Source organism: Nocardia concava NBRC 100430, from assembly GCF_000308815.1.
In the GTDB taxonomy this organism is placed as follows: domain Bacteria; phylum Actinomycetota; class Actinomycetes; order Mycobacteriales; family Mycobacteriaceae; genus Nocardia; species Nocardia concava.
This window is the reverse complement of the sequence record NZ_BAFX01000200.1, coordinates 1-56,664: the sequence shown is the minus strand read 5'-3', so window position 1 is coordinate 56,664 and position 56,664 is coordinate 1. Positions and strand designations below refer to the sequence as shown.

Here is a 56,664-nt window from a genome sequence, read left to right as displayed (position 1 = left end):
GCCCGGCGATCCACACCAGCCGCATCTGGTTGCGCACCGTCGCCGACCGACTCGGCACCGACGACCGGATGACGGCCCTGCAGCTCCTACGCGCATGGCTGCACACCACCCGTGACCGCCTCGACATCGGCGGGACCGCGCATTTGAGCGCCCAACTGCCCACCCTGCTGCGCGGCGTCTACTACGAAGGCTGGACACCCGGACGCGTTCCGGTGCCCCACGATCCGCAATCGTTCCTGCACCAGTTCGCCCGCAGCGCAGACGTGCCGGTCGAGGAGGCGGGACGATCCGCGGCGGCCGTCACCGACGCGCTGGCCCAGCTCTTCTCCCCCGGCCAGCTCGACCACGTCCTCGCCCAACTGCCCACTCCCCTGCGGCGAATTCTGCTCGGCTCCGACTTCAGCGACATCCTCACCGCGGCAGGCATTTTCGAGACCCCCGAGGGGCGATAGTGACCATCCGCCACGCTCCCCTTGTTCATCCTCGCCCTCACGATCCTGCTGTTGCTCCTGCTGCCGGGGTCGAAGAAAGAACTGAAAGAACTGGAGTAGTCATGGGTGACTATGTCGCTACCTTCGATGAACTGCGACTGACCGACGCCGACCGGGCCGGCGGCAAGGGCGCCAATCTCGGCGAACTCGTCGCGGCGAAACTGCCGGTGCCGCCCGGGTTCGCCGTCCTGAAATCCGCCTACGAGGAGGTGATCCGCGCCGGAGCGCACGGGGCCGAACTCGACGAGCTCTTTGCCCGCGGGCTCACCACCGCGCAGGGGGCCACCCGACCCGAGGCGGATCAGCTCGACGAATCGTGCCGCCGGATGCGGGAACTCGTGCACGCCACCGCGATCCCGGCATCGGTCCGCGACGCCGTGCTGTCGGCCTACCACCAGCTCGGTGAGAAGGTCACCGTGGCCGTCCGTTCCTCGGCGGTCGGTGAGGACGGTGAAAGCGCCTCCTTCGCGGGAATGAACGTCTCGCACACCAACATTCGCGGCGACGATGAGCTCATCACCGCGCTGTCGGACTGCTGGGCCTCGCTGTTCACCCCGCGCGGACTGACCTACCGGGCCCGGCGCGGCATGCACGACAACCCCGAGATGGCGGTGGTGGTGCAGCGCATGGTCACCGCCCGCGCCTCGGGCGTGGCCTTCACCGCCGATCCCGCCACCGGTTCCCACGATCGCGTCGTCATCGACGCCGCGCGCGGCCAGGGCGAAGTGGTCGTCTCCGGAGCGGTCACCCCCGACACCTACGTGCTCGACGCCGCCGGACCGACCCTGCTCACCAGCCGGATCGGCCGCCAGCCCTTCGCCATCGTGGCCGGCCCCGACGGGGATCAGCGCGTCGAGCTCTCCGAATCCGAGGCCGCGGCGCCCGCGCTCACCGAGGACGAGGCCCGGGCCGTGGCCCGGCTCGCGCTCGAGGTGCAGGCACACCACTACGGCCGCCCACAGGATGTCGAGTGGGCCTTCGACGACGAGCGCCTGTGGCTGGTGCAGGCACGCCCGATCACCATGCTGCCCAACGACGTCGACGCGAAACCGCCCATCGCGCACACCGTCGAGGGTCGCGTACTGGTGCGCGGCCTGGCCGCCGCACCCGGCCGCGCCACCGGCCCGGTCCGCGTACTGCTCTCGCCCGCGGAGGGATCGGCACTGGGCGACGGCGAGATCCTGGTCGCGCCGATGACCAATCCGGACTGGCTGCCGACCCTTTCGCGCGCGGCGGGCGTCGTGACCGACAGCGGCGGCATGACCTGCCACGCCGCCATCGTGGCCCGGGAGCTCGGCATTCCCTGCATCGTCGGGGCCCGCACCGCGACCACCCAGCTGACCACCGGCCAATCGGTCACCGTCGACGGTTCCACCGGCCAGGTGTATTCCGGAAACCCGCTGCCCGCCTCGATCACGGCCATCCCGCGCCCGGTGTCCGCGGCGCCCGCGCCCGAGGCCACCGCCACCCGCGTCTACGTGAATCTGGCGCTGCCCGAAGCCGCGGAGCGGGTCGCGGCCACCGATGCCGACGGAGTCGGCCTGCTGCGCGCGGAGGTCCTGCTCACCCAGGCGCTCGGCGGGCGGCATCCCCGCGACCTGATCGCGCGCGGCGAAGACGAGAAGTTCATCCGGTCCATGACCGAATCGATCCACCGCATCAGCTCCGCGTTCGCGCCGCGACCGGTCGTCTACCGGGCAAGCGATATGCGCAGCAACGAATTCCGGGCCCTCGAGGGCGGCAACCGGTACGAGCCCCGCGAGCACAATCCGATGATCGGATTCCGCGGCTGCTACCGCTATGTGCGCAAACCGGAGATGTTCCGGCTCGAACTGGCGGCACTCGCCCGCGTGCGCGAACAAACCCCCAACGTGCACTTGATGATTCCGTTCGTGCGCACCCGCTGGGAGTTGGAGCGGTGCCTCGAGCTCGTCGACGCCAGCCCGCTCGGACGCCAGCGCGGACTGCACCGCTGGATCATGGCCGAGGTGCCGTCGGTCGTCTACCGGCTGCCGGAGTACGTCGAGCTGGGCATCGACGGAATCTCCATCGGCAGCAACGATCTGACCCAGCTCATGCTGGGCGTCGACCGCGATTCCGAGGAGTGCGCCGAGCTGTTCGACGAGTCCGACGCGGCGGTGCTCGACGCCATCGAGCAGATCGTCACCGGCGCCCGCGCGCTCGGCATCACGTCCTCGCTGTGCGGGCAGGCGCCGTCGACGAATCCGGAGTTCGTGGAGCACTTGGTCCGTGCGGGCATCACCTCGGTATCGGTCTCCCCGGACGCGGTCGACCGCACCCGGCGTGCGGTCGCCGCCGCCGAACGGCGAGTACTCCTCGACCACGCCTTGTCTGCGCCACCGCACCTGTGACCGAACCGCGCGTCCGCCGGACGGCTTCGAATACATGTCGGAGGAGGGAGCTTGATTAGACTGGTAGCGCCGCTAAGGGACAAACGGTGCACGCACCCTAGATGATCAGGACAGTCGGAAATGACGGTTGAGCCCCGAGACGGCTCCTATTCAGTGCGCGACACGCTCTCTCAGCTGCGGCTGCGGGAACTGCTCACCGAGGTGAAGGACCGGGTCGAGCAGATCATCGACGCCCGCGACCGAATGGACGGCCTGGTCGAGGCGATGCTGGCGGTGACCTCCGGCCTCGATCTCGACCAGACCCTGCGCACCATCGTGCACACCGCCATCAGCCTCGTCGATGCCCGCTACGGCGCGCTCGGCGTGCGCGGCGAGGACGGGCTCGAGCAGTTCATCTACGAGGGCATCGACGAGGAGACGCGGGCTCGGATCGGCGATCTGCCGGAGGGCCGCGGCGTGCTGGGGCTGTTGATCAGCCAGCCCAAGCCGATTCGCATGGAGAACCTCGCCGATCATCCCGCGTCGGTGGGCTTTCCGGAGCACCATCCGCCGATGCGCACCTTCCTCGGTGTCCCGGTGCGGATCCGCGACGAGATCTTCGGCAACCTCTATCTCACCGAGAAGTCCGGCGGACAGCTGTTCACCGAGGACGACGAGGTGATCGTGCAGGCCTTGGCCGCGGCCGCCGGTACCGCCATCGACAACGCACGGCTGTATCAGTCCAGCCGCACCCGCCAGGCGTGGATCGAAGCCACCCGTGACATCGCCACCGAATTCCTGGCCGGTACCGATCCCGACGAGGTGCTGGCCCATGTCGTCGCGCACGCGCGCACGCTCACCGATTCGAAGTGGGCGTTCCTGGCCGTCGACGACGAGCCCGGCGGCGATCTCGATGCGGTCGAGGGGCTGCGGATCAGCCAGTGCTCCGGCCCGGATGGCCAGGGGTACAACGGAATCGCGCGCACCACGGACACCGCGATCGGCGAGGTCTTCCGCGGAGGTCGACCCCTGCGCCCCACCGACAAGGACGATCTCGGACTCGATATCGCCCTCGGCGCCGGTCACTCGCTGATCCTCCCGCTCAACGCACAGGACTCCACCTTCGGGGTACTGGTGATGGTGCGCCCGATCGGCGCTCTCCCCTTCGCGGACGAACTGCTGGAATTGGCAGGCGCGTTCACCGATCAAGCCGCCCTGGCGATTCAGTTCGCCGAGGCCCAGCAGCGCATGCGCGAGCTCGATGTGCTGACCGATCGCGACCGCATCGCCCGCGATCTGCACGATCACGTGATCCAGCGCTTGTTCGCGGCCGGACTGAGCCTGCAGGGCACCGTGGCTCGGGCCCGCTCAGCCGAAGTGCGGGAACGACTTTCCGATGTCATCAACGATCTGCAGGACGTGGTGCAGGAGATCCGCACCTCCATTTTCGACCTGCACGGCGGCGCGGGCAGCAGCACCCGGCTGCGCCAGCGGATCGAGGAGGTGATCCGCAAGCACACCGCGGACACCGGTCTGCGCACCTCCCTGCGCATCAGCGGGCCACTGTCGGTGGTCGCGGCCGACCTCGCCGACCACGCCGAAGCCGTTGTGCGCGAAGCGGTATCCAACGCGGTGCGACATGCCGGCGCCGACACGATCACGGTGACCATCGATGTGTCCGACGACCTGACCCTCCTGATCGCCGATGACGGCCACGGGATCCCCGAGAACATCACCACCAGCGGTCTGCAAAACCTGACCCGCCGGGCCGAGGATATGGGCGGCACCTTCGCATTCGGTCGAAATCCCGACGGCGCGGGGACCTTGCTGCGCTGGGCGGTACCGCTGCACTGAGCGAGCGGCCCTCGCGGAATCACCTGCCGCGCACGATCACGATCGGGCAATCGACGCTGTGCAGCAGGGCATTACTGGTGGATCCCAGCAGCATGCCGGTGAACCCGCCGCGGCCGTGGCTGCCCACGACGAGCAGCTGAGCGTGTTCCGATTCGTCGAGCAGCGACCGAACGGGGCGATCCTTCACGAGGATTCGGCGCACGGGGACGTCGGGATACCGCTCGGCGAATCCGGCCATCTCCTCGCCGAAGGTCGCCCGCTCCTGCTCCTCCAGGGTCTCCCAGCCGGACATCGGCATATAGGGGCCGCTGGTATCGGTCCAGGCGTGCAGGGCGGTCAGGCCGGTCTTGCGCAGCGACGCCTCCTCGAAGGCCAGCTCGAGCGCTCGCAGGCTGTTCTCGGTGCCGTCCACCCCGACCAGCACCGGCTGCCGTGCCGCTACCGGGTCGGCCGCCGCGGTCGAATGGATCACGGCGACAGGGCAATGCGCGTGGTGGGTCACGGCGGAAGTGACCGAACCCAGCAGACCGCGCCGCAGCGCGCCCATGCCGCGACTGCCGAGTACTACCAGCCGGGCGTGCCGCGATTGCGCGATGAGATAGGCGATGATGGGCTCGGTGATGACCTCGGACGAGGTCTCTATCCCTTCGCCGGTCAGCGTCTCGGACGCGATCCGCGTCGCCTCACCCACGATTCGTTCGCCCTCCAGTTCCAGCCACGCGATCTCCTCGGCGTTGAGGACAGCGGTCGGCGGCGGCCCGACCGGCGCGCAGACGGACGTGACGATGCGCAGCCGGCATCCGTGTCGTGCGGCGTCCAGCGCGGCCCAGGCCACGGCCTGATACGAGACGGCAGAGCCGTCCACCGCGACGATGATGGGTGGGTTGGGGTCCTGCTGCGGGGCAGCGTGTTCGGTCATGATCGTCATTCCTCTCGTCGCGGGCGTGCCCGATCAGGACCGGGTGGACGCGAGATCCAGGGGTTCGAGCGGGCGCACCACGTCCGTCAATGGCAGTCGGGGTGTGATGGGTACTTCCTCGGCGCTGGTCGCCGCCCAGCCCATGCGGATGATCAGCTGCGGATAACCGAAGTCGCCCAGTAGATCCCGCCGAATCCGGGTCCGCACACCGGTGACCTCGAGCGGCTCACTCAGCGCGCAGCTCGCCAGGCCGCGCACGGTCGCCTCGAGCAACAGCGCACTGGCGGCCTCCCCGGCCCGCAGCCAGCCGAGCAGATCGTCGGATGCGGTGCACACCAGCAGCATTCGCGCCGATTCCTCGGTGTCGTGCACGACCGCCTCGGGCAAACGCGGATCGCCGAAGGGCCGAACGGTCGGGTCCGTGGCGACTACCGCATTGCGTGCGGGCACGCCCTGCGCACTGGCATGATGACCGCTCCAGGCGGCCAACTCGGCGTTGTACGCGGCATCACCGCGGTGAGTGGTCGCCGCGTCCACGAACGCGCGCAACAGCCGGGCATGCTCACCCGTCGGATCGACCTCGCGGACCTGGACGCCCGGCCTCCCCGCACCGGCGGCCACCACCGCGGACACCTGGGCGGCGGGCATCTCCCACGAGGTGAACCGCCGGCGATCGCTGCGCCGCCGCGAAATCGCCCGCGTCAGCCGGACCGCGGCCGGGTCGGGTTCACCCGGCCGGAACTCCACGGCGGCCAGATGCTTCGGGTCGGCGGGATTCGGGAACCGGTGCACGACCGTCTCCCAGCCGAACGCGCGCAGCGCCACGCGCAGATGATGCAGCGCCGCACCGCAGCTCACCACCAGCTCCCTGCAGTCCGGGTCGGTGTGGGGCAGGCGGCGGCTGTCGTCGGCGTACAGGTGCACGGTGGTGTCCCCGACGCGCCACTGCCAGGGCTGGGTGTTGTGCACCGACGGCGCCCGCACCGCGAGCGCCAGGGCGGCGCGGACGGTGTCGTGATCGGGATGTTTCGACATCACGTGTCCTTCCTCGGATTTCGTGCTCTCAGCATGGCCCGTGCATGGACCGGGGGTGACGGCCGAAAGTCACTGTCCGGCGGGGTCTTCGGCCCGGGATTGCGACGGCCGACGGACCACCAGCACCGGACACCGGGCCATGTGCAGCAACGCGGTGCTCACCGACCCCAGCACCACGCCGGAGAAGCCACTCCGGCCATGGCTGCCGACCACCACGAGCTGCGCGTGCTCGGCCTGTTCGAGCAGCGCGCGCACCGGCGTGTCGAGTGCGACGACCCGCCGCACCCTCACCTCCGGAAACCGCTCGGCATAATCGGCCAGCAGCGACCCCAGCAGCACGTCCTCGCTCTCGCGAACGGCGTCCCAGCCCATCACCGGCACATCGAAACCGGTCGTCTCGCTCCAGGCGCGCACGACGATCAACTCGACCTTCCGCCGCGACGCCTCCGCGAAGGCCAGCTCGAGCGCGGGCTCACTGTTGGCCGAGCCGTCCGTCCCGACCACCACCGGTTCGGCGCGCCCGATCGGATCCGTCTCCGGCACCCCGTGCACGACGGCCACCGGACACAGCGCGTGCCGGGAGAGCGCGGTGCTCACCGACCCCAGCACCGCCCGCCGCAACGCCCCCAGACCACGGTTCCCCACCACGACCATCCGTGCCTTGGCCGAGCGATCGAGCAGCGCGGTCGTGATCATGTCGAAGATCAGCTCGGTGGAGATCGAAATCCCGTCCCCCGGAACCGTGTATCGCGCCATGCGGACGGCGTCGTCCAGTACCTGCTGCCCCTGCGCCCGCAACTCGGCCATGTCCTCGGCGCTCACCGGCGCGGCTCCCCGCCCGATCGGGCTCGCATACGAGGTCACGATGTGTAGCCGACACCCCAGCATCCGCGCCTCCGCGGCCGCCCACGCCACCGCCTGATACGAGATCTCCGACCCGTCCGCCCCGACCACAACCCCGCCGTCGACGTGCTCGTCCTGATCGAAACTCCCTACGGGAACAGCATGTTCTTCCATGGCTTCTCCTGAGTCGGTCATGCCCCGAGCATCCCGCCCGAGGCATCACCGACCCCAGAGAACAATGTCACCACCGTTCGGGTCCTCCGGCGGCCATTGCCGTGTACCTCGACCATTCGACCCTGCGGAAGGCGACCGCATCGCCTCCGCTAATCTCCAATTCTCAACGACTATTTCGGTCCGACCGGAAGGCAGTTCCCATGGCGCGCAAGGTCATCGTGGAGATGGTGGATGACTACGACGGTGAGTCCACGGCGGAGGAGACGGTGTTGTTCACGGTCGACGGCGTGAACTACGAGATCGACCTATCCCCTTCGAATGCGGCGGCATTACGAGCGCTGTTCGAACAGTGGACTCCCTATGCGCGCAAAGTCGGTCGAGCCTCGAAAGCCAAGGCCGCCAGCGGACGCCCGCGCCCGACGGTCAACCGAGAGCAGACCCAGACCATCCGAAACTGGGCCCGCACAAACGGATTCGACGTCTCCAGCCGCGGCCGGATCCCCGCCGCGATCGTGGAGGCGTACAACAAGGCCGCCGCCGCATAGGGCAACCCGCATGACGCCATCTGCCAGCTGATTGACTCTCCGCGCCAACCGGATTCGTGCGTTGACAGGCGGCACGAGGGACCCGGACACTGCATATACAACGATGTAAAATTGCACTGGGTTCGATGAGGAGTGGTCATGGAGCCGCCCTGCCGGAGCTTCGATTTCGAAGGTCACCGTCTCGCCTATGACATCCGCGGCAGCGGCGCGCACAGCATCGTGCTGGTCCCGGGGCTGCTCATGCCCCGGCGGATGCATGAGCGGCTCGCGGATGCGCTGCACCGCAATGGTTTCCGGGTGGTCACGCTGGAGCCGCTGGGCTGGGGAGAGTCCGACAAGCCGCGTGGCTATCAGCACTACTCCATGGGCGGCTATGCCCGGCAGGTGATCGCGCTGCTGGACGAACTCGGAATCGCGCGCACCGTGCTCTTCGGCACCTCGGCCGGGGCCAATATCGCGCTCGCTACCGCCGCACTCGCGCCGGATCGATTGTGCGGCATGATCACCGAGTCACCTGTGCTCGAGCGCGCGGTACCCGCCTGTGCCGCGGTCGGCTTTCCGGCGCTGCTGCTGGGCCGCTACGGTGCGCCCCTGGTGGATGTGCTGGGTCGCGGAGCGGACCGGATACCGCGTCGCCGGGGCGGGCTGCCCGATCTCGGATTGTCTTGGATCGCACAGGATTCGCGAGTCAGCGCGGATGTCGTGCAGGGCATCGTCTACGGCGGGCTGCGGGTGCCGCGTGCCGAGCGCACGGCGATCGCGACGAGAACCCTTGTCATCGGGCATCGCTTCGATCCCATCCATCCGATCGCCGACGACCGGGCACTGGTCCGGGAATTGCGCGATACCCGGTTCCTGCGCTCCAGCTCGATCGTCGAACTGCGTCGTGACCCGCGGCGACTGCTGGGCGAGATCACCGATTTCGCCCGCGCGTGCTGGAGTGCCGATCCCGCCGAAGTAGCCGCGCCCCAGGCTCCTTCCACTCCCCTATGACGGATGTCGCCATCCCGCCCAGAAAGTTGAGCACAACCATGACCGCTGCCGACGAAGACAGCGCGACCCCTGCGGAGCTGCATCCGCTACCCGACCGCGAGGTGGTCATCGTGGGTGCCGGGTTCGGCGGGCTCGGGGCCGCGATTCAGTTGCGCAAGGCCGGATTCCACGACATCGTGCTGCTCGAACAGGCCGATGACCTGGGCGGTACCTGGCGTGACAACACCTATCCGGGCGTGGCCGTGGACGTCACCTCGTTCACGTATTCGTTCTCCTTCGAGATGAACCCCGACTGGTCGCGGGCCTACGCACCCGGGCGAGAGCTCAAGGCATATGCCGACCATTGCGCCGACAAGTACGACCTGCGTCAGCACATCCGATTTCGTACCGAGGTCATCGGGTCGCGGTGGGACGAACAACACGGTCTGTGGCAGGTCGAGCTGGCCGGGGGCGGCACGGTCACCGCCCGCTATCTCGTTGCCGCCGTCGGTATTCTGACCCAGCCCAAGACACCTGACATTCTGGGTCTGGCCGACTTCACCGGGAAGACGCTGCACACCGCGCGCTGGGATCACGACTACGACCTCACCGGTAAGCGGGTCGCGGTCATCGGCACCGGCGCGACCTCGGTGCAACTGGTGCCGGCCATCGCCGGGCGGGTCGCGCACCTCGACGTCTATCAGCGCACGCCGATCTGGGTGGGTCCCAAGCCCGATGCTCGCATCCCGGTGTCGATGCGGCGGGCGTTCCGCCGGGTGCCGGGCATGCAAAAGGGTTTCCGTGCGGTCACCACCGCCGCCACCGAGTCGGTCATGACGCTGGGCATCGTGCACAACAAGCAGATGCCGCTCCTGGTGAAGACCATCGAGCAGGTGTGCCTGGCGAATCTGCGCCGCCAGGTGCCCGATCCGGAGCTGCGGGACAAGCTCACCCCGCGCTACGGGTTCGGGTGCAAGCGGCCCTCGTTCTCCAACGACTACTTCCGGACCTTCACCCGCCCGGATGTGGAACTGGTGACCGAGGGCATCGAGGCGGTCACCGAGACCGGCGTCCGCACCCGCGACGGCGTGCACCGGGAGATCGACACCTTGATCCTGGCAACGGGATTCAAGGTGTTCGAGCGGGGCAACACTCCGCCGTTCCCGATCGTCGGCCGCGGCGAACGGGAACTCGGCCAGTGGTGGGACGAACAGCGCTACCAGTCCTATCAGGGCGCGACCATGCCCGGTTACCCCAATCTGTTCCTCATCGCCGGGCCGTACGGATTCACCGGAGGCTCCTATTTCCAGCTCATCGAGAACCAGTCCCGGCACGTGGTCCGCTGCCTGTCCCACGCGCGCAGTACCGGTGCCGCGGTCGTCGAGGTGAGCGCGCGGGCGCACGCCCGATACTTCGACTACATCCAGCGTCGGCAGCCATCGACGGTGTTCTACAGCAACATCTGCGCGGCGTCGAACAGCTACTACTTCGACAAGCACGGCGACTCCCCCATCCTGCGGCCATCCTCGGCGGTCGAGGCTTGGTGGGACAGCCGGTTCTTCGACCTGCGGGACTACGAGTTCCGTTCGCCCACAGCCCAACCCGCCGTGCGGGCCGCGGCCACAGTCGGGGAGGCGAGCACCTGATGTCCCGCGATCTCGAAACCCATGTGCTCGTCGTCGGCGCGGGCTTCTCCGGGCTCGGTGTCGGAATTCAGCTGCGCCGGCACGGATACGACGATTTCCTGATCGTCGAGCAGACCGGCGATGTCGGCGGCACCTGGCGTGACAACACCTATCCCGGTGTCGCCGTGGACATCACCTCGTTCAACTACTCGTTCTCGTGGGAGCAGAACCCGCACTGGTCGCGGGTGTACGCACCGGGCACCGAGCTCAAGGCGTACGCCGATCACCTGGTGACCAAGTACGAGCTGAAGCGGCACTTGGAATTCCACACCCGGCTCACCGAGGCGCGCTTCGACGAGGACACCCATCTGTGGCGGTTCACCACCGCCGACGGCCGCACCGGCAGCACGCGGTATCTCATCACCGCGGTCGGCGGGCTCACCCAGCCGAAGACACCCGCCATCGAGGGGTTGGACACCTTCGCGGGCAAGACGATGCACACCGCCCGCTGGGACCACGACTACGACCTCACCGGCAAGCGGGTCGCGGTCATCGGCACCGGAGCAACCTCGGTGCAGGTGGTTCCGGCCATCGCCGACCGGGTGGCGCATCTGGAAGTCTTCCAGCGCACGCCGATCTGGGTCGTACCCAAGATCGACATGCCGATTCCCGCGCCGCTGCGCCGGTTGTTCGCGCGCCTGCCGCAGTCCCAATCGGCGGTGCGGCTCACCACCGGCGCGGTCACCGAGCTCGTCATGGTCGTCAGCGCGACCTACGAGAGGCAGTTCCCGGCGCTGCGCAGGGGTATCGAGCGGCTGTGCCGGGCTCATCTGCGGATGCAGGTCCCCGATCCGGTGCTGCGCGCGAAACTCACACCCGCCTACGACTTCTGGTGCAAGCGGCCCACCTTCTCCAACCATTACCTGCGCAGCTTCACGCGGCCGGACGTGGATCTGGTCACCGAGGGCATCGAGTGCGTCACCGAGAGCGGCGTCCGCACCCGTGACGGTGTGCTGCACGAAATCGACGCGCTGATCCTGGCGACCGGATTCAAGGTGTTCGAACGTGGCAACACTCCCCCGTTCCCGGTGTACGGCACCGACGGTGTGGAGCTCGGCCGGTTCTGGCACGAGCAGCGCTATCAGTCCTACGAGGGCGTCAGCGTCCCCCGCTTCCCCAACCTCTTCGCGATCCTGGCCCCCTACTCACTCACCGGTGCTTCGTATTTCGCCATGATCGAGGCGTCCACCACCCACCTGCTGCGGGTCCTGAAGGAGGCCGACCGGCGCGGGGCCACCTATGCCGAGGTCCGCGCGGAGCCGCACGAGGAGTTCTTCGCCGACATTCTGCGCCGCCAGCGCAACACGGTGTTCATGGCCGCCAACTGCGCCGCCTCCAACAGCTACTACTTCGACCATCACGGCGACGCTCCCATGCTGCGCCCCGCGACCGGACCCGAAATGTGGTGGCGTGCACGCCATTTCCCGCTCGATCACTACCGATTCCGCACCCTCGGAGGACTCGCCTCGTGAATTTCGGCCTTTCACTCTCCCCGCGCGAACACGACGCACGCGACCAGCTCGCGTCCTTCCTGCTGAACTCCTGACCAGGAACTCGTCGAGGTCACGGGATTATCTCGCCGGCGTGCCGGGTACTCATCGAGAGGTTGAGTCACCAGCCGATGCCCGGACCGTGTCGGGAGACCGGACACAGTCACGCGGCGAAACCTGTTCGGTTCCTGCTGCTCGGATGAATCGGGATTCTCATGTCGAGAATGTTCTTGGTGTCGAGCCATTCCAGCCACGCGGTGGTGCGCGGCGAACGCGAGCCGCTGGAGGTGATGGTGAGCCGACCGTCGCGGGCGATGACCGTGCTGACGGCGACCGGTGAGGTGGACGGCCGCACGGTGGGCGCCTTGCGGGAGCGCCTGGCCGAGGCCATCGATTCCGAGGCGAACCTGGTGGTCACGGACCTGTCCAGGCTCAGCTTCTTCGGGCTCTGCGGGCTACGCCTCATGCTCGAGGCCGACGACCGCGCTCGCCACCGTGCCAAATCGTTGCGGTGGGTGACCGGGTCCCGCTGCGTCGATCGCGTCATCGAAATCTCCGGCCACGCGGCCGATCTGAGGCCCGCCGCCACGATCAGCGGTGCGTGCAGGTCCGGGCCGCGCACCGCACGCACGACATAGCGGCTCACTCGGGTTCATCACGGGGTGGCAGGACGGGCTCGGCCTGTTCCGGCCACCCCTGCTCGATGCGTCGCCCGCGGGCGAGTTCGGCGTCGAACTGAGCGCCCAGCAGCACGGCGATATTGGTGAGCCACAACCACACCAGGAAGATCACCGCTCCGGCCAGGGAGCCGTACACCTTGTTATAGGAGCCGAAAAAGCTGACGTACAAGGTGAATCCGGCCGAGGCGGCGATCCAGATCAGGACGGCCAGCGCGCTGCCCGGGCTCAGCCAGCGGAAGCCGTACTGCCGCACATTGGGCGAGGCCCAATACAGCAGCGCGATCGCCAGTCCGACGAGCACGACCAGGACCGGCCACTTCGCGATGTCCCACACCCGCACCACGCCCGCACCCCAACCCAGCCAGTGCCCGATCCGCTGCGCCAGCGTGCCCGTCGCGACCACACCCAGCGCGCAAGCGGCGATGAGCAGCACCATCAGTGCGGTCAATCCGAGGCGTAGCGGGACCGTCTTGTAGATCGGGCGGCCCTCGTCGGTGTGATAGATCGAATTCGTCGCCCGCATGAACGCGCCCAGATAGCCCGAGGCCGTCCACAACGCCGACCCCAGGCCGATGATCGCCAGCCAACCCGACAACGACCGCGAACCCTGCAACTGCTCGATGGCATCGACCAATAGCGAGGTGCCGCCGCTCGGCCCGATCTGGCGCACCGTGTCGATCAGCGACCGAGTCGCGTCCGGGCCGAGCAGACCGAGTACGGCGAGCAGCACCACCAGCCCCGGGAAGATCGACAGCACGCTGTAGTAGGTCAACGCCGCCGCCCAGTCGGTGATGTTGTTGGCCCGGAACTCCGTGACCGTCCGCCTGAGCACGCCCCACCAGGATTTCGCTCCCAATTGCGTTGGGCTCTCGGGAATTCCACCACTCGGGGATTGTGCTGCGGTCATGGTCCCACCTCCGGCTCGTGCGCCGACTACCCCGGACCCCGCCGGTCAAACCGCGCGCGGGCCGCGCGGCCCGGCGATCCCGGCAGCGTTTGGGCGTTCGGACCCCGGGTAGGCGAGAGGCAGGTAGGAACCGACCGCGGCGTGCTCAGCCACGGACTCGTCAGGAGAGCGATATAGCGCCGCATCCACCAGCAACCCGGCCGTACCGAAATCGTCGCGTGCGCAGCCTGGTTCGATGCCGAGATGCGCATCGTGCGGCCTCGGCTGGTGGTGTGTCTGGGTAGCGTCGCGGCCAAAGCCCCACTCGGACAGTCGTTTCGCGTCACGACACAACGTGGCCAGTTCGTTTCGCTGCCCGAGTGCCGGGTGATCGCGACCGCGCATCCGTCGGCGGTGCCGCGGGCCCCCGACCGCGCCGAGGCGTACTCCGCGCTGCTCGCGGATCTGAAGACCGCCCGCTCGGGCCTTCGCTGATCGGGCGCATAACCGGAGGTTGAGCGGGTATTGCGGGGGCGGTGAGGAGGTTGTCATGAATCCTGCGGGTGAGAGCGAACCGTATCTGGGGACCGGGCGCGTTCCCGACGAGCCGACGCCGGAGCCGCCACCCGTGCCACCCCCGCCCGCGGCCACGCCGCCCGCGCCGGTCGCACCGTCAGCGCCCGCCACCGGTGTCGAGCGCACCCGGGCGGGTGCGGTCTGGGTGGGGCTCAGTGCGGGCGCGGTCTTCCTGGTGGTGTTGCTGATCTTCGTGGTGCAGAACACCACCGGTGTCCGGCTCGGGTTTCTGGGCTGGCATTTCACACTGCCGATCGGGGTGGCGATTCTGGTCGCCGCGGTGCTCGGGGCCCTGGTGATGGCGGTGGCCGGGGGCGTGCGGATCATCCAGTTGCGGCAGTCCTTCAGCCGATTGGCCCGCAGTCGCGCGGGCGACACCGTCCGCCGGTAGCGGCAGCGTCGCGGTCCGCGTTTAACGTGTCGGTATGGCAGAACGCGTGGTGGTCATCGGCGGAGACGCGGCGGGGATGGCGGCGGCGTCGCAGGCGCGGCGGTTGCGCAGTGCGGCGGAGTTGGAGATCGTGGTGTTCGAGCGGGGGCATTTCACCTCGTATTCGGCCTGCGGGATTCCGTATTGGGTCGGCGGGGAGGTCGACGAGCGGGATGCGCTGATCGCCCGGACGCCCGCCGAACATCGGGCCCGCGATATCGATCTGCGGTTGCGCACCGAGGTGCTCGAGATCGACGTGAGCGGGCAGCGGGTTCGGGCGCACGATCTGGAGACCGGGGACGAAAGCTGGCTCGGCTACGACAAACTCGTGATCGCGACCGGGGCGACGCCGATCCGGCCCCCACTGCCGGGCATCGACGCGGCCGGGGTACACGGGGTACAGACCCTCGACGACGGCCAGGCGTTGATCGACACCCTCGAGGCGATCGAGGGCAGGCGCGCGGTCGTGGTGGGCGCGGGATACATCGGCGTGGAGATGGCCGAGGCACTGATCCACCGCGATTTCCAGGTGACGATGGTCAGCCGGGGCACCGAACCCATGGCCACCCTGGATCCGGATATGGGTGTGCTGATCCGGAAAGCCATGCAGGGTATGGGAATTCAGGTCCATTGCAGTGCCGAGGTGACCGAGATCCGCACCGACGCGCAGGGCCGCGCCACCGCCGTCGTCACCGCCGACGCCGAATATCCGGCGGATGTGGTGGTATTGGGCATCGGCGTGCGGCCGAATACCGATCTCGCCCGTGCCGCCGGGCTGCCGCTGGGCGAATCCGGCGGGCTGCTCACCGATCTGGCGATGCGGGTGCGCGGGCACGACAATATCTGGGCGGGCGGCGACTGCGTGGAGGTTCTCGACCTGATCTCGCGCTCGGAGCGGCATATTCCGCTCGGCACCCACGCCAACAAACACGGCCAGGTCATCGGTTCCGGTGTCGGCGGCGGCTACGCCACCTTCCCCGGTGTGGTCGGCACCGCGGTCAGCAAGGTGTGCGATCTCGAGGTGGCCCGCACCGGTCTGCTCGAACGCGACGCCCGCGCCTGCGGCCTGCAATTCGTGACCGTCATCATCGAATCCACCAGCCGCTCCGGCTATTTCCCGGGTACCGCACCCATGTCGGTGAAGATGATCGCCGAACGCCGCACCGGCCGTCTGCTCGGCGCGCAGATCGTGGGCCGCGAGGGCGCGGGCAAACGCATCGACATCGCCGCGGTCGCGTTGACCGCCGGACTCACCGTGGAGCAGATCGTCGCCCTGGATCTCGGTTACGCCCCACCGTTCTCCCCGGTGTGGGATCCGATTCAGGTGGCGGCCCGCAAGGCGGTGGGAGCGGTCCGAGCGGCCGAGCGGAGCTGACCCCGCGACATGCCGAAGTCTGTTTCGTCCCCTTCGAGGTAGATGTGGCATACGATTCCGGATCGGCATAACGCCTGTTCGGAATCGGTGTCCGCGGAATATCTCACGCTGGGAGAGACGAATGGGTCGGACCAAGGTCGTTCCGGTGCTCGCATGCTGCGCGGCGATGTTCACCGCCATGATGCCGATATCGGGGGCGACGCCCGAAGGCACGGGCGAGGATCCGGCCCCGGCGGACCCGGCTCCCGCGGATCTGGAGACAGCCGTCCGGCGCGATCTCCACATCGAACTGTCGGAGTACATGAATCGGGCCGCGACCGCGCAGCGGCTGGCCGAATTCGAGAAGCTCGCCCGCGCCGCGTATCCGATGGTGTTCGCCGGCGTTCGGATGGACGGGCCGCGGGCGCTGGTGTCGCTGAGCGACGGGACGGGCTTCGACGTGGCCGCGAAGGCGGTGCGGCAGGCCGGGTTCGAGGTGGTGCGGGTCGCCTCCAGCGCCGCGACCCTGCAGCAGCAACGGGAGGCGGTCCGCAAGTGGATCGCCACGCAGCCGCGCGAGACCGCCAATGTGTTCATCGGTGATGCGGTGGACGTCGGGCGCAATACGGTCGTGGTCTACACCTCCGGCACCACCGCGCAGGTGCCGTCCGGTTTGGGCGCGGTCGAACTGGTGGTGGTGGATGAGCCGCAGCCGGGCCCGGGTCTCGATGATCCGGAGATTCCGGTGACCATCGCCGCGCCGGGCGAGCCGTACAAGGGCGGGCAGCCGTTCCGGATCGCCTTCGACGCCACCCGATACGGCAAGTGCTCGCTGGGATTCAATGCCACCGATGCGGCCGGGCATGATGTCGCCATCACCGCCGGGCACTGCGATCCCAACAATCTGGTCGATCCGTCGGCGAAAACGGCTGAGCCGCACAAGATCTACGACTACGCGGACGACAGCCTCGGGGACGAGCTGGGCCATTTCGGAACCTCGGAGTTCGGCCCGCACGACTACTCGATCCTGCAGATCAACGACGATCAGGTGGCCCGATTCCGCAACAACCTGGTCGTCGGCGGCCCGGCCGGGCCCTCCCCCGCGACACCGCCCGGCGGCGGTTCGGTCGGCAGCGCCGCGCTGGTATCGCAGGCCGCCGCCGACACGATCGCCATCGACGGCGTCGCCTCACCCGTCTCCGGAATGCCCGCCTGCAAGTCCGGCGCGATCACCGGATACACCTGCGGCACAGTCGATATGGTCGGCCAGACCTTCAACGAGGGCGGCCTGCCCGGCACGACCCGCAAGGTGAAGGTCGAGGGCTTCTTCTCCGTCTCCACCTGCAGCGTCCAGGGCGACAGCGGCGGCTCCGTCCTCAGCGGCACCAAGGCCCTCGGCCTGGTCAGCGGCGGCACCAGCCAAAACCACCAGTGCGCCGACACCGACATCCTCACCGCCCAGCCGATCGACGCCGTCCTTGCGGCCAACCCCGGCTTGGCCCTCCGCAAGAACTAGCGTTCGGCCGCTCAGGCGTCGGGCAGCCAGTTGCCGTGGAAGCCGTAGGGGACGCGGCGGGGTAGGTGGATGGTGGCGAGCGGCGGGGCGGCTACATCGGTGGCGTCGAGGATGACGAGGTCGCTGCGGTCCTCGGCGGAGTCGTAGACGTAGGTCATGAGATAGCCGTCGCCGCCGGGGGTTTCGTCGGCCGGGGCGAAGGCCGCCTCGTCCGGGATGCGGCCGGGGGCGAATTCGTGTGCGGTGGTGGTGCCGTTGTGCAGGTCGTAGCGCAGCACCGCGCCGCGGCCGCCGCGGGTGGCGGTGGCGTGGCCGAAGCGGGTGTCGAGCCCGGCGAGCCGGTCGTCGTGGCGGGGGAATTCGGCGGCGCGGTCGTCGAGCTGTTCCTCGCGGACGGTGCCGGTGGTCAGGTCGATGGTCCAGCGCCACAGGGTCGCGTTGTCGTCGAAATCGTTCGAGTCGGTGCGCCACATGCTCGGATGCCGCATGACGTGCAGGACGATTCGGCCGGGCTCGTCGTGGGCGTTGAGGGTGTGGAAGACGTAGCAGGGATCGATGGCGAACCAGCGCACCTCGCCGTGCGGGTCGTCGCGGCGCAGCACGCCGAGCCGGGCCTGGTAGTCGTCGCTCCAGCGGAAGGGCAGATTGTCGCCCGACATGGCGGTCTGGAGGTCGAAAAGCACCGGGAGATCCATGAATACGACGTGCTCCGCGCTGAGCAGGAAGTCGTGGTGCATGGTCGGGGCCGGGACGTCGATCGGGCGGCTGATCTCGAGATTGCCCGCGGCGTCGGCCCGGTGGTAGGTCAGGTACGGCTCGAGGAAGTCGTAGCCGAAGAAGTGCAGTTCACCGGTGGTCGGGCAGGTCTTGGGATGCGCCGTCATCGCGGTCTTCAGCTTGCCGTCGAAGTCGTGCGGGCCGAGAGTGTCCAGCTCGCAGGTCAATTCGTACGGGAACGAGGATTCCACCAGCGCGAGGGTGCGCCCGGCGTGCCGGATGACGTGCGTATTCGCCACGCCCGCGGCGAGATCCCGATTGCCCTGGGCGTCGAACATCAGCGCCCCGTCGGTGAAGGTCGTGGTGCGGACCCAGCGATTGCGGTACGACACCGCGCGACCGCCCTCGATCCGCACGCCGTGCACCATGCCGTCCCCGGCGAACCAGTGCTTGGCCGCGGCCTCGTGCGGATTGGGCCCGTTGCGCAGGTACCAGCCGGTGAGTTCCTCGGGAATCGTTCCGGTGCAAGGGAGTTCGTAGGCGGTGACCTCTTCGGTGACCGGTGCGTAGTTGCCGGTGAGATACGGGATGGCCATGATCGATACCTTTTCTCGGTCAGTCCGCCAGCGCGGCGCGCGCCTTGCCCTCGATGTGGGCGACATAGCGGATCGTGAAGACGACGGGAATGACGAAGGCCAGCACCTGCACCGTCGTCCGCAGCCCCGAGGACCCGTGCGCCAGCGCGGTGAGCGCGACGCAGCCGATCACGAAGGCAGCCGTCCACACGGAGGTGAGCACATACGCCGTCCGGATGAACAGCGGCTGGTCCCAGAACTCCTGCGGCGTGGTCTGTTTGGCGATCGGAAGGGTGAACGGGACGCGGATCAGCAGCGAGATCCCCGCGATGAGCGCCAGCACGCCGGAGGAGATCGCGGGCATGTAGGCATGCAGCGCGGTGTCCGGATCGGCGAACGCGAGCACCGTGACCGCCGCGAAGAACACCGCGGACCCGAGATCGATGATCAGCGAATCCCAACCGCGCCCGGCGCGGCGCTGCTGCGCGATCCCGGCCACCGAGATGGCGACCGCGATGAGCGCCGACCACTGCCAGTACTGCGACGGGATCACCGCATAGACGATCCAGGGGGCGAAGGTGCGGAGATACGACACTTCGAGAACTCCTCGGCAACACGACATTCCAGTTCTGACATGTCCAATCCTGAGGCTCCATTCACGACATGTCAATACTGGAATGTAGAGTGATCGGCATGAGTCTCCGGTACGCCCTGCTCGGATTGCTGTCCGAAGGCCCCGCCAGCGGCTATGACCTGCTGCGGACCTTCAAGCATTCGCTGGCCAACATCTGGCCCGCGACGCAGAGCCAGATCTACACCGAGCTCACCAAGCTCGCCGAGGCCCGGCTCATCGAGGTCAGCGATGAGGGCCCGCGCGGCCGCAAGGAGTACACGCTCACCGACACCGGCCTCGACGACCTACGCACCTGGCTCACCACGACACGCCCGAAACGCGCGGTGCGCAATGAAACTCTGCTGCGAGTCTTCTTCCTCGGCGTCACTCCCCCCGCCCACGCCCGCGCCTACCTCACCGAGATCGCCGAGGACGCCGCCCAGGCCCACGCCGATCTGCTCGACCTCGAACGGTCCATCGACTGGGATGACAGCGACCTGTCCCGAAACGGCCACATCGCACTGGAATACGGCAAACGCGCCACCGCGATGAACCGCGATTGGGCCCGCTGGGCCCTGGACCAGCTACCCCCCGCCACCCCCTGACCCACCCACGCTTCATCGAGTGGCACATCCTGGAGGGCAGATTAGGGAGCTTTCGGACAATTGCCCTCCAGGATGTGCCGCTCGGCGATCAGAGGTCAGCCGGCGGTGAGGAGCTTGGCGGTGCCGGTGACGACGGTGTCGGACTGGTCGACCAGGGCGGCGCGGACCTGAACGGGTGAGCCCGAGGAGGGCATCTGGCCTGTGGCGGGGGTGAGTGGGACGGAGGCGGTGTGCTGGGAGCCGTCGCAGGTGATGGAGGTCTGGGTGCCGGTGGCGGCGGGGGCCTCGGCATTGGGGTCGCCGAGCATGGCCTTGATGGCGGCGACGCCCGCGGAGGCCTCGCAGGTGTATTCGACGCCGACCATGGACGGTCCGGCGCCGGAGACGTCGATCGAATTGGCGGCGAAGGCGGTTGCGGCGGCGAGCAATCCCGCGGCACTCAAGGCCGCGAATGCGGTGGCGATGGTCGCGGAGCGGCGGTGTGATCGACTGAGCATGGGTTCGTTCCTCCTGTGTGGCGTTTGGCGGATCGCTGAACACACTGGGAAACACTCGCGGCACTCTGCACTCTGAAGACGCACTGTGCACTCTGAAGACAATGCTGTGGAGACCGCAAGCACCATCCTCGACCGCGCGGGGCCCGAAGTAAAGCAGGCCGAACGAGTTACGCGGGCCGGTCACGCACCGGCCCGCGAATACACGGCTACTCGGCCGCGTCGAGGAGTACCGGCAGGCTGGTGTGGCCGTTGGAGATGAAGCTGCCCAGCGGAGTCAATTCACTTGCGTCCGTGGCCAGCCGCAGGTTCGGGAAACGCTCGAACAGGGCGGGCAGTGCGATGGCCGCCTCCATCCGGGCCAGTGGCGCGCCCAGGCAGTGGTGCGCGCCGTGGCCGAAGGCCAGGTGCTGGTCCTTGGTGGCGCGGTGGATGTCGAAGGCGTCGGTGGTGTCGCCGTGGATCTTCGGGTCGCGGCTCGCGCCCGCGTAGGAGGCCAGGATGGCCTCGCCCTTGGGGATGGTGAACCCGTCGACCTCGATGTCCTCCACCGCGTAGCGCAGCGGCAGGTGCGCGACCGGCGCCTGGTAACGCAGGGTCTCCTCGATGACATCGCTCCAGGACGCCCGTTCGGCGAGCACGTCGGCCAGCTGGTCCGGGTGGGTCAGCAGGGCGACCACGGCCTGGCCCAGCAGGTTGACGGTCGTCTCGTGCCCAGCGTTGATGACGAGCATCAGGGTGGCCACGAGCTCGGCCTCGCTCAGCTGCGAGCCGTCCTCGTCGTCGCGGGCCGCGATCATGGCGGAGGTGATGTCGTCACCCGGGTTGTCGCGGCGGTAGGCGACGAGTTCGCCGATGCGCTCGGCCATTTCGAGGTAGTTGGCCATCGACTCCTCGGCGGTCAGCGAGCCGTCGAAGAAGCCGTCGACGCACTTGTGGATGGCGGCGTCGAGGTGCTCGGGTACCCCCATCAGGCTGGAGATCACGCTGATCGGCACCGGGTAGGCGAACAGCGAGCGCAGATCCACCTGCGAGCCCGCCGGGAGCGTGGCCAGCTCGTCGAGCAGTTCGGCGACGATGGCCTCGATCCGCTCGCGCATGGCGAGGGTGCGGCGGTTGGTGAAAGCCGGGGACACCAGCTTCCGCAGCCGGCGGTGATCGGCGCCGTAGGCGGTGAACATGTTCTCCGCGATCACCCACGGCAGCAGCGGCCAGGTCTCGGTGATCTCGCCGTTCATGAACGCGGTCCAGTGCTGGCGCGGATCCTTGGAGACGCGGGGGTCGGCGAGCAGGCTCTTGAGCACGGCCTGGTCGGTGACCGACCAGGCCGGGACGCCGCCGGGCAGCTCGACCAGGGTGACCGCACCGCGCTCGCGAATCCGCGCGGATTCGGCTTGGATGTCGGTGCCGGTGACATCCAGCACGATCGGGCTGTTGGACATGTGGTGCTCCTTCTACACCGCGCGCAGCGCGGGGCTCAACGGGAATTCGACCGGCAGTGCCACCATGGCGCGGTGGAACGGACCTGGACGCCAGGAGATTTCGTGCTTCGGGACGGCCAGCTCGAGGTCCGGCAGCGCGTCCAGCAACTGGTCGATGGCGGTCTGCGCCACCAGGTAGGCGACCGAGCGGGCCGGGCAGGCGTGCGGGCCCGCGCTCCAGGCCAGATGCGAACGGTTGCCGGTGCGGTCGCCGCCCGCGATCTCGGGATCGTTGTTGCAGGCGGCCAGGCTGATCAGCACCGGCTGATGCGCTGGCAGCCAGGTGGTGTCGATGAGGATCGGCTGGCGCGGGTAGCTGATCGCGAAGTTGGCCATCGGCGGATCGTTGAAGAGGACCTCGTCGAGCGCGTCGCGGGTGGATAGGCTGCCGCCCAGCACATCTCCGCCGAAGCGAGCGTCGGTGAGCATCAGCAGCAGGGTGTTGGAGATGAGGTTCTGCATGGGCTCGATGCCCGCGCCGTAGAAGCTGACCAGCTGGTACAGCATCTCCTCGTCGTTGAGTTGCGTTGGGTGGTGGGCCATTCGGGAGGTGACGTCGTCGCCGGGCTCGGCGCGGCGCAGGGCGATCAGCTCGAGCAGCGCCTCGCCGAGGGTCTGCATGCCCCAGGCCGCGTTGACGGTGTCGAACAGCGCGGCCATGCCGGTGGCCACCCGCTGGCCGATATCGGCGGAGCAGCCGACCAATTGGTTGAGCACCTCGAAGACCAGCGGCAACGCGTACTGCGACACGACATCCGCTTTACCCTCGGCCGCGATCGCCGCGATCAGCGGCTCCGAGAGCTGTTCCACCGTGGAATGCACGGCATGCAAATCGATTCCGTCGATGGCCGCGGTGTACGCCTGCCGGTACCGCAAATGCTCGGCCCCCGCGTTGCGCAGCGCGTTCGGATACCACTGCATCATCGGCCGGATCGGCGAATCCTCCGGAATCCCCTCCTGCCACACCCGCGGATCCGCCGGAAAGTGCTCGGGATCATTGAGAATCCGCAGCGCGGTCCGATAGTTCACCACCAGCGTCGCGGGCACTCCGGGTGACAACTCGATCGGCACCATCGCCCCGTGCGTCCTGCGCATCTCCCGATACGCCCCATGCGGATCAGCGGCGAATTCCGGTGTCCCCAGCAGGATCCGAGCCTCTTCGGCCTTCGCGCCCATCACCGGACACCCCGTAGACGCCCCCGAGAACTGCCCCCATGACCCCGTGGTCTCCAAACCGAAACTCCCTATCGAAGAACAGCTTTCACCGACCGATCCGAGTCACCCCGATCGAGTCACCGCTTCGCACCCTAGCAGCCCCACAGCACACCCACCGCCTGTGTGAACCGCCTCCCCGACTCCCCAGGCTCGTAGGAATACGTCCCGAGATGTTGTACAAACCGAGTCCAAACCTGATCGAAGCTACGCGAAGCGGGCTGGTTCATGCGCCGACCATAACCACGGACACCGACACCCCGGCCAACCGGCGGCTCGTCGCACATGCACGCGACCGCCGGTGACGTCGGCTGCGCTCAGTTGGATCCGAAACTTGAACTGCCGGTGTAGATCAGGCGGTCCAGCGCTCCGCAGCCGGGGTATTTGTATCCGGTCGCCGGGGTGCTCCCGGGCGCAGCCGGCAGTACGTCGACGGTAAGGGTCTTGGCACTCTCCCCATCGTCGGCCGTGAGGACATGCCGCCCGGCCGTTGTCGGGATCCACGTCATATCGGCTGTCGGCGTGTAGACCTCGACTTCCCCGGCGGTCCAGGTCTTCGCGCCGCCGATGCACTGACCGTTGTCGTAGAAGGCCACATACCGCTGTCCGGCGTGCTCCACGGTGTATGCCCTCATCCCGTAGGCAGTTCCGACGTAGTAGGTCTGCGCCGTCATCTGGAAATTCGTGACGGACGCACCCGCGGTCGGCGCTCCGACCACGACCACGGCAGCAGCCACCACCAACCCTGCCGTGCCCCAGCCGATTCGCCGCCCGGGTCGAGTATGCGCGATCATCTTCCTCCTGAATCGATACCCGAAATCCCGCCGCACGCTACCCGCCCGCAAGCACTGAAACATGCCAATTTCAGTTAACTGCTCCGCCCCGAATTCCTTGGGCAACCGCACTCATCGACCGCAGGTTCGGCGTCGGGTTGGGCCCTGATTCGTGCCATCGTTCAACGGCTTGCACCATCTCGCGACCGAGATAGTCGAGGTATCGACCGATCTCGATCAGACGAGTGCCCGCAGGGGTCGTCGCACCGAGGATTTCGGCGCCGCGGCGGGCTGCCTCGACCTTTGCCTCAGACGCGCGAGCCAGGTTGAGCGTGGTGCGGTACCAGGTTCGATCGTCGATGTAGTACCGGTCACGTCGTGGCGAATCGCGTTCCCGGCGAATGAGATCCCGCTGTTCGAGTGCGCGCACAGCGGTCGAGATCGATGCCGGGCTCACTCCGAGGCGACGCACCAATTCGGCGGCGGTGAGGCTGCCGGAGTCGGTGAGGTGCAGGCAGGTCAGCACCCGCGCCTGCATTCGAGGCATGCCGTCGTACACGAACAAATCGGTGAACTGAGCCGCGAACGCACTCACGGCATCGTCCGTATCGGGCTCGACTGTCGACGTGGACCGCAACGGAAGGGCCATCTTGCCTCGACGCGATCGCATTGCCGTCGCCCGGTGCGCTCGGTCGGCACGATAGCGGCTCGGGCCCCCGTTGCGGCTCACCTCGCGACTGACCGTCGAGGCCGGCCGCGCGAGCTGACCTGCGATCTCGGTATACCCCAATCCCTCGGCCAGTCCTGCCGCTATGCACTCCCGTTCCTGCAAGGTAAGTCTGGCTCCCGGCATCGGTGCGCTTCCCCTTCGTCGTCGCGGTGCCGCGTCAACATGCGTTCAACGGCATCTCATTGCAAATCGACTGATCGCCTTTGCGTTTCACGGCACGGTCATTGCATTCGCGATATGCACTTTAGCTGCGTAAATCAGCGTTTCTCCAGATATGCGAGTTGATCCTCGATGCAAGGGATCTACCGTTCGGCACGGACTGAATATTGCAGGCGGGAAGGAACCCGATGATCGACTCCGCTCAGCACGATGACGAAACAGCTTCCACCGCTCCGACGTTCGTGTTCGTACACGGACTGAACAGCAACAGCTTCTACTGGGCTCCTGTGATTCGTGAACTCGCTCTGCTCGGTCACCGCGGTTTGGCTGTCGATCTTCCCGGACACGGGCTCGACGCCTCGATTCCGCTGACCTACCAGACGCAGGACCTTGCCGCGTTCGCCGCGTCGGCATCGCCGATGTCCGCAATTACGGTGCAGGACAACGTCACCCACGTGATCGCGGTAGTACAGCGGGTTCTGCGGTACGGTCCTGTCATCCTGGTGGGCCACAGCCTCGGGGGGATCACGATCGGTCTGGTCGGCAATGCCATCCCCGAAGCCATCCACCGGCTTGTCTATCTCTCCGCGTTCTGTCCATCAACGCCGGCTGCACCCAGCGCGATAGCGCTGAGTCAGACCCCCGAGGCCATGAAGGATGTGCCGGTCCCGGACACCGAGCACTCGCTGTTTCTAGGAATGGAGCAGGTATCGCGTGGCCTCATCCGATTCAACCTCCGGTCCCCAGATCTACTGGCACTGGAAGGCTTTCGGCGGACCAACATGCCCGAAGCCAGCCTGGAACAGACGTTGACGGTGATCAACTTCGGCATGCAGCCCGAGGACGGAGCCCAGACGAGCTTCGCCGACGCCCTGGTGGACGCCGATACCTGGGGCCGGATTCCGCACAGCTACATCCGTCTCACCCGAGACAACGTGATCTCTCCGGCGTTGGCGACGAAAATGATCGACGACGCCGACCACCTCACCCCCGACAACCCCTTCGACGTACACGATCTGGCGGCCGGACACGTGAGTGTCGTTCTGCAAGCACACGAGCTGGCAGCCATCCTCGACCGCCTCGTATGAACCAACGGCCCGGGGCATTGTCGGGGCTGTCGTCGTCGGGTCTGGGGATGATCGCTTGTCCTGTGCCGTGGTAGCTTCCCCGCGGAGGCTTGTAGCGGCCTACCCCGGACGAGATGCGCCGTACCCGGCCTGCAAAGACGACGCACTCGAGGAGGCCTCATGAACGCCGGCATATCGCTGATCGATTTCACCGCAGCGACTCCCCAGGCTCGTGCACTGGATGTCCGGTGGATCCACGGCTCCCCGTCAGCCAAGCACAACACGGACGAAGACATCCAGGTGTACGCCTACGACGAGCACACCGTCATTCTCCGGCAGAACATGGCGATCAATTACGAGGCCCCATTTCTGTTCTTGCTGTTCGGAAACACTCGCGCGGTGCTGATCGACACCGGCGCCACCACATCCGCCGAGTTCTTCCCGTTGCGCCGCGTGGTCGACGAGCTCGTCGAGAGCTGGCTCGCGCGAAATCCTCGGCAGGGGTATCACCTGCTGGTGCTGCACACCCATCCGCATAGCGACCACATCGCCGGCGACAGCCAGTTCACCGACCGCCCCGACACCACGGTGGTCGGCGCCGACATGGCCACGGCCTGGAAGTACTTCGGATTCCGTGAGGACCCCGACGCCGTGGTTCGGATCGACCTGGGCGGCCGCGTGCTGGAGTGCCTGGCCACCCCGGGCCACCATGAGGCGGCAGTCACGTTCCACGATCCATGGACCGGGTTCCTGCTCACCGGCGACACGGTCTACCCCGGCCGGCTCTACATCCAGAACTGGGCGGCCTTCACCCGCAGCATCGACCGCCTGATCGAGTTCTGCGACCGCCGTTCGGTCACTCACATTCTCGGCTGCCACATCGAGATGACCACCGAGCCGCGCGTGGACTACCCGATCCGCACCACCTACCAGCCCGACGAGCCCCCACTGGAAATGACCACCGCCGATCTCCGCGAAATCCGCGCGGCGATCAACGAGATCGGCGACTCACCCACGCGCCGCGCTTTCCCCCGCTTCGTCCTGTACCCCATCGCTTGAACAACACGAACCGGTGCCGCGTGATGGGCGCTCAGGTGAGGTAGACGGCTATGCCGATTGTTGCGGCACACGCCAGGGCCAGTGACTGCAGCGTGCGGTCGCCGAGCACGATCTCTTCGGGTTCACCGGCTGCGGCCCCATCGACGTCGACCGCGTACCGCAGGATGCAGATTGTGAAGGGAATCATCGAGATCGCGAACCACGGGTTGTCCTTGTGGTCGGGCTCGAACGCCCACAGCCCGTAGAAGACCACGACCGCGGTGCCCGACAAGGTCCAGACGAAACGGAGATAGGTCGGCGTGTAGTACTGCAACGACTGACGAATCTTCGCGCCGGTGTCCAGCGCGATTTTCAACTCGGCATAGCGTTTGCCCGCGGCCATGAACAGCGAACCGAACGCCGCGATCAGCAAGAACCATTGGGACAGATGAATATTCGCCGCCGCACCACCGGCAACCGCGCGCAACAGGAAACCCGATGACACGATGCAGATGTCGAGGACCGCCTGATGCTTGAGACCGAAGCAGTAGGCCAATTGGATGCCGACGTACACAGCCATCACCACGGCCAGTTGCCATGTCGCCGCGAACGAGATCAGGATCGAGGCGGTCAGCAGCACCACCGACAGCGCGTAGGCCAGACGCACCGGAACCACCCCGGCGGCGATCGGGCGGAAGCGTTTGGTCGGATGCGCTCGGTCGGCTTCCACATCGAGCGAGTCGTTGACCAGGTAGATCCCCGACGCCGCCAGGCAGAACACCACGAACGCGATACCGATGTGCAGATCCCGGGTGAGATCGGAGATGGCAAAGGTGTCGGTACCCGGAATCGTGCCCGCCGCCAGCGGTGCGGCCAGCACCAGCACGTTCTTCACCCACTGACGTGGCCGCAGGGCTTTGACCAGCCCGCCGGTCAGGGTCTTGGGCGGTCCGCTGAGGACGGCCTCGTCGAGTTCGATGGTGGTCGGCTCTTCGCTCATATCAACCTGATTGCTTCCTATGGCGCGGAAGAATCTCTTTCCGCGCGGCGAGCACTGCGCTTCGACGGCTCCGCGATCGCGTCAACCCACGGCACCGCCCCCGACATACTCCCAAACACCCACCCATATGTCCTGGGGTCGATCTTTTGAAAGATCTAACAGTTCGTTGACGCCCGGAACCTGCTGCGGCGCACTCCGATTGTCAGGTTCCGGGGGCGAACCACCGCGGGATCACTTCCTGCACAAAGGAACTGATGCACTCGATAGTCGGTCCGGACAGAATTTCCCCGGCGAAGTAGATGCCGTTGTGTCCCTGTGTGGCCTCCACACGGTCGAGCCAGCCGTCGCGTATTGCCGCGGCGCTCGGATATGCGGGCCATTCGGCGATGGTCTCCGTGATCAGCTCCGGGTCCTCGAAGAGGAAGAGGCTCTCCTTCGCCAGGGCCCAGGCCTGCGCGTCGGACACCGATCTGTCCGAATTGCTGAAGCACACCCAGTACGGACCCGGGTGCTGCTTGTTGGCCGCGGTAATCCGATGGAGGGCCTGTTCGGGATCGGTGTCGGTGTAGCTCCCGTACGGGTCGATCACCCAAAACCCCAGCGGTTCGGGGTCATCGACGCCACGAGGGAACGCGATGAGCTCGTTGTGAACTCGGATGAGGTAGCTGCGGGTCCAGGTGCGCGGGCAGTTCCGTTCGTCGAAAAGGTCCCGTATCTGCCCGCCGGGGAACATCTCCCGAATCTGTGCGGGCCGCGTCGTGACCACCACCCGGGAATACAGTGCGGAGCACTCCACGCCGGCGCGTCGATAACTGACGCGAACACCTTCCGCACCGAGCGGTTCGATCCGCGTCACCGGAGCGTCGACCGTCACCTCGATTCGATTGTCCGCGACGATACGCCGGAGCAGATCGATGAAACCCCGCCGGAAGCTGAGAGTGACCGGCCGAGTCGAATTCATCTGCGCGACAAGTGATTCAGGCAGGCGTTTCAGCAGGTCCGCCCGCTGCCCCGGGTACGCCGACAACATCATTTTCGCCAACTGCGAGACATGCCCCGAGATATGCGCATTGATATTGATGACGCTCTCGGCCGGCTGCCGCGGCCGCCGCATGTTCGCGTACAGGGTCAGACCCTGCAGCACCTCCCCCACCAGCGGTGCGTGCCGAGCCCGATATGTCTCCCAGGTCTCCCCGGCCCGGCGGTCGAACGCCAGCCCGTTCATTCCCGGCCCGCGCCGATCCCGCACCGCCCCTTCGATGATCGTCCACGCCTCGGCGATCTGATCCGCCACCTGTTCCGGCGTCAAGGCCGCGAACAGCGGCACGAAATGGGGCGGCACCCCTATCCGGGGCTTCCCCGATCGCGATCGCCCCACGAAATACAAAGCCTCGGTTTGCATCTCGACCGGATGCCGCTCCAGCAACCCATGAATCGCCGTCCCCGCGAACCCCTCCCCGAAGTCCTGCTGAATCACCAGGTGCGCCTGGAAGTCGTACACCTCACCCGCCACCGTCGCGGTCTCGCAGTACCCCCCGATCTGCGGCCGCGCCTCGAACACATCGACCCGCTCGAACCCCAACTCCCGCAACTTCGCCGCCACGAGAATCCCACTCTGCCCAGCGCCCACCACGCACACGGGTGCCCGAAGATCCACGACGCCTCCTCCAAGCTCCCACCCAGTATCCGCGCCACCTCTTTCGCCCGGGCTCGAAAAACGTTTCTCGACAACCGGTCCTGCAGCCGATCGCTCGCTGCATGCGATCCGCTCAACGGGTTATTCCCTGAATGACTCAGGAGGTCATCATGGGAGCTTTGAACAAACTATTGGGTGCGGTATTGGGCATCCTCGGAGCCGTGCTCGGCGCAGTGCTGGGTATCGTCGCGGGACTGGTCTGGCTGGTCGGAATGATCCTGTCCATCACCATCATCCTGGCGCCGATCGGCATCCCGGTCGTGAAGCTCGGCAAGAGCCTCTTCTCCATCTCCGGCAACCTGATGCACCTTTCGTGAGCCATCGACGCTCACCGAAATCCAGGTGACATGGTCGGGCGGGATATCGAATACTGCACGCTGTGCAGGAATTTCCGATGAATCCCGACCGGCTCCAACCTCCCGTTGATCTATTGGACGACGAAGGCACCACCTGGCGACTTCGGAAGAAGCGGATCGACCTCCGCGTCGCCCGACGTCTGATCAACAATGGTGCGGCAGCCGTCGTGCTCGGTGAGATGGGCGGCACTCACCCCCGACTCATCACCGACGACGAACGTTCAACTCTTTGGGACAAGGTCAAAGTCAGCTATATGGGACCCGGTGGAGACTGGGCAACGGGACGCTACCTCGCGCACGAGTTCCGCGCGCCCGCAGACCGTCACATGCTCTTCGTAGAAGACCACTGCTGACAGAGATCGATACGTTCGTTGCTGCTGGTGGATGCCGCGACGACGGAATGCCATGGCGGGGTGGCGAGGAGTGACCAGTAGCTGGTTCGTAGTGACTCCACGGTTTTCCAGTTCGGTGGTGGCGGGTTCGGGTGACCGTCCAGAAAGCGGGCGAGGACCCATAGCCAGCGATATCGGATCTCGGTGGATGTGAGCGCGCGCGTGTGCGAGAGGTAATCGGCGAGAACCTGTTCGGCGTGTTCGTAGTCCCAGATGGTGCCGCCCATGCTGTCACTCCAGACCAGCTTGGACATCAGGTCTCCGGTGTGGTCGATGAGTGCCTCGTCGGCGTCCGGTGCCGCTATCGCGCGGTGGATCGGCGCGGCACAGGCAACCTTGTAGGCGTAGTAGCCGTTGAGGTGGTAACCATCGCAGGCCTTGCGGAGTAGCCACGGTTCAGCTGCGGGATCGTTGAGCTCGCAGATGGTTTGGACGAGATACACGCGACCCCAGCCCGCGGTGCGGTCAGCGAGCCAGATGAGGTTGGTCGTGGCATCGGGAAGCCGCACGAGAGCCTGGGCGGCGAGCAGTCCGAAGGTGTTGGACAGCAATCCGATCGTCTGGATCAGGAAGACGTCTTCTTCGGTTCCGACTGCGGCGAGAATTGCCATGCCGAGCACTGTCGGGTTCTCGTCGACGCTGGTGCGGGTGAGACGACGACCGAGTTCGCGAGCTTGATCCGGGTCCGCGCGGTTGATCGCCTCCGCCATCGACGGCCACAGGGCACTCTCGATGTCGTACTCGACAACCTCGCGGCAGAGCCGTCCGATATCGCGATTTTCCCTTGGCACGCTGAAGTATTCATCGATCAGACGGGCCGTACGGGTGCCCTGGAAATCGGCCCTCTCACCATTTCCCTCGCGAACGCTCCGGCGTTCGGCGTCCGGATACGGTCGGCCTTCATGAGGAAGTGGAACGCCCGGGTATCTACGGGCAAGGGCAAGGGCATGGTTGTAGAAGGATGTCTGGGGGCTGGGCTGGGCCGAGCCGATGATCGCGCTCACCGCGCGGTGGAGGACTCGATTCTTCCGGTCATGAGGGCCGATGGTGACAGGCGGTGGCGGGGTTCGCAACTGGAGGTTGGATAGCCGCGTCAGCCGAACGGGGGTGGGTGGCTAGGTGGGTTACTCGTCGATGGACATGATGAGGGTTCGGGTGTCTTGGGTTCGGGTGGTGATGGTTTGGGTGAAGACGTCGGGGAGTTGGCCGGGGGGTTGTTGGGTGATTTTGACGGACCAGTGGTCGTTGTCGGTGGGGGTTAGGCGGGTTACTTGGACGCAGTAGCGGGTGCCGGGTGGGACGGAGTCGATGCCGGTTTGGATTTGGGGGGCGTCGGCGACGCTGGGTGAGTCCTCGGCGACGAATTGGCGGGCGGCGGGGCCGGAGCGGAGGACGTAGTAGGCATATTGGAAGCCGAGGATGGCGTCGGGGGCGGTGGCGGTGCTGCCGGAGTCGGTGCCGGAGACGGAGTCCGGGGTGCGGCGGGTGGGGCAGCCGTCGGCGGCGATGCCCGCGGAGGCGTTGAGCGGAGTGGTGGGGGTGACTCGGGGCGGGGTGGTTCGGGGGGTGGTGGTTAGTAGCGCGTCCTCGCGGGAGCTCGAGCCCATGAGGGTGGACAGCAGTCCGATGGCGGCGGCCACGGCCCCTGTCGAGACGACGACGGTCAGGACGACCAGCAGGGCACGGGATTTCGCCCAATGGTGCGGCGGCGGAGTTGCGCTGTGCCTGCCGGATTCCCGCAGTGCCCTACCGGTGTCGCGAGATGACCTGCCCGTGTCGCGCGATGACGCGCCGGAATCACGCACCAGCGAGCCCGGGGTGCGCGCGGCGGCGCGCGCGGACGCCGAACGTGAGGCGGGGGTACGCGAGGTCGAGGTGCGAGCGGCGAGGCGCGGTGTCAGGGCCTCGGCCACGGCATCGGAAAGTTCTGTGCAGGTGCCGAATCGCTGGCGGGGATCTTTGGCCATGGCACGAGCCAGGACGGGATCCAGCGCGGCGGGCAGGGCCGGATTCCGGTCGCGCACAGAAGGCACCGGGGCGCTGACATGCCCGTAGATCAGGCGCGGCAGATCGGTCTCGGCGTAGGGCGGTGCACCGGTGAGCATTTCGAACAGGGTGCAGCCGAGGGAGTAGACGTCGGCGCGACGGTCGACAAGCGCCTCGCCGCTGAATCGTTCGGGTGCGGTGTACTGGAAGCTGGCCATCACCTCCCCGTTCTCGGTGATGCCGCGCACCTCGTGATTGGAGTGCGCGATGCCGAAGTCGCTGAGCAGCGCCCATTCTCGCGGTTGCGCGGTGAGCAGCACGTTGGCGGGCTTGACGTCGCGGTGCAACACGCCGGCGTCGTGGGCGTAGTCCAGGGCGCGGGCCAGATCGGCGGTGATGGCGGCGGCCCGCTGCGGATCCAGCGGCCCGGACAGCAGTTCGGCGGACAGATCCGAGCCGTCGACATAGGCCATGGCCAGCCACAGCCGCCCCTGCTCCTCACCGCGCGCGTAGATCGTCACGATGTTCGGGTGCGCGAGCCGCGCAATGATATTGGCTTCCCGCAGGAACCGCTGCCGGGTCTCGTCGTCGTCACTTGCCACCCGGTTGAGCAACTTCAACGCGACGAACCTGGGTAGATCCCGATCATGGGCCAGATACACCTCACCCATCCCACCGGTGCCCAGCAAACGCTCGACCCGATACCCGGCGAAGTTCACTCCCGCCCGGAGCTGCTCGACCAACCAATTCCTCCCGATCCACCTGCCCCGCAGACAATACCGAGCCGGTCCGACCGAGCGCCTCACGAGTCCGTCATGTCAAGCGGCCTCGCTCGCGGCGACCCGCCGTGCGGCCAGGGTGAATTCGATATGCTTCAAAATGGAACTACTCGCGAGTTTCGCTCGGCCGGAAGGACATCCGATGAGCCAGCTGCGACGGATGCTAGCGGGGCTGGTGGCGGTGCTGGGGATCACCGCCGCGGTGTGCGGCGTGAATGCGACACCCGCGCGGGCGGATTGGCTGCCGCAGCTCACCCCGTTCGGAACACTCGTGCTGACCTTCGGCGACGCGAATTTCTGCGCGGGCTCGATCGCGGTCGCGTTGGAGGCAACGCACGGCATGCCGGGACATGTGACCGCGCACGTGACGCCGCTGGGATACCTCGGCGGACCGTGCGGCAATCACATCGTGCTGAGCTGGCTGGGATCCGCGGGCGGCGGCTCGCGCGAGGTCTACGTCCACACCTCCACCGTGGGGCAGACCCAGACCGTGGACCTGTGGATCGGCATGGGCCTGGCCAAGGTCTTCGCCAACAGCTGGCCGCTGCAAGGCCCGTGGGCGGAGTGGTACCTGATCGTGCCGTGACGCCTACTTCGACACCGCCGGCTGCAAGCAGGCGATGGCGGAGGCGGATTCGGCGACGATTTCGCGCATGGCGGATTCGGCGGCGGCTCCGTCGCGCCCTTGGATTGCGGCGGCGACGGCCGCATGCAGTTGCAGGGCCTGCGGATTCGCCTGCGTGGGCATGAGTTCGTGTTCGGTTCTGCCGGTGAGCACCTCACGCACGATCGGCGCGAAGACCGCGAGCAGCGGATTCCCGGACGCCGACAGCAGAGTGGCATGGAAGGTCACGTCGTGGCCGAGATAGGCCGGGGTATCGGCGGATCGGGCGGTGGCCGACATGCCCATGACGGACGCGGTCAGGATCGCGCACTGCTCGGGGGTGGCATGCGTCGCGGCCAGGCGGGCGGCGAGAGGTTCGATGCCCGAACGCAATTCGGCCAGCCGGGCCAGGTGGGTGAAGCGCTCGGGACCGGCGAGCTGCCAGCGAATCAGCTTGGGGTCCAGGGCATGCCAGTGCGACGGATCCAAAACGGTGATGCCCGCCCGACGGCGAATGCTCACCATGCCGAGGGATTCCAGGACTCGCACCACCTCCCGGGCGACGGTGCGCGAGACATCGAAGCGGGTGGCGATCTCATCGGAGGAGATGCGCGCGCCCGGCGCGATGACACCGGAAGCGATATCCGAGCCGAGGCGATCCAGCACCGAGTCGTGCAAGGGCAGGGATCCGGCGCTGTCGACCATGGCTTCAGTCTCACACATCTGTGGCATACCTATCGGCAACCGAAGGGTAATACGTAGTACTTATTCGCCCCGAGGCTTGATATAGTCCTCCATATTAGGTCTCTGTGCCCTGGATCACTCCACCCCGACTCGAAGAAGCGTCATGCACAACCTCACTTCTCTCGCCGCGGCGAATCTCGCCGACGCGGCCACCCGGCACGCCGGTAGCGCGCAGCTCATCACCGCGGCCCTCATCGGCGTCGCCCTCATCGTCGGCCTGATCACCTGGCTGAAACTGCACCCGTTCCTGGCCCTCGCCGTCGGCGCGGTCACCGTCGGCCTGATCGCCAAGCTGGGCGCGGCCGACACCGTGGCCTCCTTCGTCAAGGGCTTCGGCTCGACCATGGGCAGCGTCGGCATCCTGATCGGCTTCGGCGCCATGTTCGGCAAGCTGCTCGCCGACTCCGGCGGCGCGGATCAGGTGGTCGACACGCTGGTGCGCCGGGCCGGACCGAAGGCGCTGCCGTGGGTGATGGGCCTGGTCGGCGCGATCATCGGCCTGCCCATGTTCTTCGAGATCGGCGTGGTGCTGTTGATGCCGGTCATCCTGCTGGTCGCCAACCGGTCGCGACTTCCCTTGCTGGCGGTGGCGATTCCGGCGCTGGCGGGCCTGTCGGCCATGCACGGTCTGGTGCCGCCGCATCCGGGGCCGCTGGTCGCGGTGTCGGCGCTCAAGGCGGATCTGGGCCTGACCCTCGGACTCGGCGTGCTGGTCGCGGTGCCGACGGTGATTCTCGCCGGTCCGCTGTTCGGCAAGCTCGCCGCCCGCTGGGTGAATGTGCCGGTGCCGGAACTGTTCTCGACCGACGAGCCCGAGGAGAAGGAGGAGCAGGGTCCGCGCCCGAGCTTCACCGCCACCCTGGCGACCATCCTGCTGCCGGTCGTACTCATGCTGGGCAGCGCCATCTTCGACGTGGTCTCCCCCAAATCCGGGTCGCCGGTGAAGAAGGTCCTCGACGTCCTCGGCACCCCGGTGGTCGCCCTCGGCATCGCCCTGATCGTCGGCATGATCGTGCTCGGCCGCGGCGGCCGCATGACCCGGGACAGCCTGGCCGACACCATGAACAGCGCCCTGCCGCCCATCGCCGGCATTCTGCTCATCGTCGGCGCGGGCGGCGGGTTCAAGCAGGTCCTGGTCGACACCGGCATCGCCAACACCATCGCCGACGCCATCCGTGATTCCAGCCTGCCGGTGCTGCTGCTGGCCTGGTTCGTGGCCGCGCTCATCCGAGTGGCCACCGGTTCCGCGACCGTCGCGACCGTCACCGCATCGGGCATTCTGGCCCCGGTCGCGGCCGGGCTCAGCAACTCTCACGTGTCGCTGATGGTGCTGGCGATCGGTTCGGGTTCGCTGTTCCTGTCGCACGTGAACGACGCCGGATTCTGGATGGTGAAGGAGTACCTGGGCCTGAACGTGGTGCAGACCCTGAAGTCCTGGAGCGTCATGGAATGCGTGATCTCGGTGGCCGGACTGGCGGGCGTGCTCGCGTTGAGCGCGGTCATCTAGGAGGAGAGCGATGGCTGAATCCGTGGCGCGGCCACACATCGTCGTCCTCATGGGCGTCTCCGGCTCCGGGAAATCGACGGTGGCGGGCATGCTCGTGAGCACCCTCGGCTGGGACCTGCTGGAAGGCGACGACCTGCACCCGACCGCCAATATCGCGAAAATGGCGGCGGGCTATGCCCTCACCGATGCCGACCGCCAACCTTGGCTGGAGGCGATCGCGCAGTGGATGTCGAAGGAGGTGGCGGCGGGCCGTTCGGCCGTCGTCACCTGCTCGGCGCTCAAACGCTCCTACCGGAATGTGCTGCGCGGCGGCATGACCGGGCACCCGGAGGCGGTGCTGACCTTCGTGCACCTGACCGGATCGCGAGAAGACCTGCAGCGGCGGCTCACCGCGCGCATGGACCACTTCATGCCGCCCGGGCTGCTGGACTCCCAACTCGAGACTCTCGAAACCCCGGGACCCGACGAGCACATCGTCAGCATCGAAATCGGTCCTCCGCCAAACGAAGTCGCCGCCGCGACACTGGCCGCGATCCGGGCTCACAGCTGACTCGAAGCTTCAGCTCAGCTTCAGCTGCGATCTCTACGCTCACCGGTGTGTACGCACCGAGAATCGCCGCCGCGATCGCGCTGTCCACCGTGTTCCTGGCCGCCGGATGCGGGCACCCGCAGGCCCGCGCCGCCGGCGACACCACCGTGACCCTCGAATTCGGCGGGCTGCAACGGCAATACATCATCCACTACCCCGCCAATCGACCCTCGGGAAAGCTCCCCGCCGTATTCGCCTTCCACGGCGGCGGGGGCAGCGCCCGGAACATGGCCTCCGCCTTCGGCTTCGACCAGCTCTCCGACGCCAACGGATTCATCGCCGTCTACCCCGACGGATACGAGAGGTCCTGGAACGACGGTCGCGGCGACGACACCAATGCCAGCGCCGCGGGCATCGACGACGTGGGTTTCGTTGCGGCCGTGATCGACCGGATCATCGCGAACGACGGCGTCGACCCGGCCCGCGTCTACGCCACCGGAATGTCCAACGGCGGCATGTTCACCGAGCATCTCGGCTGCCACCTGTCGAACAAGCTGGCCGCCATCGCCCCGGTCGCGGGCCCGCTCCCCCAGACCGACCAATCCGCCTGCACGCCATCCCATCCGCTGCCGGTCCTGGAGATCCACGGCACCTCCGACCCGATCGTTCCCTACGGCGGCGGCGTGGTTCGCGTCACGTCCGGCCACCACGGCCCGGGATCCAGCCCGGTCCTATCGGTCGACGACACCCAGCAACTGTGGCGGCGGCAGAACGCCTGCGATGCGGCCACCATCACGCAACTGCCCCAGCGCACCGACGACGGCACCTCCGTGACCATCCAGTCCTCCGACTGCGCGGGCGGTGCGAAAGTGCAGCTCTACGCGGTGACCAATGGCGGCCACACCTGGCCCGGCGGCTCGCAGTACCTACCGCAGCCCCTGGTCGGCAAGGTCACCCATCAGTTCGACGCGTCCACGGTCATCTGGCAGTTCCTGTCGCAATTCCACACATAACCCTGGGTGAACATCGGACAACCAGGACGTACTACCGTTGTCTGATGGCCGCCACAGAGTTTGCCTGTCGGTAACTCTCGTATGAAACAACCAACGCTGAAGCGCCGGAAGGTTCCACGAGAGGTGGGCACGTACTGATGCCGCAATCGCAGGCAGAGACCGAGATCGAGACCGACCCCATGCTGCGGGCCGCCCTCGCGCCGCCCGCCCGCACCCTGGTGGACATTCTCGCCGCCACCACCGCGGCCTATCCGGACGCACCCGCCATCGATGACGGCGACGAGGAACTCACCTACGCCGAACTGCGCGAGGAGATCGCGGCGACCGTCGAGCGGCTCACCGCCGCCGGAGTGCGCGCGGGCGACCGGGTCGGCGTGCGGATGCCCTCGGGGACGCGCGGGCTCTACATCACGATCCTCGCGGTGCTGCATGCCGGAGCGGCCTATGTGCCCGTCGACGCCGACGATCCCGACGAGCGGGCGCGGTTGGTGTTCGGCGAGGCCAGGGTGACGGCCATCGTCACCGCCGATGGCATCCAAACCACCAATGCCGCAAGCGAATCCGGCCGCGACACCGCAGGCGAGCTGGTCCGCGACGCGGCAGGTGACTCGGGCAACGACGCGGCGACCCGGGAGCCGACGCCCGCCGACGACGCGTGGATCATCTTCACCTCCGGCTCCACCGGCACCCCGAAAGGCGTTGCGGTGACCCATCGCAACGCCGCCGCCTTCGTCGACGCCGAGGCACGCCTGTTCCTGCAGCACGCCCCCATCGGTCCCGACGATCGCGTACTGGCCGGGCTGTCGGTCGCCTTCGACGCCTCCTGCGAGGAGATGTGGCTGGCGTGGCGGCACGGGGCATGCCTGGTGCCCGCCCCGCGCGCGCTGGTCCGCACCGGCGCGGATCTGGGCCCGTGGCTGGTGCGCCGCCGGATCAGCATCGTCTCCACCGTGCCGACCCTGGCCGCCACCTGGCCCGCCGAGGCCCTGGAACCGGTGCGGCTGCTCATCTTCGGCGGCGAGGCGGTGCCGCCCGAACTCGCCGAGAAGCTCGCAGGCAATCAGGATTCCGACCGCGAGGTGTGGAACACCTACGGACCCACCGAGGCCACCGTGGTCGCGTGCGCCGCGCTGCTGGACGGCGGATTCCCCATCCGCATCGGGCTCCCCCTCGACGGCTGGGATCTCACCGTCATCGACGCGGCCGGAAATCCCGTGGGCGAGGGCGAATCCGGTGAACTCGTGATCGGCGGCGTCGGCCTGGCCCGCTATCTGGATCCGGCCAAGGACGCCGAGAAGTACGCACCGCTCCCGTCGGTCGGCTGGGAACGCGCCTACCGCAGTGGCGATCTGGTGCGCAACGACCGTGAGGGCCTGGTCTTCCTCGGCCGCGCCGACGATCAGATCAAACTGGGCGGCCGCCGCATCGAACTGGGCGAGATCGACAACGCCCTGCAGCACCTGCCCGGCGTCACCGGCGCGGCCGCCGCGATCCGGACCACCAAGGCGGGCAACAAGATCCTCGTCGGCTACCTCACCGGCCCCGACACCGGCTACGACCTCACCGCCGCGAGAAACATTCTCGCCGAACAGCTTCCGGCCCCGCTGGTCCCGCGCCTGGCCGTGGTCGACGAGCTGCCCACCCGCACCTCCGGCAAGGTGGACCGCGACGCCCTGCCGTGGCCGCTGCCCAAGGCCGTCGCCGCCACCGAGGACAGCGGCCTCACCGAGACCGAGCAATGGGTTGCCGGACTCTGGGATTCGCTGCTCGGCGCGGAGGCGACCGACCCGAACGCCGACTTCTTCGATCTCGGCGGCGGCTCGCTGTCGGCGGCCCAGCTGGTCGCGGCGCTGCGGGAACGGAATCCGCGCATCGCCGTCGCCGACCTCTACGACCATCCCAGGCTGGGCGCGCTCGCGGCCTTCCTGGACGGTTCCGCGCCGGTCGCCGCCGTCGAGGAACGGCATGTGCGGCCGGTTCCCTTGCCCGCGCAGCTGTTCCAGGTGCTGGCCACCATTCCGCTGACCACCCTCACCGGCCTGCAGTGGCTCACCTGGCTGGCCATCGTCGGCAATGTCGCGGCCTGGTCGGGTTCGCTGCCGTGGCTGCCGCACCTGTCGTGGTGGTGGATGCTGGTCGCGTTCCTGCTGTTCATCTCCCCGCCCGGCCGGATGGCGCTGTGCGTGGCCGGTTCCCGCATCCTGCTGCGCGGCGTCGAACCCGGCACCCATCCACGCGGCGGGTGGGTGCACCTCCGGCTCTGGATGGCCGTGCGCCTGTCCGAGGCCAGCGGCGCCGAGAACCTCTCCGGCGCACCGTGGATGGTGCCGTTCGCGCGCGCCCTGGGCGCGAAGGTCGGCACCGGCGTCGACCTGCACACGCTGCCGCCCGTGACCGGCCTGCTCGAACTCGGCGACGGCTGCAGCGTCGAACCCGAGGTAGACCTGTCCGGCTACTGGATCGACGGCGACGTCGTGCACATCGGCCCCATCGAGATCGGTCCCGGCGCAGTGGTGGGTGCGCGCTCGATGCTGCTGCCCGGCACCAAAATCGGCCGCAATGCCGAGATCGCGCCCGGTTCCGCAGTCTCCGGCAAGGTGAAGGCCGAGCAGGAATGGGCGGGCTCGCCCGCGGTGAAAGTCGGTAAGGCGCAGCATCGCTGGCCCGACGAGACCCCGGCCCGCGCCTCGCACTGGGTCGGCATCTTCGGTGTCACCTCGATGGTGCTCGCGGCCGTGCCGATCCTCGCGCTCGGCAGCGGCGGTCTGCTGATCGCCTGGTGGATTCGCGACACGCAAACGCTCGGAGCCGGTTTCGGCCGCGCCTTCGCCATCCTCCCGGTCGCCATGATGCTCGTACTGGCCGTCTACGCGGCCGTGACCATCGTCGCCGTGCGCCTGCTCGCCATCGGCCTGACCGAAGGCCACCACCCCGTCCGCAGCCGCGCCGGCTGGCAGGCCTGGGCCACCGAACGCCTGTTGGATTCCGCGCGCACCTTCCTGTTCCCGCTTTACGCCAGCCTGCTCACCCCGGTATGGCTGCGCCTGCTCGGGGCGAAAGTCGGCAAGCGCGTGGAGGTCTCGACCGTCCTGTTGCTGCCCAAGTTCACCGTGGTCGCCGACGGCGCGTTCCTGGCCGACGACACCATGGTCGCCAGTTACGAATTGGGCGGCGGCTGGCTGCGCATCGGCGAGGCCAAGGTCGGCAAGCGCGCCTTCCTCGGCAACTCCGGCATGACCGCGCCGGGCCGCCGGGTGCCGAAAAACGGCCTGGTCGCGGTGCTCTCGGCCGCACCGTCCAAGGCCAAGGCGGGCTCCTCGTGGCTGGGCAGCCCGCCGACCCGGCTGCGCCGCGCCGCCGAAACCGCCGACACCGCACGCACCTTCGATCCGCCGCTCAAACTGCGGATCGCCCGCGCGGTGGTCGAGACCTGCCGGCTCATCCCGGTGTTCGTCACCTTCGCCATCGGCCTCGGTGTGATCTTCGCCCTGGCCTGGCTGGCGCAGAATCTGGGCCACCTGCCCGCCGCCCTGCTCAGCGGCCTGGTGCTGATCGGCGCGGGCGCGGTCGCCGGAACCGTCTCGGTCATCGCGAAATGGCTGCTGGTGGGCCGGATCCGGGCCGTGGAGCATCCGCTGTGGAGCTCGTTCGTATGGCGCAACGAGGTCGCCGACACCTTCGTCGAGCACGTCGCCGCCCCCTGGTTCGCGCGCGCCGCGACGGGTACGCCCGTCCTGAATGTGTGGTTGCGCGGACTCGGCGCCAAGATCGGCCGCGGGGTATGGTGCGAATCTTATTGGCTTCCGGAGGCTGACCTGGTGACACTCGGTGCTGGCGCGACGGTGGAACGCGGCTGCGTGGTGCAGACGCACCTGTTCCACGATCGAATCATGGCCATGGACACCGTGACTCTGGGCGCGGGCGCGACGCTCGGCCCGCACTGCGTCGCGCTGCCCGCGTCGGCCATCGGCGCGGGCGCGACCATCGGCCCGGCGTCGCTGGTCATGCGCGGCGACAGCGTGCCGCCGTCCACCCGCTGGTGGGGCAATCCCATCGCACCCTGGGGTGGGGGTCGCTGATGGCGGACCGCCTCGACGAACCCATCGATGATTACCTGCCGCAGAACGGAAACCGCGGCTACCGGGTCTCACGCTACGAGCTGGACCTGGTCTACAAGATGTCGAGCAACCGGCTGTCGGGGACCGCGGAGATCACCGCGGTCACCACCGGCGTGCGAGATCGGTTCGCGCTGGACCTTTCCCAGTCGCTGGCGGTGTCGAAGGTGCTCGTCAACGGGGCCAAGCCCGCCAAATACGTGCATCAGCGCGGCAAATTGGTGATCACGCCGCGGCAGAAGATCCCGGCGGGCGGCGCGCTCGTGTTCACCGTGAACTACGCCGGACCGCCCAAGCCGGTGCGCGGGCCGTGGGGCGAGGTCGGCTGGGAGGAACTCACCGACGGCGCACTGGTGGCCAGCCAGCCCAATGGCGCGGCCTCCTGGTTCCCCTGCGACGACCACCCCAGTTCCAAGGCCAGCTACCGGATTTCGATCACCACCGATTCGCCGTACTACGCGCTGGCCAACGGCACGCTCATGCGCAAGCAGACCAAGGCCAGCCAGACCACCTGGGTCTACGAGCAGCCCGAGCCCATGTCCAGCTACCTGGCCACCATCCAGATCGGGCAGTACCGCAAGCAGCGCATCGACGCCCCGCGCGGCACACTGCCCATGCAGGCGATCCTGCCTTCGCGCCTGCGCACCGCGTTCGAGCACGATTTCGCGCGGCAGCCGCAGATGATGCAGGTCTTCACCGAGAAGTTCGGGCCCTACCCGTTCGAGGCGTACACGGTGGTGGTCACCGACGACGAGCTCGAGATTCCCATTGAGGCCCAGGGCATCTCGATATTCGGCGCGAACCACTGCGACGGGCGACGCGGGCACGAGCGGCTGGTGGCGCACGAACTGGCGCACCAGTGGTTCGGCAACAGCCTCACCATCCGGCAATGGCGCGATATCTGGCTACACGAGGGCTTCGCCTGTTACGCCGAATGGATCTGGTCCGAGGCGTCGGGCGGGCCCAGCGCCGATCAGCTGGCGCGCAACGCGCACCGCAATCTCGAACGGCTGCCGCAGGATCTCATCCTCGCCGATCCCGGAGCCGAGCTCATGTTCGACGACCGCGTCTACAAGCGCGGTGCGCTCACCCTGCACGCGCTGCGGCTCACCGTCGGCGACGCCGCCTTCTTCGATCTGCTGCGCACCTGGACCGCCCGCTACCGGCACGCGTCGATCACCACCGGTGAATTCACCGATCTGGCCGGGCATTACAACCCGGTTCCGCTGCAGCCTTTGTGGGACGCCTGGTTGTTCGCCCGACCGCTCCCGGCGCTGCCGCCCGGCCCCGCGTACGCGCCGCAAACCTCGACCGGGTAGACTCGCTCCGAACACGAAAGTTGATCATGGATACGACACGGTCGTATCAAGCGTCGTAGATCGCTACCACTCCTGAGCAGCCCCAACTGCGCGGCAAGCTTTCCTTACGGCGATCGATTTTGCCCACCGGCAATCTCGCCACCCCTTGTGCCCCCGGCGCGGACCCCTGTCCGCAGCACGGCTCGGGCACCGCCCGATGCCCGAAAGGCACTGCAAAACTTATGAATACGCCTACCTTCGCCACGCTCGGCGTGCGCGCACCGCTGGTCCGCGCCCTCACCGCGGCCGGAATCGCCGCGCCGTTCCCGATCCAGGCCGACACCCTGCCCGACTCGCTCGCCGGACGCGACGTGCTCGGCCGGGGCCGCACCGGCAGCGGCAAGACCCTCGCCTTCTCCATTCCCATGGTGGACCGGCTCGGCGGTGAGCTCGCCGGTCGGCGGATGCCCAATCGCCCGGTCGGGCTGGTACTGGCGCCGACCCGCGAGCTGGCCACGCAGATCGCCACGGCCATCGAGCCCTTGGCCGGTGCCTGCGGGATGACCGTCACCACGATTTTCGGCGGTGTCTCCCAGCACCGTCAGGTGCAGGCGCTCAAGCGCGGCGTCGACATCGTCATCGCCTGCCCCGGGCGGCTCGAGGATCTGATGAAGCAGGGGCTGATCAGCCTCGACGCCGTCGAGGTCACCGTCATCGACGAGGCCGACCACATGGCCGACCTGGGCTTCCTGCCCGGCGTGACGAGGATCCTGGCCGCCACTCCCGAGCACGGTCAGCGGCTGCTGTTCTCGGCGACCCTCGACAATGGCGTGAACAAGCTGGTCAAGCGGTTCCTGCCGAACGCGGTGCTGCACTCGGTGGACGACGCCAACTCGCCGGTCGCCGATATGACCCACCACGTCTTCGAGGTGTCGAGCGCGGAAACCAAGCGCGCGGTCGTGCACCGTCTCGCCTCCGGCACCGGGCGGCGAATCCTGTTCACCCGCACCAAGCATCAAGCCCGCAAGCTGGCCAAGCAGCTCACCACGTCCGGGATCCCAGCCGTCGACCTGCACGGCAACCTGAATCAGCCCGCCCGCGACCGCAATTTGGCCACCTTCGCCTCCGGCGCGGCCAAGGTCCTGGTGGCCACCGATGTCGCGGCCCGCGGCGTCCACGTCGACGGTGTCGAGCTCGTGGTCCACGTCGACCCGCCCGCCGAGCACAAGGCGTATCTGCACCGCTCCGGCCGCACCGCCCGCGCGGGCAATGCCGGTGACGTGATCACCCTGGTCATGCCAGACCAGCGCGGCGACCTGGCCGCCCTGATGCGCAAGGCCAAGATCGATGTCACCCCGCAGCGCGTCACCGCCGACTCCCCCGCGGTGATCGAACTCGTCGGCGAGGTCGCGCCGCTGGTGGCGATCTCGGACCCGGCCCCGGCCCGCCAGCCGAAGGCCGCCCCGGCCTCGAAGTCGGCCCGCACCAACGCATCTCGCCGAAACGACGACGACACCGCCTCGCGCGGCCGTCGGCGGTCGCGCACCGCGCCCGAGGCATTCGGGGCCGAACGTCCCGGTCGCCGGTCCTCGTCGCAGGGATCCGAGACCTACAAGCGCAGCGCCCGCCACGATGGCGATGCGGCCCTGACCAAGCCGGGCACGCGCGGAGGCCGCAAGGCCGAGGGCTCCATCAGCAGCCGTCCCGGCGTCCACCCCGCCACCGGCGCACCGCGCGGCACCAAGTCCGACAAGCGCGGCGGCCGCGCCGAGGACGCGGCGCACGCCAACTCGGCGGCCCGCTCGGGTCGCAAGTCCAACGCCGGTTCGGCGACCGGCCGCCCGGCTCGCGCGAACGACTCGGCCAACGGCAATGGCAATGGCGGCGGCTCCGCGCGTCAGCGCACCGAGCGCGGCAACGCCGGTTCGTCGCGTCAGGGCGGCCGCGGCGCGGCGCCCGCCGGCAGCAACGGCGGCCTCGCCGGCTTCTCCCGCAGCGGCGCACCCCGCCGTCGCCGCACCGTCTAACCACGCGCCACTCACGAGCTCTCGCCGAGTGGCACACCCGCGAGGGGATTTGTCTGAATCCCCCTCGCCGGTGTGCCACTCGGCGTTTTTGTGGGCGGGGACACACGATGGTCACGGGAGGCGCGCCCGAACGCGGGGCACGGCAGAAAATGGGACAATTGCCCATATATACCCCGGTTGAATGCTCCTACAGTTAATGAAGAGCAAGCAGCTGCCCGCTTTCAAGTTTCGGATTTTCGTCTGTCGTCTCGGACGCCTTTGACGGGGTCGAGAGAGGAAGCCATGAAGAATCATGCGCCGTTGAGCGAGCGGGCCATCGTCAAGTTCGAGCACATCGAGAATCGATACAAGGTATCGGTTACCCCGATCGATCGACTCAATTGGCGGGTCGGGTACGCACCCGATATGAAGGCTGCCGTCGAGCTCGCCCACGAACTCGTCAACTGACTGCTAGAGAGACTGCGCGCCCGGTTCGAGCAGTCGCTTCGGATGCATTCCGTCAACCTGACCGATGAACGGCGGGTGGATGCTGTAACCCAGCATCCGGCGAATGTCCTCCGATACCGCGCGCACTGTGTCGCGAGTCATGGAGAGCGTGAACGCCTCCTGGGGTCGAAGCCATGGTTCGCAGTATTGCGCGGTGAGCGCGAGGCGAGAATTCGCCGAACGATTCGCGCCGCCACCATGCCATAGCGTACCCACGAAGAATACGCAGCTACCGGATCGCATTACGACGGGTTCACGCGCCGAATCATCGGGTAGGCGATCGTCCCAGAGGTGACTTCCGGGAATGATGTCGGTCGCGCCATTCTCCGCGGTGAAGTCATCGATGGCCCAGATGGTGGCCGCCCCCAATGCCTTTCGCGGCCGCGGCAGCGGATAGAAACCGTCGTCGGTGTGCAGCATCTGCGCCTGTTCACCGGGCAGGATATTGATCACCTGCAGCATCGACAGCAGGTAGTTGGGTAGGAACAGCCGGTCCAGCAGGGCCAGTACGCGCGGGTGATCGGCGATGCGATCGCAGGAGCGGGTCTTGTTCAGCACGCTGTAGACGCGCTGGGTCGAATGACCCTCGAAGTTGTTGCGGCCCTTCGGGTTCAGCAGCGGGCCGACGCTCGCCCGGATCTCGTCCAGCTCGGCGGGCGTCAGCAGATCCGGCAGGATCACGTACCCGTCCCGCGCGACCGCGGCCAGATCAGCCTCCACGACCGCCGGATCGACGCTCGCCCCACTGCTCTCGGTGCGCCGATAGGTCCCCGCGAGGTCCCCGCCCAGATCCCGCAGCGACGTCACTTTCCCGCTCATGGCCGCCATCCTTTACATAACTGAGTTCTGTTATGGTTCGACAGTGGCACGCGCACCTCTCGGACGTCAACAACTTCTCGACGCCGCCCGCGACGAACTCGTCCATGCCGGCGGCACCCTCGAACTGAGCGCCCTGACCCGCCGCACCGGCCTGAGCACCGGCGCGCTCTACCACCATTTCGGCTCCAAAGTCGGCCTGCTGGCGGCACTCTGGGACGACTTCTACGAGGGCCTGAGCCGGGCGACCGCCGACGACCAGGTCCCGGCCGACGGCGACTGGCCCACCCGTGAATGCGCCCGCACCCACCATTTCGTCGCGTACCACTTCGACCACCCGCTCGCGGCCCTCCTGCTCAACCGCGTCGCCCCCGACCCGGGCCTCACCGAAATCGAGGCCAACTACATCCGCAACCTCGCCGAGGCCGCCGCCACGAACATCCGCCGCGGCCAGGCCACCGGCGAAATCCCCGCCGACCTCGATCCCGACAGCGCGGGCGCCTACGTCATCGGCGGCCTGCGCCACGGCATCGCCCAGCAGTTGCGCGACCAACCGCGCCCCACCGTCGAACTCGCCACCGACCGCCTGTGGCGGTTGACGGCCGCGGCACTGGCCCTATCGTGACAGCGCTGGCCCTATCCTGAACCGCCGCAAACGAACTGGCCCCGAGCCGCCACCGGGAGGCGAATCCCGGCACGGGTGACCGGCCCGGCAAATTCCGAGCCCACCATCTCCGAACCGCTTGGCATGTTTGCGCTTTGGTCGCGCATGAATTCCCCGCGGTGGAAGAATCGGCCGCATGTCGGGCGATCCGGAGCCCCGTTCCGGCGACAGGACTCCGATGGTGGAGGCGCTGTCGCACTGGCGGCTGCGCGAACTTCTCGCCGAGGTGCAGGATCGGATCGCGCAGGTGGTCGGGGTGCACGATCGGATGGACCGGCTCGTCGACGCCATGCTCGTCATTACCTCGGGCCTGGATCTGGACGAGACGCTGCGCACCATCGTGCACACCGCCATCGAGCTGGTGGATGCCCGTTACGGGGCGCTGGGTGTGCGCGAAACCCGCAGCAGCGGGGACAATCTCTCGGAATTCGTGTACGAGGGCATCGACGATCGCACCCGCGTGCTCATCGGCGATCTACCGCACGGCTGCGGCGTGCTGGGCCTGCTCATCGAGCAGCCCAAACCGCTGCGGCTGAAGGATCTTTCGCTGCATCCGGCCTCGATCGGGTTTCCCGACCACCATCCGCCGATGCACAGTTTCCTCGGCGTCCCGGTCAAGGTGCGCGACGAGGTGTTCGGCAGTCTCTACCTCACCGAGAAGGTGAATGGCCAGGAGTTCACCGAGGACGATGAGGTGGTGGTGCGGGCACTGGCCGCCGCGGCCGGTATCGCGGTGGCGAATTCCCGGCTCTACGCGCAGTCGCAACTGCGGCAGCTGTGGCTGGAGTCGATCCGCGACGTGGCGACCGAACTGCTGGGCGGCGGGGATCCGGCCGAGGTGATCGAACTGATCGCCGATCGCGCGCTCACCCTGACCGATTCGGTGTGCACGTTCGTCGCTCTGCCCGAGGATCTGGAGCTCTCCGACGACGCGGTGACCGAGTTGATCGTGTCGGCCGGTGCGGGCGTGCCCTCCTCCGCGCTGCTGTCCCGGCGCATCCCGATCGAGGGCTCGCACACCGGCACCGTCTTCCGGACCGCCGAATGCATGGTCACCGAGGGATTGGCGCTCAACCCGTTTCCGGAGTTGCGGGCCGAATTCGGTCCGGTGCTACTGCTGCCGCTGCGGGCCCGCCAGCAGATGCTGGGCGTGCTGGCCGTGCTGCGCGCCCCCGGCGAACCGGACTTCGACACCTCGGCCATCGCCATGATGACGGTGTTCGCCGGTCAGGCCGCACTGGCATTGCGCCTGGCCGACAACCAGTTCCGGATGCGAGAGCTCGATGTGCTGTCCGAACGCGACCGGATCGCGCGCAATCTGCACGATCGGGTGATCCAGCGCCTGTTCGCGACCGGGCTGGCGGTGCAGGGCACCGCGCAGCGCATTCGTTCGCCCGAGATCCGGGAGCGACTTTCCCAGAGTCTCGACGATCTGCAGTCCATCGTGCAGGACATCCGCCAGTCCATCTTCGACCTGCACGGTCCGGCCACCGGCCAGGTGCCACTGCATCAGGGCCTGCACGATCTGGTCGCCGAGATGACCGCGGAAACCAAGCTGCGCACTACGGTTCATGTCTCGGGACCGCTCTCGGTGCTGCCGATGTCGCTGGCCGACGATGTGGAGGCGGTGCTGCGCGAGGCACTCAGCAATGTGGTGCGCCATGCCGGGGCCGACGCCATCACGGTCGCCCTGTCGGTGACCGACGACGTGAGCGTCGAGGTGACCGACAATGGTGCGGGCATGGATCAGAGCGCCTCGCGCCGTAGTGGTCTGGCCAACCTCGAGGTTCGGGCCCGGCGGCGCGGCGGCAGCTTCGGCATCGAGGTCGGCGAGGACGGCGGCACCCGGGTGCAGTGGACGGTCCCGCTGCCCTGATCGGGGGCTTCGGGACCAGCGGGTCCGAAAGTCCCTGGGCCACGGGAACATGGCCTCTCACCGGTGGGCAGCAATCCGGCAAGGCTGATCGCCATGAAACCCAGCAGTACCACGGCCGCCCTCCTGGCGCTGATGACAGGTGTGGCGATGGTGGTCGCAGTGCCTCCGTACCTACCGCGGATTTCGGTCTGGGCCGCCTTCTACGGTCCGCCGCTGATCTATCTGGCCCTCGCCGAGTACGCCGCGGTTGCCGTGGGTCTGGTGTGGTGGGGCCTGCGCCACCTCCACCTGACCGGTAACCCGTCGCGGCGATCGCCGAGCGGCGCAGCCCCGGCGCTGAATTCGAACCCGCCCGGGATGCGCCGCTCGACCGGAGCCTAGAGGCTGGTGGAGATGGTGGCGAATTCGCCCGCGCTCGCCAACGCGATGTCCTCTTCGACCTCGTGCTGGGTCAGGTGGCGACCGGAGCTGCGCAGGCCGAAGGCTGCCAGCAGTGCGGCGACCGCGAAGAAGGCCGCGCCCGTGAGAAACGCGATGCGGTAGGCGCTTTCGGCGGGCAGGGACACGACCATGCCGTTGGGCAGCTTGTGGGCGAGGGTGTCGCTGGTGAGGATGGTGACCACCAGCGCGCTGCCGATGGCGCCGCCGACGGTTCGCATGATCGAGTTGATCGAGTTGGCGATGCCGGTCTCGTGCGGGGCGACATTGGCGACCAGCAGGGCGGGCATGGCGGCGTAGGCGATGGCGATGGCGGCATTGCCGATCACCAGTGCGACAACGACTTCCGCGGTGCTGGTGTGCAGCAGCGCCAGCGAGGTGAGGGCGCACAGGCCGATGACGCTGGCCAGCAGCAGCACATAGCGCGGACCGATCCGGCCGACCAGGCGTCCGGCGATCGGGCCCATCAGCACCGAGACGACCGCGCCCGGCAGCATGAACGCCACGCTGGTGCGCAGCACCGACGCGTCGAAACCGAAGCCCGCCAGCGCTCGCGGCGTCGCCACGAAGTAGGTCGCGCCGAGGAAGACGCTGAACATTGCGAAGCCCACGCAGAAGCTGGCCAGGTTGGTCATGGCGACCGGACGATGCGCCAGCAGGGCGGTCGACACCAGCGGGGAGCTCAGCTTGGACTGCAGCAGCAGGAATCCGGCCAGCACCACGACCGAGGCGATGAACAGTCCGATCACCTTCGCGCTGCCCCAACCCCATTCGTGGCCTTGGGAAATCGGCAGCAGCAGGCACACCAGGCCGGTGCCGAGCACCGCGGCGCCGAGGTAGTCGACGCGCCCGCCCTGTCCCGCGCGGCGCGGCAGCACGAGGAACGCGGCCACCAGTACCAGCACGGTCAGCACCACGCACAGCCAGAAGATGCGGCGGTAGTCCGCGTCGCCCTGGGTCAGCAGGCCCGTCGCGACCAGTGCGACACCGCTGCCCACACCGAGGGTGGAGGCGGTCACGGCCAGCGCGCCGGTCAGGCGCTCGGCCGGAAGTTCATGCCGCAGCACGCTGATCGCGAGCGGGAACAGACCGAAGCTCGCGCCCTGCAGCGCGCGGCCGACGATGAGCCAGTCGATGCTGTGCGCCGAGGCGGCGATCAGGCTGCCCGCCAGCGTCACCACCAGCGTCGCCAGGATGACCGGCTTGTGCCCGTAGACGTCACCGAGTCGCCCGAGCAGCGGGGTCAGCGCCGAGGCGGCGAGCATGGTCGCGGTCGTCACCCAGCCGACGGTGGTCGCGGAGACGCCCAGCTGCACGCCGATCTGCGGCAGCGCGGGCACGGGCAAGGTCTGTGCCATTGCCAGCAGAAATACGGTGCCGGCCATGGTCAGCACGATCGCGGTCGGCGAGGAGGTCCGCCGATCCCCAGGGGATGAGGTCATTCGCAGGACTCTACGACGGAATCGACACAGTGTCGATTATGATTGACGCCACGTCTAGTGCGGGAATGTTCGCATAGGGTGAGTTCATGGCACAGAAAGGCGGACGCGAAGTGAACCGGACCGCGGGCACGACCGAGGGTTTGCGACGCCGCGGCACGCAATCCAAGGGCGATCAGCGCGAGGCCCAGATCCTGGAAGCGACCCGCCAACTGCTGACCGAGAAGCCGATGGCCAAGCTCACCGTCGACGACATCACCCACGCGACGGGCATCTCACGCACCAGCTTCTACTTCTACTTCCCCTCCAAGCAGGCCGTCCTCGCCCGCCTCATGGAAGACGTGAGCGACCGCTACGCCGAAACCCACGTCTGGCTCCCCTCCACCGGCCCCCAACGCGAACTCCTCCGCACCCAGCTCGCCGGAACCGCCGACGTCTGGCACGGCAATGCCGCCATCCTGGTCTGCTCCCTCGAGGGTTACGACAACAACTACCCGCCGCTGACCGAATTCATCGCCACCATCCACACCCGTTTCACCAGCGCCCTCGCGGCCAAGATCGAACGCGACCGCGCCGCCGGGCTCGCCCCCGCGGGCATCGACTCCGCCACCCTCGCCGAATTGATCTCCCTCATGCGCGACGGCCGCCTCTCCCAGCTCTCCGCGGCCTCCGAATCCGAAGTCTCCCAGGGCCTCGACGACCTCACCGAGGCCATCCTCCGCCTCATCTACGGCCGCCTGGACTGACCGGCTCCGCCAAAAGACCGCAATACCAGCAAGATCGAGGTGCCGAGGCGCGCTCGCCGGGTGTTCGGGACCCGGGGTGCGCGTCGGCGCCTCGATCGGCTGGTCGACGGGTAGTCGTCACGACGCTGTCACCGGTCAGGGTGGCGGGTCGGGCTCGCTGGGGAGCCCGTCGCCGGAACCGCTGGGGCGCAGGATGTTCGGCGTCCTACCCGTAGGTTCGGTGGGTCAGGCGGACAGGTCGCCGGTGAGCAGGAAGTGCTCGAGGCGACGGGTGTACGGGGCGGGGTTGATGCCCTGCTCGGCCAGCCAGGCGTCGCTGTAGTACTTGTCGAGGTAGCGCTCGCCCGGGTCGCAGAGAAGGGTTACGACGCTGCCCTTTTCACCCTTGGCCAGCATGTCGGAGATGACCTGGAAGGCGGCCCAGACGCCGGTGCCGGTGGAGCCGCCGCAGCGGCGGCCGAGGAGGCGTTCGAGGAGGTGGACGGTGGCGACGCTGGCGGCGTCGGGGACGCGCATCATGCGGTCGATGGCGTGCGGCATGAAGCTGGGTTCGACGCGCTGGCGGCCGATGCCCTCGATGCGGGATCCCTTGTCGGAGGTGACATTCCGGTCCAGGGTGCGCCAGCCCTCGAGGAAGCTGGAGTTCTCCGGGTCGGCGACGCAGATGCCGGTGTCGCGCTGGGTGTAGTGGACGTAGCGGGCCAGGGTGGCCGAGGTGCCGCCGGTGCCGGCGGTGGCGACGATCCAGCTGGGCTCGGGGTAACGCTCCTGTTCGAGCTGGCGGAAGATCGCCTCGGCGATATTGTTGTTGCCGCGCCAGTCGGTGGCGCGCTCGGCGTAGGTGAACTGGTCCATGTAGTGACCGCCGGTCTCCTCCGCGAGCCGCGCGGCGACCTCGTAGACCTCGGACGGATTGTCGACCAGATGGCAAGTGCCGCCCTGGAATTCGATGAGGTCGATCTTGGCCTGCACGGTGGAGCGCGCCATGACGGCGACGAACGGGACGCCGATCAGCTTGGCGAAGTAGGCCTCCGAGACCGCGGTGGATCCGCTGGACGCCTCGATGACCGGGCGGCCCGGGCGCAGCCAGCCGTTGCACAGCGCGTACAGGAACAGCGAGCGCGCCAGGCGGTGCTTGAGACTGCCGGTGGGATGAGTGGATTCGTCCTTGAGGTAGAGGTCGATGCCCCATTCGGCAGGCAGCGGGATGGTCAGCAGGTGGGTGTCGGCCGAGCGGTTGCCGTCGGCCTGGACCTTGCGGACGGCCTCGCGCAGCCAGGTGCGGTATTCGGGGTCGTAGCGGTTGATGTCGGTCTCTTCGACCAGCGAAGTTCCGGGGATGAAGGTGGTCACGACGGTTCCTTTCAGAGGCCCGCGAGGCTGTATCAGAGGCCCGCGAGGCGGAGCAGGGCGAGGACGACGACACCGGTGCCGACGGTGGCGTACATGTTCTTGGTGCGCCACGCGACCAGCAGCGTCGGCAGGGCGGTGAGAAACAGGGGGTTGGCCCAATCCAGGTTCAGGGCATGGCTTTCGGCGTCCGGGACGAACACCGAAGGGGCGATCAGGGCGGCCAGCACGGCGGGCGGCACATAGGCCATCCAATGCAGTACCGATTCGGAGATGGTGAATCGATCGGCCAGAAGTAAAGGCAGGGAACGGATTCCGTAGGTGACGGCGGTCATGCCGACCAGGACGGCGATCAACGCGGTGGTGCTCATGACAGGGCCTCCTCGGGGACGGCCTCGATGGTGTGGTTCGCGGCGCGGCGCTCGAACATGAGCCCGACGGTGGCCCCGATGACGGTGGGCACCACGACGGCCCAGAGCGGCAGCCCGGCGGCGGTCAGCGCGACGGCGAGCAGGCCCGCCAGTACCGCGACCATGAGTTCGCGGCTGCCCTTGACCATCATGGCCAGCAGCGCCAGGAACATGGCGGTCTGTGCGAAGTCCAGCCCGAGTGCCCGGCTGTCCGGGATCAGTTCGGCGGCCACGCAGCCCAGTGCGGTCGAGCCCGCCCACGCGAAGTGGATGAGGAAATTGAAGATCCGGCATTCCCGCGCCGACCGGTGCCGCTTGGCGAATTCGGTGGAATGCACCGCGAACGCCTCATCGGTGAGCTGCCAGGCGAAACCCATCTTGTCGTGGCGGGTCCAGCCCTTCACGTTCGGGGCTTCGGTGAGCGAATACAGCGCGTGCCGCAAATTCACCAGGAAGGTGGTGAAAACAATGGAGATCGGCGAAATGCCGGCCTGTAGCGGGCCCAGTGCCGCGAATTGCGAGGACCCCGCGAACACGAACGCCGACATGGCGATGGCGGCCCAGGCCGGAAGCCCGAAGGTCGGGGCGAGCACGCCGAAAGCGAAAGAGACAGGCAGGTATCCGAGCATGACCGGACCCGCGGCGGAGGCAGCGGCTCGCCAACACCCGCCCGGCGGAGCATCGTCTTCGACGACCGCTTGCGTTGTTTTCGAATCGATTGCCAGTGCCATGGCTCCAACCTCTTCGTCGGCTCCTGTTTGCGTCTCCAACGCTAGTCGAGCAAACAGTTTTTGTGCACTGACCTGGGCGAATAAAACCCAACCATCCGTAATAGGGGGTGAAACTATCGATAATGGTTCGGGGTGAAAACGGGTGCTCCTGCCGACAATCCGGCTCAGGCTGTGAGCGCCGTCTCCACGAAGGGGACCGTCGCCTGCAATTCGTCGATGACGGCGCGCACCGCGGGCACCTTCTCGAGTTTGGGCAGGGTGACGGCGAGGATGCGGCGTTCCATGGTCGGTTCCACCGGTTCCGAGCGAACCGAGCCGATGGCCGGGACGCCGGAGAGCGCGAGTTCGGTGGCCAGCGCGACGCCGAGGCCCTCGGCCACCAAACCGACGACGGCGCCGAGGTTCTCGGTGGCGAAGGCGATGTCGGGATGGAATCCGGCCTCGGCGCACACATCGATGAGGTGGCCGCGGCACTGCGGGCAGCCCGCGATCCACTTCTCCTCGGCCAGCTCCGAGAGCTGCACCGGGGCGATGCGCCCGGTCCCGGCCAGCCGATGCCCGGGCGGCAGCAACACGCGCAGCCGATCGCCGAACAAGGGACGCGCACTCAGCTCGGAGAGGTCGGGGCTGCCTGCGTCACAAGAGCTTTCGCTATCCGGTAGTCGGCCTTCGGGATAATCGAAGATCAAAGCGATCTCGCACTCCCCCGCCCGCAGCATGGCCACCGATTCCGGCGGCTCGGCCTCGATCAGCGCGATCTTCAGATTGGGTTCGGCCGCCTGGCTGCGGGCAATGGTCTTGGGCACCAGCATCGAGCACGCGCTGGGGAACGCCGCCAATCGCACCTTGCCCGCCCGCAATTCGGTGAGCGCCCGGATCTCGGCCTCGGCGGCGTCGAGGCTGCCGAGCACGGTCGCGGCGTGCCGGCACAGCGCCTCGCCGGCCTCGGTGAGCTGGAGTTGATGCCCGGATCGGGTGATCAGCGCGGTCCCGAGCTGTCGCTCCATGGCCTTGATCTGTTGACTGATCGCGGGTTGCGTATAGCCGAGATGCCGGGCGGCGGCCGAGTACGAACCGGTCCGCGCGACCGCCCGGAAGATCTTCAGCTGTCTGACCTCCAGCATGCCGACCATCCTAAGCGTGCGAGGTCAGCGCCCCGGGAGGCGGCGTAGCACCACCGTTTCAGAAGGCCCGGAATTCGCCGCCGCGAACCTGTCGATTTCGCCGATGGGTGCACGTCGAAGAGTTGAATGGTCCGAAAGGCGGGCCAGTCATCGAGAGGACGGCATCATGGCGGAATATCTGGTCCTGATCTACCAGGACGAGCGGCTGGGCGTCGACACCCTGAACGACCCGTCGGTCACGCGCGCACATGAGGGTTTCATGGCGGGCAACCAGCAGGCGCTGCGCGGCGGTAACGCGCTCGAGTACTCGCACACGGCGACCAGTATCCGCCCGGACGGCGCGGGCGGCTTCGTGGTCACCGACGGCCCCTTCGCGGAGACCAAGGAACAGCTGGGCGGCTACTACGTGATCGAGGCCGCCGATCTGGACGAAGCGATCGCCCGCGCCCAGCAGGTCCCGATGGCGCAGGGCGGTGTCGAGGTCCGTCCGATCCACGCCCACCAGCGGTAGCGATGACCAGCGCCGCCGTGGCGGCGGCGGTCGCCGACGCGCACCGGCGTGAGTGGGCCTTCGTGCTCGCCGCGACGGTGCGCGTCACCCGCGACCTGGACGCCGCCGAGGAATGCGTCCAGGACGCCTACGCCCAGGCCCTGACCCGCTGGCAGGACGGAATCCCGGCCAAGCCGGGCGCGTGGCTGACCACGGTGGCGCGCAATCGCGCGCTGGATCTGCTGCGCCGCCGAGCGACCGCGAATCGGTCACTGCCGCTGCTGATTTCCGATGATGTCACCGAAACCGTTGTCGGCGAACAGGATATCCCCGACGACAGGTTGCGGCTGATCAGTACCTGCTGTCATCCGGCCCTGTCGATCGAGGCGCAGGTGGCGCTGACCCTTCGGCTGGTGTGCGGGTTGACGACCGTCGAGGTGGCCCGTGCCTTTCTGGTGTCGGAGTCGACGATGGCGGCGCGCATCACCCGCGCCAAGAAGAAGATCGCCGCCGCGCGCATCCCGTATCGAGTGCCCGCACCCGAGGAGCTGCCCGAGCGGATCGGCGCGATCCTGACCGTGGTGCATCTGCTGTACACGACCGGACACACCGCGCCATATCACGCCGAGTTGAGTCGCGGCGAGTTGACCACGCGCGCAATGGATCTGGTCCGGATGCTGCGGACGCTGCTGCCCGAGGATCCCGATGTGGCCGGACTCTTGGCGCTGTTCCTGCTGACCGAAGCCCGACGCGGAGCGCGCACCGACGCCGCGGGCGGCCAGC

General features: G+C 67.7%; 53 protein-coding genes and 1 riboswitch (1 of these 54 only partly in view). Of the genes, 31 read left to right on the top strand and 22 right to left on the bottom strand.

Going from position 1 to position 56,664, the window contains the following annotated elements; all coding sequences use genetic code 11:
• The 3 genes from ON43_RS39450 to ON43_RS39440 form a co-directional block, all read left to right on the top strand.
• Window positions 1-452, top strand: the 3' portion of a protein-coding gene (locus tag ON43_RS39450) for a DUF2267 domain-containing protein (RefSeq protein ID WP_051180040.1). It extends 25 nt beyond the left edge of the window; 452 of the gene's 477 nt are visible here — the last part of the coding sequence; its start codon lies beyond the left edge, outside the window; it ends in the stop codon at window positions 450-452.
• A gap of 101 nt (window positions 453-553) precedes the next feature.
• Complete coding sequence (ppsA, locus tag ON43_RS39445) at window positions 554-2,863, top strand: phosphoenolpyruvate synthase (RefSeq protein WP_040815890.1); 2,310 nt, start codon at window positions 554-556, stop codon at window positions 2,861-2,863.
• A 120-nt stretch (window positions 2,864-2,983) separates the two neighbouring features.
• A complete protein-coding gene (locus tag ON43_RS39440; protein ID WP_040815888.1) occupies window positions 2,984-4,696 on the top strand; it encodes a GAF domain-containing sensor histidine kinase in 1,713 nt (570 codons plus the stop codon).
• Window positions 4,697-4,715: 19 nt separating this feature from the next.
• Here the strand turns inward: ON43_RS39440 and ON43_RS39435 are convergent, their stop codons facing one another.
• From ON43_RS39435 to ON43_RS39425, 3 genes are all read right to left on the bottom strand, one after another.
• Window positions 4,716-5,615 (bottom strand): universal stress protein, encoded by a 900-nt coding sequence (locus ON43_RS39435; protein ID WP_040815922.1) that lies wholly within the window; start codon window positions 5,613-5,615, stop codon window positions 4,716-4,718.
• Between the two features lie 33 nt (window positions 5,616-5,648).
• Window positions 5,649-6,650: an Acg family FMN-binding oxidoreductase gene (locus ON43_RS39430; protein WP_040815886.1), complete on the bottom strand. Its 1,002-nt coding sequence runs from the start codon at window positions 6,648-6,650 to the stop codon at window positions 5,649-5,651.
• 69 nt (window positions 6,651-6,719) lie between these two features.
• On the bottom strand, window positions 6,720-7,688 hold the full coding sequence (locus ON43_RS39425) for a universal stress protein (RefSeq protein WP_245569020.1): 969 nt from the start codon (window positions 7,686-7,688) through the stop codon (window positions 6,720-6,722).
• Between the two features lie 179 nt (window positions 7,689-7,867).
• Between ON43_RS39425 and ON43_RS39420 the strand changes: the two genes are divergently transcribed.
• From ON43_RS39420 to ON43_RS39400, 5 genes are all read left to right on the top strand, one after another.
• Window positions 7,868-8,212, top strand: a complete 345-nt coding sequence (locus ON43_RS39420) for a histone-like nucleoid-structuring protein Lsr2 (RefSeq protein ID WP_040815885.1) — start codon at window positions 7,868-7,870, stop codon at window positions 8,210-8,212.
• Between the two features lie 138 nt (window positions 8,213-8,350).
• Window positions 8,351-9,205: an alpha/beta fold hydrolase gene (locus tag ON43_RS39415; RefSeq protein WP_051180037.1), complete on the top strand. Its 855-nt coding sequence runs from the start codon at window positions 8,351-8,353 to the stop codon at window positions 9,203-9,205.
• Between the two features lie 38 nt (window positions 9,206-9,243).
• Window positions 9,244-10,830 carry a flavin-containing monooxygenase gene (locus ON43_RS39410; protein WP_051180043.1) on the top strand — a complete coding sequence of 529 codons (1,587 nt, stop codon included), beginning with the start codon at window positions 9,244-9,246 and terminating at the stop codon, window positions 10,828-10,830.
• Window positions 10,830-12,341, top strand: coding sequence for a flavin-containing monooxygenase (locus ON43_RS39405; RefSeq protein ID WP_040815883.1), 1,512 nt, complete (start codon window positions 10,830-10,832; stop codon window positions 12,339-12,341). Before ON43_RS39410 ends, ON43_RS39405 begins: the two co-directional genes overlap by 1 nt.
• Before the next feature lie 251 nt (window positions 12,342-12,592).
• Window positions 12,593-12,997: an STAS domain-containing protein gene (locus ON43_RS39400; RefSeq protein WP_157514407.1), complete on the top strand. Its 405-nt coding sequence runs from the start codon at window positions 12,593-12,595 to the stop codon at window positions 12,995-12,997.
• A gap of 4 nt (window positions 12,998-13,001) precedes the next feature.
• Here the strand turns inward: ON43_RS39400 and ON43_RS39395 are convergent, their stop codons facing one another.
• Window positions 13,002-13,946, bottom strand: a complete 945-nt coding sequence (locus ON43_RS39395) for a YihY/virulence factor BrkB family protein (RefSeq protein WP_051180036.1) — start codon at window positions 13,944-13,946, stop codon at window positions 13,002-13,004.
• A gap of 183 nt (window positions 13,947-14,129) precedes the next feature.
• Here ON43_RS39395 and ON43_RS39390 point away from each other — a divergent pair, with 183 nt between their 5' ends.
• The 4 genes from ON43_RS39390 (at window position 14,130) to ON43_RS39375 (ending at window position 17,801) form a co-directional block, all read left to right on the top strand.
• Window positions 14,130-14,420: a uracil-DNA glycosylase family protein gene (locus tag ON43_RS39390; RefSeq protein WP_083914222.1), complete on the top strand. Its 291-nt coding sequence runs from the start codon at window positions 14,130-14,132 to the stop codon at window positions 14,418-14,420.
• Between the two features lie 55 nt (window positions 14,421-14,475).
• Window positions 14,476-14,892 (top strand): LapA family protein, encoded by a 417-nt coding sequence (locus ON43_RS39385; protein ID WP_051180032.1) that lies wholly within the window; start codon window positions 14,476-14,478, stop codon window positions 14,890-14,892.
• Window positions 14,893-14,926: 34 nt separating this feature from the next.
• On the top strand, window positions 14,927-16,306 hold the full coding sequence (locus ON43_RS39380) for an FAD-dependent oxidoreductase (RefSeq protein WP_040815880.1): 1,380 nt from the start codon (window positions 14,927-14,929) through the stop codon (window positions 16,304-16,306).
• Window positions 16,307-16,427: 121 nt separating this feature from the next.
• Window positions 16,428-17,801 (top strand): S1 family peptidase, encoded by a 1,374-nt coding sequence (locus ON43_RS39375; RefSeq protein WP_040815879.1) that lies wholly within the window; start codon window positions 16,428-16,430, stop codon window positions 17,799-17,801.
• Window positions 17,802-17,812: 11 nt separating this feature from the next.
• Here ON43_RS39375 and ON43_RS39370 read toward each other — a convergent pair whose 3' ends face one another.
• A complete protein-coding gene (locus ON43_RS39370; protein WP_040815877.1) occupies window positions 17,813-19,114 on the bottom strand; it encodes a carotenoid oxygenase family protein in 1,302 nt (433 codons plus the stop codon).
• 19 nt (window positions 19,115-19,133) lie between these two features.
• Window positions 19,134-19,688, bottom strand: coding sequence for a hypothetical protein (locus ON43_RS39365; protein WP_051180030.1), 555 nt, complete (start codon window positions 19,686-19,688; stop codon window positions 19,134-19,136).
• A gap of 98 nt (window positions 19,689-19,786) precedes the next feature.
• Between ON43_RS39365 and ON43_RS39360 the strand changes: the two genes are divergently transcribed.
• Window positions 19,787-20,311: a PadR family transcriptional regulator gene (locus ON43_RS39360; protein WP_040815875.1), complete on the top strand. Its 525-nt coding sequence runs from the start codon at window positions 19,787-19,789 to the stop codon at window positions 20,309-20,311.
• A 95-nt stretch (window positions 20,312-20,406) separates the two neighbouring features.
• Here the strand turns inward: ON43_RS39360 and ON43_RS39355 are convergent, their stop codons facing one another.
• From ON43_RS39355 to ON43_RS39335, 5 genes are all read right to left on the bottom strand, one after another.
• On the bottom strand, window positions 20,407-20,808 hold the full coding sequence (locus ON43_RS39355) for a hypothetical protein (protein WP_040815874.1): 402 nt from the start codon (window positions 20,806-20,808) through the stop codon (window positions 20,407-20,409).
• Window positions 20,809-21,014: 206 nt separating this feature from the next.
• Window positions 21,015-22,247, bottom strand: coding sequence for a cytochrome P450 family protein (locus ON43_RS39350; protein WP_040815873.1), 1,233 nt, complete (start codon window positions 22,245-22,247; stop codon window positions 21,015-21,017).
• A gap of 12 nt (window positions 22,248-22,259) precedes the next feature.
• Window positions 22,260-23,462, bottom strand: a complete 1,203-nt coding sequence (locus ON43_RS39345; protein WP_040815872.1) for a cytochrome P450 family protein — start codon at window positions 23,460-23,462, stop codon at window positions 22,260-22,262.
• A 353-nt stretch (window positions 23,463-23,815) separates the two neighbouring features.
• Window positions 23,816-24,292: a hypothetical protein gene (locus tag ON43_RS39340; protein ID WP_157514406.1), complete on the bottom strand. Its 477-nt coding sequence runs from the start codon at window positions 24,290-24,292 to the stop codon at window positions 23,816-23,818.
• A 70-nt stretch (window positions 24,293-24,362) separates the two neighbouring features.
• Complete coding sequence (locus tag ON43_RS39335; protein WP_245569016.1) at window positions 24,363-25,103, bottom strand: GbsR/MarR family transcriptional regulator; 741 nt, start codon at window positions 25,101-25,103, stop codon at window positions 24,363-24,365.
• 245 nt (window positions 25,104-25,348) lie between these two features.
• Between ON43_RS39335 and ON43_RS39330 the strand changes: the two genes are divergently transcribed.
• Both ON43_RS39330 and ON43_RS39325 read left to right on the top strand, forming a co-directional pair.
• Entirely contained in the window at window positions 25,349-26,248 is a 900-nt protein-coding gene (locus ON43_RS39330; RefSeq protein ID WP_051180028.1) for an alpha/beta hydrolase, read from the top strand.
• Window positions 26,249-26,329: 81 nt separating this feature from the next.
• Window positions 26,330-26,395: riboswitch (guanidine-III (ykkC-III) riboswitch) on the top strand.
• 12 nt (window positions 26,396-26,407) lie between these two features.
• A complete protein-coding gene (locus ON43_RS39325; RefSeq protein WP_040815868.1) occupies window positions 26,408-27,286 on the top strand; it encodes an MBL fold metallo-hydrolase in 879 nt (292 codons plus the stop codon).
• Window positions 27,287-27,317: 31 nt separating this feature from the next.
• Here the strand turns inward: ON43_RS39325 and ON43_RS39320 are convergent, their stop codons facing one another.
• Together ON43_RS39320 and ON43_RS39315 are read right to left on the bottom strand one after the other, a co-directional pair.
• Entirely contained in the window at window positions 27,318-28,265 is a 948-nt protein-coding gene (locus ON43_RS39320) for a decaprenyl-phosphate phosphoribosyltransferase (protein ID WP_040815866.1), read from the bottom strand.
• 202 nt (window positions 28,266-28,467) lie between these two features.
• A complete protein-coding gene (locus tag ON43_RS39315) occupies window positions 28,468-29,922 on the bottom strand; it encodes an NAD(P)/FAD-dependent oxidoreductase (protein WP_157514405.1) in 1,455 nt (484 codons plus the stop codon).
• A gap of 149 nt (window positions 29,923-30,071) precedes the next feature.
• On the opposite strand from ON43_RS39315, the gene ON43_RS39310 reads away from it, so the two are divergent.
• Window positions 30,072-30,278 carry a hypothetical protein gene (locus ON43_RS39310; protein WP_040815911.1) on the top strand — a complete coding sequence of 69 codons (207 nt, stop codon included), beginning with the start codon at window positions 30,072-30,074 and terminating at the stop codon, window positions 30,276-30,278.
• Window positions 30,279-30,340: 62 nt separating this feature from the next.
• The gene (locus tag ON43_RS44215; RefSeq protein ID WP_083914214.1) at window positions 30,341-30,670 is read left to right on the top strand and encodes a hypothetical protein; all 330 of its coding nucleotides are present in this window, start codon (window positions 30,341-30,343) and stop codon (window positions 30,668-30,670) included.
• Here ON43_RS44215 and ON43_RS39305 read toward each other — a convergent pair.
• Window positions 30,640-31,713, bottom strand: coding sequence for a hypothetical protein (locus tag ON43_RS39305; RefSeq protein WP_157514404.1), 1,074 nt, complete (start codon window positions 31,711-31,713; stop codon window positions 30,640-30,642). The two genes, ON43_RS44215 and ON43_RS39305, sit on opposite strands and share 31 nt — an antisense overlap.
• Window positions 31,714-31,833: 120 nt before the next feature.
• Window positions 31,834-33,438 (bottom strand): serine/threonine-protein kinase, encoded by a 1,605-nt coding sequence (locus ON43_RS43230; RefSeq protein WP_157514403.1) that lies wholly within the window; start codon window positions 33,436-33,438, stop codon window positions 31,834-31,836.
• 178 nt (window positions 33,439-33,616) lie between these two features.
• On the opposite strand from ON43_RS43230, the gene ON43_RS39295 reads away from it, so the two are divergent.
• On the top strand, window positions 33,617-34,060 hold the full coding sequence (locus ON43_RS39295; RefSeq protein WP_157514402.1) for a hypothetical protein: 444 nt from the start codon (window positions 33,617-33,619) through the stop codon (window positions 34,058-34,060).
• A gap of 3 nt (window positions 34,061-34,063) precedes the next feature.
• On the opposite strand, the gene ON43_RS39290 is transcribed toward ON43_RS39295, so the two are convergent.
• Window positions 34,064-34,801, bottom strand: a complete 738-nt coding sequence (locus tag ON43_RS39290; RefSeq protein ID WP_245569015.1) for a FadR/GntR family transcriptional regulator — start codon at window positions 34,799-34,801, stop codon at window positions 34,064-34,066.
• Between the two features lie 124 nt (window positions 34,802-34,925).
• Between ON43_RS39290 and ON43_RS39285 the strand changes: the two genes are divergently transcribed.
• The 7 genes from ON43_RS39285 to ON43_RS45345 all read left to right on the top strand — a co-directional run bounded on the left by ON43_RS39285 (window position 34,926) and on the right by ON43_RS45345 (window position 45,758).
• On the top strand, window positions 34,926-36,329 hold the full coding sequence (locus ON43_RS39285) for a GntP family permease (protein WP_040815860.1): 1,404 nt from the start codon (window positions 34,926-34,928) through the stop codon (window positions 36,327-36,329).
• A gap of 10 nt (window positions 36,330-36,339) precedes the next feature.
• A complete protein-coding gene (locus tag ON43_RS39280) occupies window positions 36,340-36,879 on the top strand; it encodes a gluconokinase (protein WP_040815858.1) in 540 nt (179 codons plus the stop codon).
• A gap of 47 nt (window positions 36,880-36,926) precedes the next feature.
• Window positions 36,927-37,871 (top strand): extracellular catalytic domain type 1 short-chain-length polyhydroxyalkanoate depolymerase, encoded by a 945-nt coding sequence (locus ON43_RS39275; protein WP_051180022.1) that lies wholly within the window; start codon window positions 36,927-36,929, stop codon window positions 37,869-37,871.
• 137 nt (window positions 37,872-38,008) lie between these two features.
• The gene (locus ON43_RS39270) at window positions 38,009-41,950 is read left to right on the top strand and encodes a Pls/PosA family non-ribosomal peptide synthetase (protein ID WP_040815857.1); all 3,942 of its coding nucleotides are present in this window, start codon (window positions 38,009-38,011) and stop codon (window positions 41,948-41,950) included.
• Window positions 41,950-43,305 (top strand): M1 family metallopeptidase, encoded by a 1,356-nt coding sequence (locus tag ON43_RS39265; RefSeq protein WP_051180020.1) that lies wholly within the window; start codon window positions 41,950-41,952, stop codon window positions 43,303-43,305. The genes ON43_RS39270 and ON43_RS39265 overlap by 1 nt, the downstream gene beginning before the upstream one ends.
• 221 nt (window positions 43,306-43,526) lie before the next feature.
• Window positions 43,527-45,311 (top strand): DEAD/DEAH box helicase, encoded by a 1,785-nt coding sequence (locus ON43_RS39260; RefSeq protein ID WP_040815856.1) that lies wholly within the window; start codon window positions 43,527-43,529, stop codon window positions 45,309-45,311.
• A gap of 282 nt (window positions 45,312-45,593) precedes the next feature.
• Window positions 45,594-45,758, top strand: coding sequence for a hypothetical protein (locus tag ON43_RS45345; RefSeq protein WP_157514401.1), 165 nt, complete (start codon window positions 45,594-45,596; stop codon window positions 45,756-45,758).
• Between the two features lie 3 nt (window positions 45,759-45,761).
• On the opposite strand, the gene ON43_RS39255 is transcribed toward ON43_RS45345, so the two are convergent.
• A complete protein-coding gene (locus ON43_RS39255) occupies window positions 45,762-46,616 on the bottom strand; it encodes a phytanoyl-CoA dioxygenase family protein (RefSeq protein WP_040815902.1) in 855 nt (284 codons plus the stop codon).
• A gap of 43 nt (window positions 46,617-46,659) precedes the next feature.
• Between ON43_RS39255 and ON43_RS39250 the strand changes: the two genes are divergently transcribed.
• The 3 genes from ON43_RS39250 (at window position 46,660) to ON43_RS39240 (ending at window position 49,534) form a co-directional block, all read left to right on the top strand.
• Window positions 46,660-47,238 (top strand): TetR/AcrR family transcriptional regulator, encoded by a 579-nt coding sequence (locus ON43_RS39250; protein ID WP_040815855.1) that lies wholly within the window; start codon window positions 46,660-46,662, stop codon window positions 47,236-47,238.
• 175 nt (window positions 47,239-47,413) lie between these two features.
• Window positions 47,414-49,153 carry a sensor histidine kinase gene (locus tag ON43_RS39245; RefSeq protein WP_040815854.1) on the top strand — a complete coding sequence of 580 codons (1,740 nt, stop codon included), beginning with the start codon at window positions 47,414-47,416 and terminating at the stop codon, window positions 49,151-49,153.
• Window positions 49,154-49,246: 93 nt separating this feature from the next.
• Window positions 49,247-49,534, top strand: a complete 288-nt coding sequence (locus ON43_RS39240) for a hypothetical protein (RefSeq protein ID WP_157514400.1) — start codon at window positions 49,247-49,249, stop codon at window positions 49,532-49,534.
• On the opposite strand, the gene ON43_RS39235 is transcribed toward ON43_RS39240, so the two are convergent.
• Window positions 49,531-51,033, bottom strand: a complete 1,503-nt coding sequence (locus tag ON43_RS39235) for an MFS transporter (protein WP_040815849.1) — start codon at window positions 51,031-51,033, stop codon at window positions 49,531-49,533. The two genes, ON43_RS39240 and ON43_RS39235, sit on opposite strands and share 4 nt — an antisense overlap.
• Before the next feature lie 86 nt (window positions 51,034-51,119).
• Between ON43_RS39235 and ON43_RS39230 the strand changes: the two genes are divergently transcribed.
• Window positions 51,120-51,776 (top strand): TetR/AcrR family transcriptional regulator, encoded by a 657-nt coding sequence (locus ON43_RS39230; protein WP_051180019.1) that lies wholly within the window; start codon window positions 51,120-51,122, stop codon window positions 51,774-51,776.
• Window positions 51,777-52,001: 225 nt separating this feature from the next.
• Here ON43_RS39230 and ON43_RS39225 read toward each other — a convergent pair whose 3' ends face one another.
• From ON43_RS39225 to ON43_RS39210, 4 genes are all read right to left on the bottom strand, one after another.
• Complete coding sequence (locus ON43_RS39225) at window positions 52,002-53,102, bottom strand: PLP-dependent cysteine synthase family protein (protein WP_218003501.1); 1,101 nt, start codon at window positions 53,100-53,102, stop codon at window positions 52,002-52,004.
• Between the two features lie 59 nt (window positions 53,103-53,161).
• A complete protein-coding gene (locus ON43_RS45340) occupies window positions 53,162-53,497 on the bottom strand; it encodes an AzlD domain-containing protein (RefSeq protein ID WP_051180016.1) in 336 nt (111 codons plus the stop codon).
• Window positions 53,494-54,267 carry an AzlC family ABC transporter permease gene (locus ON43_RS39215; protein WP_083914212.1) on the bottom strand — a complete coding sequence of 258 codons (774 nt, stop codon included), beginning with the start codon at window positions 54,265-54,267 and terminating at the stop codon, window positions 53,494-53,496. Before ON43_RS39215 ends, ON43_RS45340 begins: the two co-directional genes overlap by 4 nt.
• Before the next feature lie 164 nt (window positions 54,268-54,431).
• Entirely contained in the window at window positions 54,432-55,391 is a 960-nt protein-coding gene (locus ON43_RS39210) for a LysR family transcriptional regulator (RefSeq protein ID WP_040815895.1), read from the bottom strand.
• Window positions 55,392-55,557: 166 nt separating this feature from the next.
• Between ON43_RS39210 and ON43_RS39205 the strand changes: the two genes are divergently transcribed.
• Together ON43_RS39205 and ON43_RS39200 are read left to right on the top strand one after the other, a co-directional pair.
• Window positions 55,558-55,902, top strand: a complete 345-nt coding sequence (locus ON43_RS39205) for a YciI family protein (RefSeq protein WP_040815848.1) — start codon at window positions 55,558-55,560, stop codon at window positions 55,900-55,902.
• 2 nt (window positions 55,903-55,904) lie between these two features.
• Window positions 55,905-56,664, top strand: a 760-nt coding sequence (locus tag ON43_RS39200; protein ID WP_040815846.1) for an RNA polymerase sigma factor, incomplete at its 3' end; no start/stop codon positions are given.

What these genes read in the sequence shown, in the direction of transcription:
- ppsA (WP_040815890.1), top strand. Translation starts at nt 554, where the DNA reads ATGGGTGACTATGTCGCTACCTTCGATGAACTGCGACTGACCGACGCC.
- ON43_RS39440 (WP_040815888.1), top strand. Translation starts at nt 2,984, where the DNA reads ATGACGGTTGAGCCCCGAGACGGCTCCTATTCAGTGCGCGACACGCTC.
- ON43_RS39435 (WP_040815922.1), bottom strand. Translation starts at nt 5,615, where the DNA reads ATGACCGAACACGCTGCCCCGCAGCAGGACCCCAACCCACCCATCATC.
- ON43_RS39430 (WP_040815886.1), bottom strand. Translation starts at nt 6,650, where the DNA reads ATGTCGAAACATCCCGATCACGACACCGTCCGCGCCGCCCTGGCGCTC.
- ON43_RS39425 (WP_245569020.1), bottom strand. Translation starts at nt 7,688, where the DNA reads ATGACCGACTCAGGAGAAGCCATGGAAGAACATGCTGTTCCCGTAGGG.
- ON43_RS39420 (WP_040815885.1), top strand. Translation starts at nt 7,868, where the DNA reads ATGGCGCGCAAGGTCATCGTGGAGATGGTGGATGACTACGACGGTGAG.
- ON43_RS39415 (WP_051180037.1), top strand. Translation starts at nt 8,351, where the DNA reads ATGGAGCCGCCCTGCCGGAGCTTCGATTTCGAAGGTCACCGTCTCGCC.
- ON43_RS39410 (WP_051180043.1), top strand. Translation starts at nt 9,244, where the DNA reads ATGACCGCTGCCGACGAAGACAGCGCGACCCCTGCGGAGCTGCATCCG.
- ON43_RS39405 (WP_040815883.1), top strand. Translation starts at nt 10,830, where the DNA reads ATGTCCCGCGATCTCGAAACCCATGTGCTCGTCGTCGGCGCGGGCTTC.
- ON43_RS39395 (WP_051180036.1), bottom strand. Translation starts at nt 13,946, where the DNA reads ATGACCGCAGCACAATCCCCGAGTGGTGGAATTCCCGAGAGCCCAACG.
- ON43_RS39385 (WP_051180032.1), top strand. Translation starts at nt 14,476, where the DNA reads ATGAATCCTGCGGGTGAGAGCGAACCGTATCTGGGGACCGGGCGCGTT.
- ON43_RS39380 (WP_040815880.1), top strand. Translation starts at nt 14,927, where the DNA reads ATGGCAGAACGCGTGGTGGTCATCGGCGGAGACGCGGCGGGGATGGCG.
- ON43_RS39375 (WP_040815879.1), top strand. Translation starts at nt 16,428, where the DNA reads ATGGGTCGGACCAAGGTCGTTCCGGTGCTCGCATGCTGCGCGGCGATG.
- ON43_RS39370 (WP_040815877.1), bottom strand. Translation starts at nt 19,114, where the DNA reads ATGGCCATCCCGTATCTCACCGGCAACTACGCACCGGTCACCGAAGAG.
- ON43_RS39360 (WP_040815875.1), top strand. Translation starts at nt 19,787, where the DNA reads ATGAGTCTCCGGTACGCCCTGCTCGGATTGCTGTCCGAAGGCCCCGCC.
- ON43_RS39355 (WP_040815874.1), bottom strand. Translation starts at nt 20,808, where the DNA reads ATGCTCAGTCGATCACACCGCCGCTCCGCGACCATCGCCACCGCATTC.
- ON43_RS39350 (WP_040815873.1), bottom strand. Translation starts at nt 22,247, where the DNA reads ATGTCCAACAGCCCGATCGTGCTGGATGTCACCGGCACCGACATCCAA.
- ON43_RS39345 (WP_040815872.1), bottom strand. Translation starts at nt 23,462, where the DNA reads ATGGGCGCGAAGGCCGAAGAGGCTCGGATCCTGCTGGGGACACCGGAA.
- ON43_RS39340 (WP_157514406.1), bottom strand. Translation starts at nt 24,292, where the DNA reads ATGATCGCGCATACTCGACCCGGGCGGCGAATCGGCTGGGGCACGGCA.
- ON43_RS39330 (WP_051180028.1), top strand. Translation starts at nt 25,349, where the DNA reads ATGATCGACTCCGCTCAGCACGATGACGAAACAGCTTCCACCGCTCCG.
- ON43_RS39325 (WP_040815868.1), top strand. Translation starts at nt 26,408, where the DNA reads ATGAACGCCGGCATATCGCTGATCGATTTCACCGCAGCGACTCCCCAG.
- ON43_RS39320 (WP_040815866.1), bottom strand. Translation starts at nt 28,265, where the DNA reads ATGAGCGAAGAGCCGACCACCATCGAACTCGACGAGGCCGTCCTCAGC.
- ON43_RS39310 (WP_040815911.1), top strand. Translation starts at nt 30,072, where the DNA reads ATGGGAGCTTTGAACAAACTATTGGGTGCGGTATTGGGCATCCTCGGA.
- ON43_RS39295 (WP_157514402.1), top strand. Translation starts at nt 33,617, where the DNA reads ATGAGCCAGCTGCGACGGATGCTAGCGGGGCTGGTGGCGGTGCTGGGG.
- ON43_RS39290 (WP_245569015.1), bottom strand. Translation starts at nt 34,801, where the DNA reads ATGTGTGAGACTGAAGCCATGGTCGACAGCGCCGGATCCCTGCCCTTG.
- ON43_RS39285 (WP_040815860.1), top strand. Translation starts at nt 34,926, where the DNA reads ATGCACAACCTCACTTCTCTCGCCGCGGCGAATCTCGCCGACGCGGCC.
- ON43_RS39280 (WP_040815858.1), top strand. Translation starts at nt 36,340, where the DNA reads ATGGCTGAATCCGTGGCGCGGCCACACATCGTCGTCCTCATGGGCGTC.
- ON43_RS39270 (WP_040815857.1), top strand. Translation starts at nt 38,009, where the DNA reads ATGCCGCAATCGCAGGCAGAGACCGAGATCGAGACCGACCCCATGCTG.
- ON43_RS39265 (WP_051180020.1), top strand. Translation starts at nt 41,950, where the DNA reads ATGGCGGACCGCCTCGACGAACCCATCGATGATTACCTGCCGCAGAAC.
- ON43_RS39260 (WP_040815856.1), top strand. Translation starts at nt 43,527, where the DNA reads ATGAATACGCCTACCTTCGCCACGCTCGGCGTGCGCGCACCGCTGGTC.
- ON43_RS45345 (WP_157514401.1), top strand. Translation starts at nt 45,594, where the DNA reads ATGAAGAATCATGCGCCGTTGAGCGAGCGGGCCATCGTCAAGTTCGAG.
- ON43_RS39255 (WP_040815902.1), bottom strand. Translation starts at nt 46,616, where the DNA reads ATGAGCGGGAAAGTGACGTCGCTGCGGGATCTGGGCGGGGACCTCGCG.
- ON43_RS39245 (WP_040815854.1), top strand. Translation starts at nt 47,414, where the DNA reads ATGTCGGGCGATCCGGAGCCCCGTTCCGGCGACAGGACTCCGATGGTG.
- ON43_RS39240 (WP_157514400.1), top strand. Translation starts at nt 49,247, where the DNA reads ATGAAACCCAGCAGTACCACGGCCGCCCTCCTGGCGCTGATGACAGGT.
- ON43_RS39235 (WP_040815849.1), bottom strand. Translation starts at nt 51,033, where the DNA reads ATGACCTCATCCCCTGGGGATCGGCGGACCTCCTCGCCGACCGCGATC.
- ON43_RS39230 (WP_051180019.1), top strand. Translation starts at nt 51,120, where the DNA reads ATGGCACAGAAAGGCGGACGCGAAGTGAACCGGACCGCGGGCACGACC.
- ON43_RS45340 (WP_051180016.1), bottom strand. Translation starts at nt 53,497, where the DNA reads ATGAGCACCACCGCGTTGATCGCCGTCCTGGTCGGCATGACCGCCGTC.
- ON43_RS39215 (WP_083914212.1), bottom strand. Translation starts at nt 54,267, where the DNA reads ATGGCACTGGCAATCGATTCGAAAACAACGCAAGCGGTCGTCGAAGAC.
- ON43_RS39210 (WP_040815895.1), bottom strand. Translation starts at nt 55,391, where the DNA reads ATGCTGGAGGTCAGACAGCTGAAGATCTTCCGGGCGGTCGCGCGGACC.
- ON43_RS39205 (WP_040815848.1), top strand. Translation starts at nt 55,558, where the DNA reads ATGGCGGAATATCTGGTCCTGATCTACCAGGACGAGCGGCTGGGCGTC.